Origin of the sequence: Saliniferula longa (genome assembly GCF_050789285.1) — a bacterium.
GTDB lineage: Bacteria > Pseudomonadota > Alphaproteobacteria > Rhodobacterales > Rhodobacteraceae > CAVPWP01.
Genome location: NZ_JBOUVX010000002.1, coordinates 729,271 through 782,640 on the forward strand (window position 1 = coordinate 729,271; position 53,370 = coordinate 782,640).

The 53,370-nt window shown below is 66.7% G+C and carries 54 protein-coding genes (2 of these 54 cut by a window edge); 34 read left to right on the top strand and 20 right to left on the bottom strand.

Translation table 11 applies throughout. The annotated features are described in order from the left end of the window. On the top strand, nucleotides 1–655 hold the 3' end of the coding sequence (locus tag ACRDNQ_RS10105) for a DEAD/DEAH box helicase (RefSeq protein ID WP_431828519.1). It extends 1,553 nt beyond the left edge of the window; the window shows 655 of its 2,208 coding nt (coding positions 1,554–2,208); the start codon falls outside the window, past its left edge; its stop codon occupies nucleotides 653–655. A 64-nt stretch (nucleotides 656–719) separates the two neighbouring features. On the opposite strand, the gene ACRDNQ_RS10110 is transcribed toward ACRDNQ_RS10105, so the two are convergent. From ACRDNQ_RS10110 to ACRDNQ_RS10120, 3 genes are all read right to left on the bottom strand, one after another. Next, a complete protein-coding gene (locus tag ACRDNQ_RS10110; RefSeq protein WP_431828520.1) occupies nucleotides 720–1,397 on the bottom strand; it encodes an aspartate/glutamate racemase family protein in 678 nt (225 codons plus the stop codon). A gap of 106 nt (nucleotides 1,398–1,503) precedes the next feature. After that, complete coding sequence (locus tag ACRDNQ_RS10115) at nucleotides 1,504–2,313, bottom strand: SDR family NAD(P)-dependent oxidoreductase (protein ID WP_431828521.1); 810 nt, start codon at nucleotides 2,311–2,313, stop codon at nucleotides 1,504–1,506. An 11-nt stretch (nucleotides 2,314–2,324) separates the two neighbouring features. Beyond that, nucleotides 2,325–3,998 (bottom strand): extracellular solute-binding protein, encoded by a 1,674-nt coding sequence (locus tag ACRDNQ_RS10120; RefSeq protein ID WP_431828522.1) that lies wholly within the window; start codon nucleotides 3,996–3,998, stop codon nucleotides 2,325–2,327. A 345-nt stretch (nucleotides 3,999–4,343) separates the two neighbouring features. Between ACRDNQ_RS10120 and ACRDNQ_RS10125 the strand changes: the two genes are divergently transcribed. From ACRDNQ_RS10125 to ACRDNQ_RS10150, 6 genes are all read left to right on the top strand, one after another. Beyond that, nucleotides 4,344–5,306 carry a sugar ABC transporter substrate-binding protein gene (locus tag ACRDNQ_RS10125; RefSeq protein ID WP_431828523.1) on the top strand — a complete coding sequence of 321 codons (963 nt, stop codon included), beginning with the start codon at nucleotides 4,344–4,346 and terminating at the stop codon, nucleotides 5,304–5,306. 71 nt (nucleotides 5,307–5,377) lie between these two features. Further along, nucleotides 5,378–6,175, top strand: a complete 798-nt coding sequence (locus tag ACRDNQ_RS10130) for an SDR family oxidoreductase (RefSeq protein ID WP_431828524.1) — start codon at nucleotides 5,378–5,380, stop codon at nucleotides 6,173–6,175. A 176-nt stretch (nucleotides 6,176–6,351) separates the two neighbouring features. Next, complete coding sequence (locus tag ACRDNQ_RS10135; protein ID WP_431829110.1) at nucleotides 6,352–7,251, top strand: ABC transporter permease; 900 nt, start codon at nucleotides 6,352–6,354, stop codon at nucleotides 7,249–7,251. A gap of 11 nt (nucleotides 7,252–7,262) precedes the next feature. Further along, entirely contained in the window at nucleotides 7,263–8,264 is a 1,002-nt protein-coding gene (locus ACRDNQ_RS10140) for an ABC transporter permease (RefSeq protein ID WP_431828525.1), read from the top strand. Continuing rightward, nucleotides 8,261–9,763, top strand: coding sequence for a sugar ABC transporter ATP-binding protein (locus ACRDNQ_RS10145; RefSeq protein ID WP_431828526.1), 1,503 nt, complete (start codon nucleotides 8,261–8,263; stop codon nucleotides 9,761–9,763). The genes ACRDNQ_RS10140 and ACRDNQ_RS10145 overlap by 4 nt, the downstream gene beginning before the upstream one ends. 81 nt (nucleotides 9,764–9,844) lie before the next feature. Continuing rightward, on the top strand, nucleotides 9,845–10,546 hold the full coding sequence (locus ACRDNQ_RS10150) for a ThuA domain-containing protein (RefSeq protein WP_431828527.1): 702 nt from the start codon (nucleotides 9,845–9,847) through the stop codon (nucleotides 10,544–10,546). Between the two features lie 7 nt (nucleotides 10,547–10,553). On the opposite strand, the gene ACRDNQ_RS10155 is transcribed toward ACRDNQ_RS10150, so the two are convergent. Beyond that, entirely contained in the window at nucleotides 10,554–11,285 is a 732-nt protein-coding gene (locus ACRDNQ_RS10155; RefSeq protein ID WP_431828528.1) for a heparan-alpha-glucosaminide N-acetyltransferase, read from the bottom strand. Nucleotides 11,286–11,611: 326 nt separating this feature from the next. On the opposite strand from ACRDNQ_RS10155, the gene ACRDNQ_RS10160 reads away from it, so the two are divergent. From ACRDNQ_RS10160 to ACRDNQ_RS10180, 5 genes are all read left to right on the top strand, one after another. Further along, the gene (locus ACRDNQ_RS10160) at nucleotides 11,612–12,070 is read left to right on the top strand and encodes a hypothetical protein (protein ID WP_431828529.1); all 459 of its coding nucleotides are present in this window, start codon (nucleotides 11,612–11,614) and stop codon (nucleotides 12,068–12,070) included. Nucleotides 12,071–12,181: 111 nt separating this feature from the next. Continuing rightward, nucleotides 12,182–12,802 (top strand): 30S ribosomal protein S4, encoded by a 621-nt coding sequence (rpsD, locus tag ACRDNQ_RS10165; protein ID WP_431828530.1) that lies wholly within the window; start codon nucleotides 12,182–12,184, stop codon nucleotides 12,800–12,802. A 124-nt stretch (nucleotides 12,803–12,926) separates the two neighbouring features. After that, nucleotides 12,927–14,015 (top strand): histidinol-phosphate transaminase, encoded by a 1,089-nt coding sequence (gene hisC / locus ACRDNQ_RS10170; RefSeq protein WP_431828531.1) that lies wholly within the window; start codon nucleotides 12,927–12,929, stop codon nucleotides 14,013–14,015. Beyond that, on the top strand, nucleotides 14,012–14,932 hold the full coding sequence (locus tag ACRDNQ_RS10175) for a prephenate/arogenate dehydrogenase family protein (protein ID WP_431828532.1): 921 nt from the start codon (nucleotides 14,012–14,014) through the stop codon (nucleotides 14,930–14,932). Before hisC ends, ACRDNQ_RS10175 begins: the two co-directional genes overlap by 4 nt. Beyond that, complete coding sequence (locus tag ACRDNQ_RS10180) at nucleotides 14,929–15,507, top strand: extensin-like domain-containing protein (RefSeq protein WP_431828533.1); 579 nt, start codon at nucleotides 14,929–14,931, stop codon at nucleotides 15,505–15,507. The genes ACRDNQ_RS10175 and ACRDNQ_RS10180 overlap by 4 nt, the downstream gene beginning before the upstream one ends. Here the strand turns inward: ACRDNQ_RS10180 and ACRDNQ_RS10185 are convergent. Then, complete coding sequence (locus ACRDNQ_RS10185) at nucleotides 15,504–16,505, bottom strand: DUF2125 domain-containing protein (RefSeq protein ID WP_431828534.1); 1,002 nt, start codon at nucleotides 16,503–16,505, stop codon at nucleotides 15,504–15,506. The two genes, ACRDNQ_RS10180 and ACRDNQ_RS10185, sit on opposite strands and share 4 nt — an antisense overlap. Nucleotides 16,506–16,578: 73 nt before the next feature. On the opposite strand from ACRDNQ_RS10185, the gene ACRDNQ_RS10190 reads away from it, so the two are divergent. The 3 genes from ACRDNQ_RS10190 (at nucleotide 16,579) to ACRDNQ_RS10200 (ending at nucleotide 20,237) form a co-directional block, all read left to right on the top strand. Further along, on the top strand, nucleotides 16,579–17,118 hold the full coding sequence (locus tag ACRDNQ_RS10190) for a gamma-glutamylcyclotransferase (protein WP_431829111.1): 540 nt from the start codon (nucleotides 16,579–16,581) through the stop codon (nucleotides 17,116–17,118). Nucleotides 17,119–17,195: 77 nt separating this feature from the next. Beyond that, the gene (locus ACRDNQ_RS10195; RefSeq protein WP_431828535.1) at nucleotides 17,196–18,395 is read left to right on the top strand and encodes a biopolymer transporter ExbB; all 1,200 of its coding nucleotides are present in this window, start codon (nucleotides 17,196–17,198) and stop codon (nucleotides 18,393–18,395) included. A 3-nt stretch (nucleotides 18,396–18,398) separates the two neighbouring features. Further along, a complete protein-coding gene (locus ACRDNQ_RS10200; protein WP_431828536.1) occupies nucleotides 18,399–20,237 on the top strand; it encodes a peptidoglycan -binding protein in 1,839 nt (612 codons plus the stop codon). A 4-nt stretch (nucleotides 20,238–20,241) separates the two neighbouring features. On the opposite strand, the gene ACRDNQ_RS10205 is transcribed toward ACRDNQ_RS10200, so the two are convergent. The 4 genes from ACRDNQ_RS10205 to gloB all read right to left on the bottom strand — a co-directional run bounded on the left by ACRDNQ_RS10205 (nucleotide 20,242) and on the right by gloB (nucleotide 24,543). Beyond that, complete coding sequence (locus tag ACRDNQ_RS10205; RefSeq protein ID WP_431828537.1) at nucleotides 20,242–20,706, bottom strand: hypothetical protein; 465 nt, start codon at nucleotides 20,704–20,706, stop codon at nucleotides 20,242–20,244. Then, on the bottom strand, nucleotides 20,703–21,005 hold the full coding sequence (locus tag ACRDNQ_RS10210; protein ID WP_431828538.1) for a hypothetical protein: 303 nt from the start codon (nucleotides 21,003–21,005) through the stop codon (nucleotides 20,703–20,705). The genes ACRDNQ_RS10205 and ACRDNQ_RS10210 overlap by 4 nt, the downstream gene beginning before the upstream one ends. A 263-nt stretch (nucleotides 21,006–21,268) precedes the next feature. Continuing rightward, on the bottom strand, nucleotides 21,269–23,587 hold the full coding sequence (clpA, locus tag ACRDNQ_RS10215) for an ATP-dependent Clp protease ATP-binding subunit ClpA (RefSeq protein WP_431828539.1): 2,319 nt from the start codon (nucleotides 23,585–23,587) through the stop codon (nucleotides 21,269–21,271). A 188-nt stretch (nucleotides 23,588–23,775) separates the two neighbouring features. Next, complete coding sequence (gloB, locus tag ACRDNQ_RS10220; RefSeq protein WP_431828540.1) at nucleotides 23,776–24,543, bottom strand: hydroxyacylglutathione hydrolase; 768 nt, start codon at nucleotides 24,541–24,543, stop codon at nucleotides 23,776–23,778. Nucleotides 24,544–24,606: 63 nt separating this feature from the next. On the opposite strand from gloB, the gene ACRDNQ_RS10225 reads away from it, so the two are divergent. The 9 genes from ACRDNQ_RS10225 (at nucleotide 24,607) to ACRDNQ_RS10265 (ending at nucleotide 32,104) form a co-directional block, all read left to right on the top strand. Beyond that, entirely contained in the window at nucleotides 24,607–25,353 is a 747-nt protein-coding gene (locus ACRDNQ_RS10225; RefSeq protein WP_431828541.1) for a methyltransferase domain-containing protein, read from the top strand. 271 nt (nucleotides 25,354–25,624) lie between these two features. Continuing rightward, entirely contained in the window at nucleotides 25,625–26,191 is a 567-nt protein-coding gene (locus tag ACRDNQ_RS10230; RefSeq protein ID WP_431828542.1) for a F0F1 ATP synthase subunit delta, read from the top strand. Continuing rightward, on the top strand, nucleotides 26,191–27,729 hold the full coding sequence (gene atpA, locus ACRDNQ_RS10235) for a F0F1 ATP synthase subunit alpha (protein ID WP_431828543.1): 1,539 nt from the start codon (nucleotides 26,191–26,193) through the stop codon (nucleotides 27,727–27,729). Before ACRDNQ_RS10230 ends, atpA begins: the two co-directional genes overlap by 1 nt. A 25-nt stretch (nucleotides 27,730–27,754) precedes the next feature. Next, on the top strand, nucleotides 27,755–28,633 hold the full coding sequence (locus ACRDNQ_RS10240) for a F0F1 ATP synthase subunit gamma (protein ID WP_431828544.1): 879 nt from the start codon (nucleotides 27,755–27,757) through the stop codon (nucleotides 28,631–28,633). 19 nt (nucleotides 28,634–28,652) lie between these two features. Continuing rightward, nucleotides 28,653–30,077: a F0F1 ATP synthase subunit beta gene (atpD, locus tag ACRDNQ_RS10245; protein WP_431828545.1), complete on the top strand. Its 1,425-nt coding sequence runs from the start codon at nucleotides 28,653–28,655 to the stop codon at nucleotides 30,075–30,077. Between the two features lie 9 nt (nucleotides 30,078–30,086). After that, nucleotides 30,087–30,482: a F0F1 ATP synthase subunit epsilon gene (locus ACRDNQ_RS10250; protein ID WP_431828546.1), complete on the top strand. Its 396-nt coding sequence runs from the start codon at nucleotides 30,087–30,089 to the stop codon at nucleotides 30,480–30,482. 232 nt (nucleotides 30,483–30,714) lie between these two features. Beyond that, a complete protein-coding gene (locus ACRDNQ_RS10255; protein WP_431828547.1) occupies nucleotides 30,715–30,969 on the top strand; it encodes a PepSY domain-containing protein in 255 nt (84 codons plus the stop codon). 78 nt (nucleotides 30,970–31,047) lie between these two features. After that, nucleotides 31,048–31,578: a cytochrome b/b6 domain-containing protein gene (locus ACRDNQ_RS10260; RefSeq protein WP_431828548.1), complete on the top strand. Its 531-nt coding sequence runs from the start codon at nucleotides 31,048–31,050 to the stop codon at nucleotides 31,576–31,578. Between the two features lie 16 nt (nucleotides 31,579–31,594). Then, complete coding sequence (locus tag ACRDNQ_RS10265) at nucleotides 31,595–32,104, top strand: helix-turn-helix transcriptional regulator (protein WP_431828549.1); 510 nt, start codon at nucleotides 31,595–31,597, stop codon at nucleotides 32,102–32,104. Between the two features lie 11 nt (nucleotides 32,105–32,115). On the opposite strand, the gene ACRDNQ_RS10270 is transcribed toward ACRDNQ_RS10265, so the two are convergent. Continuing rightward, a complete protein-coding gene (locus ACRDNQ_RS10270; protein WP_431828550.1) occupies nucleotides 32,116–33,132 on the bottom strand; it encodes a ribose-phosphate pyrophosphokinase in 1,017 nt (338 codons plus the stop codon). 105 nt (nucleotides 33,133–33,237) lie between these two features. Between ACRDNQ_RS10270 and ACRDNQ_RS10275 the strand changes: the two genes are divergently transcribed. Continuing rightward, nucleotides 33,238–33,840, top strand: coding sequence for a 2-hydroxychromene-2-carboxylate isomerase (locus ACRDNQ_RS10275; protein WP_431828551.1), 603 nt, complete (start codon nucleotides 33,238–33,240; stop codon nucleotides 33,838–33,840). 14 nt (nucleotides 33,841–33,854) lie between these two features. On the opposite strand, the gene ACRDNQ_RS10280 is transcribed toward ACRDNQ_RS10275, so the two are convergent. The 5 genes from ACRDNQ_RS10280 to ACRDNQ_RS10300 form a co-directional block, all read right to left on the bottom strand. Beyond that, nucleotides 33,855–34,904 carry a threonine aldolase family protein gene (locus tag ACRDNQ_RS10280; RefSeq protein ID WP_431828552.1) on the bottom strand — a complete coding sequence of 350 codons (1,050 nt, stop codon included), beginning with the start codon at nucleotides 34,902–34,904 and terminating at the stop codon, nucleotides 33,855–33,857. Next, entirely contained in the window at nucleotides 34,904–35,374 is a 471-nt protein-coding gene (locus ACRDNQ_RS10285; protein WP_431828553.1) for a YcgN family cysteine cluster protein, read from the bottom strand. The genes ACRDNQ_RS10280 and ACRDNQ_RS10285 overlap by 1 nt, the downstream gene beginning before the upstream one ends. After that, nucleotides 35,371–36,309, bottom strand: coding sequence for a bifunctional riboflavin kinase/FAD synthetase (locus ACRDNQ_RS10290; RefSeq protein ID WP_431828554.1), 939 nt, complete (start codon nucleotides 36,307–36,309; stop codon nucleotides 35,371–35,373). The genes ACRDNQ_RS10285 and ACRDNQ_RS10290 overlap by 4 nt, the downstream gene beginning before the upstream one ends. Nucleotides 36,310–36,348: 39 nt before the next feature. Then, entirely contained in the window at nucleotides 36,349–36,792 is a 444-nt protein-coding gene (locus tag ACRDNQ_RS10295; protein ID WP_431828555.1) for a MaoC family dehydratase, read from the bottom strand. 91 nt (nucleotides 36,793–36,883) lie between these two features. Next, nucleotides 36,884–37,756, bottom strand: coding sequence for a TIGR01459 family HAD-type hydrolase (locus ACRDNQ_RS10300; RefSeq protein ID WP_431828556.1), 873 nt, complete (start codon nucleotides 37,754–37,756; stop codon nucleotides 36,884–36,886). A gap of 131 nt (nucleotides 37,757–37,887) precedes the next feature. Between ACRDNQ_RS10300 and ACRDNQ_RS10305 the strand changes: the two genes are divergently transcribed. Continuing rightward, on the top strand, nucleotides 37,888–38,511 hold the full coding sequence (locus ACRDNQ_RS10305; RefSeq protein WP_431828557.1) for a hypothetical protein: 624 nt from the start codon (nucleotides 37,888–37,890) through the stop codon (nucleotides 38,509–38,511). On the opposite strand, the gene ACRDNQ_RS10310 is transcribed toward ACRDNQ_RS10305, so the two are convergent. Further along, nucleotides 38,501–39,421, bottom strand: coding sequence for a manganese-dependent inorganic pyrophosphatase (locus ACRDNQ_RS10310; RefSeq protein ID WP_431828558.1), 921 nt, complete (start codon nucleotides 39,419–39,421; stop codon nucleotides 38,501–38,503). The genes ACRDNQ_RS10305 and ACRDNQ_RS10310 overlap by 11 nt on opposite strands. Before the next feature lie 243 nt (nucleotides 39,422–39,664). Between ACRDNQ_RS10310 and groES the strand changes: the two genes are divergently transcribed. The 5 genes from groES (at nucleotide 39,665) to ACRDNQ_RS10335 (ending at nucleotide 44,666) form a co-directional block, all read left to right on the top strand. Next, entirely contained in the window at nucleotides 39,665–39,952 is a 288-nt protein-coding gene (gene groES / locus ACRDNQ_RS10315) for a co-chaperone GroES (RefSeq protein ID WP_431828559.1), read from the top strand. Nucleotides 39,953–40,005: 53 nt separating this feature from the next. Further along, nucleotides 40,006–41,640 (top strand): chaperonin GroEL, encoded by a 1,635-nt coding sequence (gene groL / locus ACRDNQ_RS10320; protein WP_431828560.1) that lies wholly within the window; start codon nucleotides 40,006–40,008, stop codon nucleotides 41,638–41,640. 121 nt (nucleotides 41,641–41,761) lie between these two features. Continuing rightward, nucleotides 41,762–42,625, top strand: coding sequence for an NAD(P)-dependent oxidoreductase (locus ACRDNQ_RS10325; protein ID WP_431828561.1), 864 nt, complete (start codon nucleotides 41,762–41,764; stop codon nucleotides 42,623–42,625). Further along, on the top strand, nucleotides 42,622–43,470 hold the full coding sequence (locus ACRDNQ_RS10330) for a DMT family transporter (protein WP_431828562.1): 849 nt from the start codon (nucleotides 42,622–42,624) through the stop codon (nucleotides 43,468–43,470). Before ACRDNQ_RS10325 ends, ACRDNQ_RS10330 begins: the two co-directional genes overlap by 4 nt. Before the next feature lie 65 nt (nucleotides 43,471–43,535). Then, on the top strand, nucleotides 43,536–44,666 hold the full coding sequence (locus ACRDNQ_RS10335; RefSeq protein WP_431828563.1) for a bactofilin family protein: 1,131 nt from the start codon (nucleotides 43,536–43,538) through the stop codon (nucleotides 44,664–44,666). Between the two features lie 7 nt (nucleotides 44,667–44,673). On the opposite strand, the gene ACRDNQ_RS10340 is transcribed toward ACRDNQ_RS10335, so the two are convergent. From ACRDNQ_RS10340 to ACRDNQ_RS10350, 3 genes are read right to left on the bottom strand one after another with little or no spacing between them, the layout of a single operon-like run. Further along, nucleotides 44,674–45,549 carry a dimethyl sulfoxide reductase anchor subunit family protein gene (locus ACRDNQ_RS10340; protein ID WP_431828564.1) on the bottom strand — a complete coding sequence of 292 codons (876 nt, stop codon included), beginning with the start codon at nucleotides 45,547–45,549 and terminating at the stop codon, nucleotides 44,674–44,676. Continuing rightward, entirely contained in the window at nucleotides 45,549–46,298 is a 750-nt protein-coding gene (locus ACRDNQ_RS10345; protein ID WP_431828565.1) for a 4Fe-4S dicluster domain-containing protein, read from the bottom strand. Before ACRDNQ_RS10345 ends, ACRDNQ_RS10340 begins: the two co-directional genes overlap by 1 nt. Next, nucleotides 46,295–49,129, bottom strand: coding sequence for a molybdopterin oxidoreductase family protein (locus ACRDNQ_RS10350; RefSeq protein ID WP_431828566.1), 2,835 nt, complete (start codon nucleotides 49,127–49,129; stop codon nucleotides 46,295–46,297). The genes ACRDNQ_RS10345 and ACRDNQ_RS10350 overlap by 4 nt, the downstream gene beginning before the upstream one ends. Before the next feature lie 115 nt (nucleotides 49,130–49,244). On the opposite strand from ACRDNQ_RS10350, the gene ACRDNQ_RS10355 reads away from it, so the two are divergent. Beyond that, the gene (locus ACRDNQ_RS10355; protein WP_431828567.1) at nucleotides 49,245–49,499 is read left to right on the top strand and encodes an Lrp/AsnC ligand binding domain-containing protein; all 255 of its coding nucleotides are present in this window, start codon (nucleotides 49,245–49,247) and stop codon (nucleotides 49,497–49,499) included. Between the two features lie 76 nt (nucleotides 49,500–49,575). On the opposite strand, the gene ACRDNQ_RS10360 is transcribed toward ACRDNQ_RS10355, so the two are convergent. Beyond that, entirely contained in the window at nucleotides 49,576–50,511 is a 936-nt protein-coding gene (locus ACRDNQ_RS10360) for a LysR substrate-binding domain-containing protein (RefSeq protein ID WP_431828568.1), read from the bottom strand. A gap of 215 nt (nucleotides 50,512–50,726) precedes the next feature. Here ACRDNQ_RS10360 and ACRDNQ_RS10365 point away from each other — a divergent pair, with 215 nt between their 5' ends. Both ACRDNQ_RS10365 and ACRDNQ_RS10370 read left to right on the top strand, forming a co-directional pair. Continuing rightward, nucleotides 50,727–52,967, top strand: a complete 2,241-nt coding sequence (locus tag ACRDNQ_RS10365; protein WP_431829112.1) for a putative monovalent cation/H+ antiporter subunit A — start codon at nucleotides 50,727–50,729, stop codon at nucleotides 52,965–52,967. Continuing rightward, nucleotides 52,964–53,370 carry the 5' portion of a Na+/H+ antiporter subunit B gene (locus ACRDNQ_RS10370; RefSeq protein WP_431828569.1) on the top strand. Its footprint extends 13 nt past the window's final position, so only the first 407 of its 420 coding nucleotides appear in the window; the start codon lies at nucleotides 52,964–52,966; its stop codon lies beyond the right edge, outside the window. The genes ACRDNQ_RS10365 and ACRDNQ_RS10370 overlap by 4 nt, the downstream gene beginning before the upstream one ends.

Here is a 53,370-nt window from a genome sequence, read left to right on the forward strand (position 1 = left end):
GCGCCTGTCCGAAGGTTCGTCACCTGACGCGCCCCAGACCGCCCCAGCGCCTGCCCCTACACCCGCTTCCTTGCCGGCGCGCCCGCGCCGGCAAGAGCCTGTGCCCGCGCAGGGCGGGACGGACGCTGCCCGTGCCGAAGTGACGGAACCTGCCCCGGCCAAGGCCCGGCCGGAGAAACACGTCCGTTCTGTGAAGGGCCCTGAGCGGGCGTTTCGGACCGGAGGCAAGGCAGACCGCAAGCCCTCGCGTGCGCAAGGTCAGGGCGCCAGACCGGCGCGTCCCGAGCGATCGGGGCCGGCGGATGCGGCTGCCGTCCGGCCTCCAGCCGACGCGCCCGCCGCAGACGCCCCCCGGAAGCCTCGGCACGGCCCTCGCAAGGAGGCTGCGGGCAAGCCGGGCTGGGCAAAGTCGGGTGCCGGAAAGCCGGGGGCCGGAAGGCCGGGGGCGGGCAAGAAGGATTGGGCAAGGCCCAAGGACAAGCCGCAGTCTGCCGGGGCCCCGACGCCGACCGGTGCGGCCACGCGGGACAAGGCGCGGCCCGGCGCCTCGGACACCTCGAAGCGGATGGACCGTCCCGGCAAGGGCAAGCCCCGCAGCGGACGTCCGAAGGGACCCGGCCGGGGCGGGGATGCCCCGCCGCGTCGCAAGGGCTAGGGGGCAGGCGGGCCTCTTGGCGCTGCGTTCCACGTGCGGGCGCCGTCAGGCCCAGGGAAGGCGTCTAGGATGGTCGCGGTGCCGCCCCGGCGCTCAGTCTTTGTCCGATCATCACCGACACCGCCGCCTGCGACGGTTCGACCACCGGAAGGCCGGTTTCCGATGCGACGAAATCGCGGTAATCGGCCATGCCGGCGCAGCCGAGGATCAGCACCTCGGCGCCGTCCTCGTCGCGCAGCCGACAGCCAACCTCGATCAGCCGTGCGGCGGTCTTGTTGGGATCGGCAAGGTCGGCCACGCCAAGGCCAAGGGCGCGGCTGCCGCACCACATCGACGTGACACCCATCGCGGCGAAGCTTCTGCGCTGCCGACGCACCGAAGAGTCGAGGATCGCGATGACCCCGAACCGGTCGGCGATCGACATCGCCATCGCGACCGACGCGCGCTGGATTCCGGTGACCGGAAGCCGCGTCTGATCGCGCAGGGCGTGAAGACCGGGGTCGGAATAGCACGCGATCACGAACCCCAGTGCCTCGGGTTCAAGCCGGGCGGCAAGGGCCAGCATCGGCCCGATCGACAGATCGCCGTCGCGCTGGTTTTCAATGGCCTTCGGACCGTCCTGCGACGTGACGCAGCGCAACGGGACGCCCGCAGCCCGTAACGGCGCAACTGCCCTGTCGATCGCCGCCGTGACGATGTCCGAGGAATTGGGGTTGAGGATGATAAGGCTTCGCCCGGGCATCGTGCGCTCCGCAGATCGTTCCGGGCGATCTTGTCCGGGGTCCCAGGCGCTCACAAGGGAAACCTCGGCCTGCGCGCCCACCCGGCCGGCGGGCGCGCAGGATGCATCACTGCATGATGATGCCGCCGTCGATCATGATGAGCTGGCCTGTCATGTAGTCGCTTTCCGACGAGCACAGAAAGGCCGCCGTGCCTTTCACGTCATCCGGCGTCGACAGCTTCTTCATCAGGATCATCGTCTCGCGCAGCGTCTCGAGCGACTGGCCCTCTTCCTTGAACATGCCGATCTCGACAAGGTCCTTGTCGAGCTGCTTCCACAGTTCGGTGTGCACCACGCCCGGACCGTATCCGTTGACCGTGATCTTGTGCTCCCACAGGGCCTTCGCGCCACCGATGATCATGGCCAGCGCGCAGTACTTCGAGCAGCTGTACGGGATCACGTCCAGAAACGCCGTGCGGCTGACGATCGAACCCACGTTGATGATCTTGTAGGGGTGATCCTCCATCGGGCCCTGCGCGATCATCTTCTTCGCCGCCTCCTGCATGCCGAACAGCATGCCCTTGGCGTTGATGTCCATGATCTGGTCCCAGTTGTCTTCGTCGATATCAAGGAACATGCGCGGCTTGTTGATGCCGGCGTTGTTCAGCATGACGTTGATCGAGCCGAATTCCTCGGCGCAAGCGTTCACCGCCGCGGTGTGGTCGGCCCGCTTGGTCACGTCGAGCTTCATCGCGATCGCCCGCCCGCCGGAGCCGGCGTTGATCCGTGCTGCCACCTCGTTCACCCCATCGACGTTGACGTCGCCCAAGGCCACGTTCGCCCCCTGCGCCGCAAAGTATTCGGCGTTGGCGGCGCCCATTCCCTGGGCGGCTCCGGTGATCAGAATGTTCTTGTCTTTCAGTCGATTGGGGTCCATGTGATCCTCCCTCAGGTCATGATGTCCTCGGCACGGGACTGTGCGCGGCTCAGCGCTTCGCGCGGCGTGATCACCCCGCGAAGCATGTCGTGGAATTCTTCCCCGCAGATCGAGATGATGTCGGGGATCTGCGGCACCGGCGGGCGCGGCCAGAACTGCAATTCGTCGCGCCAGGACATCTCGTCGACGATCTCGAAGATCGGCGAAAGACGCCGGACCTCGGGGTCGGTGCCGACCGAATAGCGTGGCGCGGTCCGGCTGCCATTCTGGATGTAAAGCTTCTGCGCCTCGGCCGACGTGAAGGCGATCAGCGCCTCGACCGCGGCGTCGATGCGGTCGGGCTGAAGGTTCGCAGGGATGCCCAGAACGTAGCCGCCCACAGGTGCGATCGGCGCGCCGGAGGGCCCGTGGGGATGGGGCAGATACCCGGTCTGCCCATGGGCCGGCGAACTTGCGTCAAGCTCGAAGTACGGCGCCAGCAGCGTATAGCCATAGGCCATGGCGATGCGCCCTGCCGCATAGGGGCGGATCCGCTCGTACCAGGACATCGACAGGATGTCGGGGGGTGAGAAATCCAGAAGCGCCATCAGATACTCCGCCGCCTCGAGCCCGCGCGGCGTGTCGATCGTCGGGCGGATGCCGCCGCGGTTCAGCGTGCGGGCGTCATAGCCGCCGGCGATCTCGGGCATCTCGACGATGGGCTGGCCGAAGTCGGCCAGGGTCATCATCACCGTGTGACCAAGGGCCGTGCCGCGCGCCGCGTTCCAGGCGATGCCGTAAAGGCCATGGCGCGGATCGTGCAGCTTGCGCGCCGCGGCCAGCACCTCGTCGCAGGTCGCCGGCGGCTTGAGTCCGGCCTTCGCGAACAGATCCCGGCGATAGAACAGAAGTTCGGGCGTCGTCTGGCTTGGAACACCGTAGGGGCGGCCGCCCCAGTGCGCGGCCTGCCAGCCGGCGGCATGGAAATCGCCCGGGTCAAGCCGGTCGGTGTCCATCACCGAGTCAAGCGGCAGAAGCACGCCCTTCTCGACGAACTCGCCGATCCAGGGAAGGTCCACGGCGATCAGGTCGTAGCGGCTGCTGGCGCGCGTGGCGTTGCGCAGCGCCTCCTGGCGAAGCCGGTCGATCGAAAAGGCGCGCTGGGCGATCTTGGTTCCGACGATCTGCTCGAACTGGCGCTTGAGGTTCTCCATCACCATGAAGGTCGGATCGCCGTGCACCAGGATGCGCAGGCCCCCGGCAAGGTTCAGCGGCGAGGGCAGGGCGCGCGGCGGCTGGATCAGGGTCTGCCCCGGCATGTAGGAGCCGCCGAAGTAGTAGTCTGCCGTCGTCGCGCCGGGTGTCATCGCCCCGAAGCTGACCTGGGCCAGACGCTGAAGCCGGTCGGCCAATTGGCTGTAGGTCTCGAGAAGGCGCGCGCTTGGATGCAGCGAGAAGCTCTTGCCGCTTTTCGTCCGCGGTCGCAGTTCGACCAGGCCGGCCTTCTGTAGTTCGGCCAGCTTGCGCGTCGCCGTCGCATAGGGAACCCCGGCGGCCGAGACCATGGTCGAGGCGGTCACCAGCCGCCCTTCCAGATGGCATCGGATCAGATGCAGGCTCATGTTCAGGTAGGGATTGGGCGCGTTGGGATCGAGCGCCGAGTCGACCTCGACGCAGAGGTCTTCGAGGAACTGAACCACCGACATGAGGTCGGCCGACGCTGTCGCTGGCGCCCCCGATGCCCGTCCGGAAGACGGGAGATGCTCGTTTCGGACAAGTCGTCCGGTTTCCCTGTTCAAAAGCGCCATCCCAGGCACATCCGGTTTGGATGTCTTTGTCTTTCGCATGTCAGACCCCCTTGATCGCGTCATCGGCCATAGGTCAGTATCCAAAAGAAATCCAAAATGGATAGAAAAATGTCCGTTGTGGATAAATCAAACGGGGGCGCGATGGCTGGAAATCGCCTTCACTGTGCGCAAGGCAGGATCGTCGCGGTCGTCCGGTGGACGATGCGTGACGCCGCCGAAAATCTCTTGGGGAGGAGCCCAGACATGACATTCTCGACCAAGGCCATCCTGGCCGCAACCACCGCCGCCTTCGGACTTGCCGGGGCGGGCGGCGCCATCGCCGAGACCTGGAAGATCGGCATCACCCAGAACAACGTGGGGGTCGACAGCTATCAGACGACCTATGAAAAGGCCTTCATCGCCGCCGCCGAGGCCAACCCCAACATCGAGACCGTCGTGCTTGACGCCGGCGGTGACGTGGCCCGCCAGATCGCCCAGATGGAAGACCTGATCCAGCAGGAAGTCGACGCGATCATCATCTGGCCGACGAACGGCGAAGCCGTGATCCCCGCCGTGCGCAAGGCGCACAGCGCCGACATACCGGTGATCGTCACGAACTCGAACATCGCCGAACAGGGCTTTGACTTCGTCAAGTCGTTCTCGGGGCCCGACAACATCACCCAGGGCGCGCGCTCGGCCGAGATCATGTGCGACAAGTTCAAGGAAATGGGCATCGAGAACGAGGCCCGCATCGTCCAGATCTCGGGCCAGCCCGGCTACACCACCGCCATCGAGCGCGCCAAGGGCTTCGAGGATCGCCTGCCCGAGGTCTGCCCGAACGTGACCCTTGTCGAGACACAGCCGGGCGACTGGAACCGCGAGAAGTCGCAGAAGGTGATGGAGGCGTTCCTCGTCAAGTACGACGACATCGACGGCGTGTACTCGGGCGATGACAACATGGGCGTGGGCGCCCTGAACGCCGCCAAGGCGGCCGGCCGTGACGGCATCATCTTCGTCGGCGCCACCAACTTCGCGGTCGGCTACGAAGCGATGGAACGCGGCGAATACTGGGGATCGATCTACCAGTCCCCGGTCGACGACGCCGAAGCCGCGCTTCAGACCGCCATCGACGTGCTCGAGGGCAAGGACGTCCCCTTCCTCAACTACTTCGATACGCCGAAGATCACCCAGGACAACATGGGCGACTTCACCAAGCCGGTGTTCTGACACACGACCGGCGGCGCGCGCGATTGCGTGCGCGCCGCCGCTTTTCAACGTCGTGCAGCAGGGAGGGCGGCATGGGACGCGTAACGGGACGGGTCTGCATCGTGACGGGCGGGGCCCAGGGCATCGGTCGGGCCATCGGCGAGGCGTTGCTTGACGCCGGCGCACAGGTCTGTTTCGCCGACCTCAACGGCGAAAAGGTGGCCGAGGTGGCCGAAGCCGCGAACGCCCGGCTGAACGGGAGGGCCGGCGATGCGATGTCGGCCGCCGTCGACGTGCGCGACCGTGCCGCCGTGCGCGACATGATCGCCGGGGTCGTCGCCCGCTTCGGACGGCTTGATGTCAAGTTCAACAACGCGGGCGTCAACAAGCCGATGAATTTCCTCGACGTGACCGAGGACAACTGGAACTTCATCATGGGCGTGAACGGGCTTGGCTGCCTCATCGGCATGCAGGAGGCCGCGCGCCAGATGATCGCGCAGGGCACGGGTGGCAAGATCATCAACACCGCGTCCGTTGCCAGCCGGCAGGGCTTCGACAACGTCGCGCCCTATTGCGCCAGCAAGTGGGCGGTGGTGTCGCTGACGCAGTCCGGCGCGCGCGACCTTGCGAAACATGGCATCACCGTGACAGGGTTCGCCCCCGGGGTGGTGGCCACCGAGATGTGGGACGAGGTCGACCGCGACCTGATGGCCATCGGCGCCGCGTCGCGTCCGGGCCAGGCGATGGAGGAATTTTCGGCCGGCATCCTGAAGGGGCGCGTGGCGACGCCGGCCGACATCACCGGCACGACCACGTTCCTTGCGTCGCCCGACAGCGACTACATGACGGGACAGATCGTGATGATCGACGGGGGCATGACGCTGGTCTGAGGCCGGCTCAGGGGATCGAAGGGAGGAACCGGATGGCCGAGGCCGTCGAAGGGAAAGCAGCGACGGGCACTGGCGTGACCGAGGGCGGCAAGCCGCGCACGTCAGGTCGCACCGCCAGCGGCGCCATCGGAAAGCTGCTGGCGCGGCAGGGCATTCTTGTTGCCTTCGTCATCTTCATGGTCGGCTTCACCCTTGCCAACGACCGCTTCCTGGCCCCCGACAACGTGATGGGCGTGATCCGGTCCTCGGCGATCCTTGGCGTGATGGCGCTGGGCGTGACCTTTGTCGTGATCAGCGGCAACCTCGACCTGTCGGTCGGGTCGATGATGTCCTTCGCGACCATCGTCGTCCTTGACCTGCACGACCAGATCGGCCCCGCGCTGGCGATCCCGGCGATGTTCGCGATGACGATGGCGCTCGGGGCGATTAACGGCTTTCTGGTGGGTTACCTGAGGCTCAACTCGCTGATCGTGACGCTTGGAATGCTGTCCGCGATCCATGGGCTGACGCTGACCTACTCCGGCGGCAAGAACATGGACATCGCCGACAAGGGCGGCACCTGGTTCAGCGTGTTCGGGCAGGGAACCGCGCTGGGCATTCCCGTCCCGATCCTGATCTTCGCGCTTCTGGCGGCCGGACTAGGCATCATCCTTGCCAAGACGCCCTTCGGACGCAAGGTCTACGCCGTCGGCGGCAACGGCACGGCGGCGACCTTCTCGGGCATCCGGCGGCCGCGCGTGGTCTTCGCCTGTTACCTGATCTCGGCCTTCTGCGTGGCGACCGCGGGGCTGATCCAGGCCAGCCGGTCGCTTGGCAGCCAGAACACCGTGGGGCAGGGGCTCGAGCTTGAGGTTCTGGCCGCGGTGATCCTGGGCGGCGCCTCGCTTCTGGGCGGGTCGGGCACGATCTTCAAGACGGTGATCGGGGTGCTGATCCTGGGCTTCATCCAGAACGGACTTCTGCTCGTGGGGCTTCAGTTCTACGTCCAGTATGTCGTGACCTGGGTCATCATCATCCTTGCGGTCTGGCTCGACATCGCCGCCAAGCGCGGCCGCCTCTGGTCGGCGATCGCATGAGGGGGGCGGGCATGGCACCGGGAACACTCAGCGGCTTTCTCAAGCGCGGCGCGATCTGGGGTTTCATCGTGTTCGAGTTGATCTTCTTCTCGGTCGCGGGCGAATTCCTGTCGCTCTCGGGCAAGGCCTTCATGGACTTCGACAACATGCTGCTGCTTCTCAAGCAGTCGGCGCCCATTGGCATCATCGCGATGGGGATGACCATCATCATGATTAACGGCAACATCGACCTCAGCGTCGGCGCCATCTACGCACTGAGCGCGGTGATCCTTCTCGACAGCATGACATGGCCGATCTTCGCGGGGCTGGGCGACTGGGTCATCCCGGTGGCCTGGGCGCTGGCGCTTCTGACCGGCGCTGCGCTGGGCGCGCTGAACGGGCTGATCGTCTGGAAGACCGGGGTCGATGCCTTCATCGTCACGCTCGGGGCGATGCTGGGCTATCGTGGCCTTGTGTTCATGTACAACGGCGAACAGCCCACCTCGCATCTGAACTGGACGCTGGTCGACTTCGCCGAGGCGCAGTTCCTTGGCCTTCACACGGCAACCTGGTTCCTTCTGGGTGTGACGGCCGTGATCTGGTTCGTGATGAACCGCACCATTCATGGCCGGAACGCCTATGCCATCGGCGACAACCGCCAGGCAGCGGTGAACGCGGGCATCCGGGTCGGGCCGCACATGATGATCAACTTCGTGATCATCGGCTTTCTCGCGGCGCTGTCGGCCGTGGTGTTCTATTCCGAAAGCGGATCGGTCAACCCCAATGACGGCGAGCTCTACGAGCTTTGGGTGATCACGGCCGTGGTTCTGGGCGGCACGAAGCTGACCGGCGGGTCGGGCTCGATCCTGTCGACGCTTGGCGGGGTGCTGGCGATCCAGCTTCTGCGCAAGGGCCTTGGCCATATCGGCGCGGACACCGAGACGGTGAACCTTGTCATCGGCCTGATCCTGATCGCGGTCCTGTTCCTTGACCGCCAGCTGAACCTCAAGGGCAAGGAGGCGCTCAGGATATGAAACCTGCCCTCAGGCTTGAACACATCACCAAGACCTTTCCGGGCGTGCGCGCGCTTGACGACGTGTCCTTCTCGGTCCTGCCGGGCGAGGTGCACGCCCTGATGGGCGAGAACGGCGCGGGCAAGTCGACCTTGATGAAGGTTCTGGGCGGCATCTACCAGCCCGACGACGGGCGCATCTTCGTTGGCGAGACCCCTGTCGTGATGACGTCGCCCTTGCATGCGAAGGCCAAGGGGATCGTCTTCATCCACCAGGAACTGAGCCTGGCCGAGGAACTGACGGTGGCCGAGAACGTCTATCTGGGCGAGTTGCCGCGCAAGTCCTTCGGCCGGGTCGACTGGACACGGCTTTACGCCAGCACCGACGAGATCCTGAAGCGGCTCAAGGTCGGCTTCGACGCCCGCACCCGGGTGGGCGACCTGTCGATCGCGAACCAGCAGATGGTCGAGATCGCCCGCGCCCTGACGCACGAGGCTAAGGCCGTGATCTTCGACGAACCGACGGCTTCGCTGACCGATGCCGAGAAGGTGGTGCTGTTCGACGTGATCGCCGACCTCAAGTCGCACGGGGTCGGGATCATCTACATCTCGCACCGCATGGAAGAGATCTTTCGCATCACCGACCGGGTGTCGGTTCTGCGCGACGGGCAGCACAGCGGCACCCTGAATACCGCCGAGACCAACGAGGACGAAGTCACGCAGCTGATGATCGGCCGCAAGCTCGATCTCAGCCGGCTGGCGCAGCACGGCGAGCTTGGCGATGTCGCGCTCGAGGTCCGGGGATTGTCCTGCGGACAGCTCTACACCGACGTCAGTTTCGAGGTCCGGCGGGGAGAGGTGGTGGGGTTCTATGGCCTTGTCGGCGCCGGCCGGACCGAGATCGCAGAGACGTTGTTCGGACTGCGCGCACCGAGTGCGGGCAAGATCCTGATCGACGGGGCCGAGGTGCGCATCCACTCGCCCGCCGACGCCATCGCGCACGGCATCTCGCTGGTCCCCGAGGACCGCAAGGGGCAGGGGCTTGTCCTTGGCATGAACTGCCGGGACAACATGACCCTTCCGCAGGTCGACGATCTGAAAGCCGGCCCCTTCGTCGCCGAAGGCGCCGAGATCGCGATCTTCGACCAGTATCGCGACAGGCTCGATATCCGCACGCCGGGCTGGAAGCAGCTTGTCGGGAATCTTTCCGGCGGCAACCAGCAGAAGATCGTGATCGCCAAGTGGCTTGCGATGCGGCCCAACGTCCTGATCGTGGACGAGCCTACCCGCGGGATCGATGTCGGCTCGAAGGCCGAGATCCACAACCTGATCCGCGAACTGGCCGGGCAGGGTTATGCGGTGATCGTCATCAGCTCCGAGATGCCCGAGGTGCTGCACGTCAGCGACCGCATCGTCGCCATGTATCACGGCGAACTGATCCGTACCTTCACCGCCGAAGAAGTGACCGAGGACAGTCTTGTCCAGGCGATCTCCGGGATCAGGGGGGATCGCGCGGCCTGAGACCATCCCGCGAAGACGGCGATCGCCGGGGGTGTCGCGCCCCCGGGCAGACAGGATTTACCCTCTGGAAAGGGAGCGCACATGAAGGCAGCACTGTTCGTCGGCGGCTGGGAAGGCCACAGCCCGACCGATTTCTCGGATTGGTGCGCCGCGCTTCTGCGCGCCAATGGCGCCGAGGTCGAGGTGCATGACACCCTCGCGCCACTGGCACGCCCCGATGCAATGCGCGACGTCGACCTGATCGTGCCGATCTGGTCGTCGGCCCGCTCGGCCCACCGGCCCGAGTTCGGCAACATGACGAAGCCGGAAGAGGACGGACTTCTCGATCTCGTGGGACAGGGCTGCGGGATCGCCGGATGGCACGGCCACATGGGCGACGCCTTCCGTGACCGCCCGACCTATCACTTTCTCATCGGCGGCCAGTTCGTCGCCCATCCCCCGGGCTGGCCGGACAACCCGGTGCCGTCGGACGACTTCGTGGACTACGACGTCACGATCACCCGACCCGACCACCCGATCGTCGCCGGCATCGACAGCTTCCGGATGTTCTCCGAACAGTACTACATGCTTGTCGATCCGTCGAACGAGGTGCTCGCCACCACCACCTTCTCGGGCGAGCATCTGTGGTGGATCGAGGGCACGACGATCCCCGTCGCCTGGACGCGCCGTTGGGACCAGGGTCGGGTCTTCTACTGCTCGATCGGCCACACGCTTGACGATCTGAAGGTCCCGCAGGTGACCGAGATCGTCCGCCGCGGGATGCTTTGGGCGGCGCGGGACTAGCTGCGCGTCAGGCCACGATCCTCAGCCAGGCGACGAGGCCGGCGATCAGGACCGGCTGGTGAAGAAGATAGATCGCAAGGCTGTGCCGCCCGGGCCAGCCAAGCGCCCTGCCAACCCGGCCCCGCGCCACGCCGAGCAGCCGCCCCCACAGACCAAGGTTCATGCCCAGCCGCGCCGCCGCCACGCCCAGAAGCAAAGCCCCTGCCCAGGGAAAGACCGGTTCGAAGTCGAGCGTGAGAGGCGTGCGTTCTGCCAGGCCGATCCAGATCAGCCAGGGTGGGTCGAAGACGGGCGAGGTCGCGACGCGAGGGGCGAACAGGAACACGGCCGCGGCGGCAAGGGCTGCCCAGGCGGGGGCGCGCACGAAGGCAAGGCCGATCACGCTGGCCACCGCGATCGAATGCAGGATGCCGAAGAAGATGAAGCTTTCCCGCATCGCGACATAGGTCGCCACGGTCACCAGAAGCGCCGCCCCCGACAGCACCGCAAGACGGCGCAGGAAGGCGCGCCAGCGGATGCCGTCGCCATGGGCAAGGGTCAGGCTGACGCCGGCAAGAAACAGGAAGCTTCCCGCCACCACGCGCGCAAACAGCGCCCAGCCGCCGGTCAGGGTGGTGCCCGGGGCGATCAGGCCGAACATCTCGAGATCGCGGACAAAATGGAACAGGATCATCCCGGCCAGAGCAAGGCTGCGCGCGATGTCCACGGCGACGATCCGCGGCGGATGCGGGGCGGACATGGCCGGCGTCATCCCGGAGCCCGGCCGTGTGCCGCCCAAGTGCGCGAACCGGCCCGCCTTGCGGCAAGCACCGTGGCGGGAGTCCCGTGCCGGGTGTCCTGTCGCATCGCCCATTGTCCCCGATCCTGCCCGTTTCCGCCTGCGCCGTGTCCCGGCCGGACCCCGCGCGCCCATCCTAGTCGGCGCGCAGGGGCGCGGGGAACCGAGGAAATACGTCACGCAGCAGAAGATTGTTAATTTTCAGTTAACAAATCTGTTTCCTCGGGGGCCACCGGTTTGCTAGATTGCCGACAAGAGCAAGAAACAACTCGGGGTGAGGGCAGACCATGACGTCTTCTGCGGACGCGCACCTTGTGGGGTGGTCGCAGACGCGCATCGATGCGCGGCGGCCCGGTCCCGTGGCCGATCTTCGCCCGGGCGCGATCTGGGAATGGCGCGGACGCGCGATTCCGTTGACCGCAGGGACAGGGGCCTTCGCTGACCACACGCTTCTTCTGGCCGCGATCCGCAAGGTGCTGCCCGCGGCGCGGTTCCGCGAAGGCCTCGACGCCGAGGCGCCGGTTCTCGATCGTTGCGTCACGCTTGTCCACGCCGCGGCGGTCTTCGAGGCGGTTCTGGTCGAACTGGCCGAACTGGCCCGCCCGCTGATCCTCTTCCGCGATGGCCTGCCGCCGCAGGGCGAGCCGTTGCGCGTGGCCGGCGCGGCGGACGCGCCGGGTCTGGCGCATGTCGCAAGCGACCCGGCCCGGTCCGCCCCGTTGACAGCCACCCGAATCCGCGTATAACCCGCGCCTTCATTGGTGTTGGTGGCCCCCGCAAGGGGATGCCTGTCGCCCGTGCGCCGGCAACGGCCCGGGAAAGGACAACGCCCTTCGACAACTGAAGGAGATCAGACGGTGACCAAACGCACCTCTGCCAAGTACAAGATCGACCGCCGGATGGGCGAAAACATCTGGGGCCGCCCGAAATCCCCCGTCAACCGCCGTGAATACGGCCCCGGCCAGCACGGGCAGCGCCGCAAGGGCAAGCTGTCGGACTTCGGCACCCAGCTGCGCGCCAAGCAGAAGCTCAAGGGCTATTACGGCGACCTGACCGAAAAGCAGTTCCGCCGCATCTACGCCGACGCCGAGCGTCTCCGCGGCGACACCGGTGAGCTTCTCATCGGCCTGCTCGAGCGTCGCCTCGACGCCGTCGTCTATCGCGCCAAGTTCGTGCCGACGATCTTCGCGGCCCGCCAGTTCGTGAACCACGGCCATGTGCTGGTGAACGGCAAGCGGGTGAACATCCCCTCCTATCGCGTGAAGGAAGGCGATGTGATCTCGGTCCGCGACAAGTCGCGTCAGCTTGCCCTCGTCCTCGAGGCCGCGCAGCTGGCCGAGCGCGACGTGCCCGACTACCTTGAGGTCGACCATTCCAAGATGGTCGCCACCTTCGTGCGCACCCCCGGCCTGTCGGACGTGCCCTATGCGGTGGTGATGGAGCCGAACCTCGTCATCGAATACTACGCGCAGAACTGATCGATCAGCCGCGCGATATTCGGGCCGCGACGGGGAACCGCCGCGGCCTTTTTCTTTGTCTGCAATGGCTCTGGCCATGGGCGGCACCCGCCGCTAGAACACGCCCACTTGAGGACGGGCACGGATGACGCATCAGCTTCGCCCCCAGCCGGGGATCATGGACATCGCGCTTTATCAGGGCGGCGCCAGCAAGGCGGACGGCTTTGACGAGGTGTTGAAACTCTCGTCGAACGAAAACCCCTTCGGCCCCTCGCCACGGGCCGTGGCCGCCTTCCGCGACACCGCGGCGACGCTGCACCGCTATCCCTCGACCGACCACGCCGGCCTGCGCGCGGCCATCGCCGAGGTTCACGGCCTCGACCCCGCGCGCATCATCTGCGGCGCGGGCTCGGACGAGGTGATCACCTTCCTCTGCCAGACCTACGCCGGCCTAGGCGACGAGGTCATTCACACCGAACACGGCTTTGCGATGTATCGCATATCGGCCCTGGCCGCCGGCGCGACCCCGGTCGAGGTGGCGGAACGGGACCGGGTGGTGGATGTGGACCTGATCCTTGGCGCGGTGACCGACCGCACGCGCCTGATCTTCATCGCCAATCCGGCGAACCCCACCGGCACGATGATCCCGCTGTCCGAGGTCGAACGCCTTGCCGACGCGCTTCCGCCTCATGTCCTTCTCGTGCTCGACGGGGCCTATGCCGAATACGCCCCGGGCTATGACGGCGGCGCCGCCCTGATCGAGGCGCGCGAGACGGTGGTAATGACGCGCACCTTCTCGAAGCTTTACGGCCTTGGCGGGCTGCGCATCGGCTGGGGCTATGGCCCGGCCCATGTGATCGACGCGCTCAACCGGGTGCGCGGCCCCTTCAACCTCAGCCAGACCCAGCAGGACGCGGCAATGGCCGCCGTGCGCGATCGCGCTTATGCGGACTTCTGCCTTCTGCAGAACGCCGAACAGCGGGCGCGCCTGCGCGGGGCGCTGGCGCAGTTGGGCTTTCCCTCGGACGAAAGCTTCGCGAACTTCCTGCTGATCCATTTCGCCGACCAGGCATGTGCCGAGGCGGCCGAGGCCTTTCTCCGCGCCCGCGGCATCCTTGTCCGCAAGGTGGCCGGCTACAAGTTGCCCGCGCACCTGCGCATCACCGTCGGTCGCCCCGAGGACTGCGACCGCGTCATCGCCGCCGTCTCGGACTTCGCCGAGGTCACCCGATGACCGTTCTCTACAACCGCGTGGCCCTGGTCGGGCTTGGCCTCATCGCCTCGTCCATGGCGCACGCCATGCGCCGGGGTGGGCTTGCGGGCGAGATCGTGGGCACCGCCCGCAGCGCCGAAACGCGCAAGGTCGCCGCTGAGCTGGGCTTTTGCGACCGGATCGTGCCGACCGCCGCCGAGGCGGTAGACGGCGCCGACCTTGTCGTGCTGGCCGTGCCGGTCGGAGCGATGGGGACGATCGCCGAAGAGATCGGTCCGCATCTGGCGCCCGGCGCAACGCTGACCGATGTCGGCTCGGTCAAGCGGGCGGTGGTCGATGCGGTGGCCCCCCACGTGCCCGAGGGCGTCACGTTCATCCCCGGTCACCCGCTGGCCGGGACGGAACACTCCGGCCCGGCATCCGGATTCGCCGAACTGTTCGAGAACCGCTGGTGCCTGCTCCTGCCGCCCGAGGATGCCGATCCCGCAAAGGTCGACCGTCTTGCCGCGCTTTGGCGCGCGATGGGGTCGAACGTCGATTTCATGGATATCGAGCGTCATGATCTGGTGCTCGCCGTGACCAGTCACGCGCCGCACCTCATCGCCTACACGATGGTGGGCGTGGCCGACGACCTGCGCCGCGTGACCGACCAGGAGGTCATCAAGTATTCGGCGGCCGGTTTCCGCGACTTCACCCGCATTGCCGCCTCGGACCCGACGATGTGGCGCGACGTGTTTCTCAACAACAAGGACGCCACCCTCGAGATCCTCGGCCGCTTCACCGAGGAACTCTTCGCCCTTCAGCGCGCGATCCGCACCGGCGACGGCGACCTGCTGTTCGACTATTTCACCCGCACCCGCGCGATCCGCCGCAGCATCGTCGAAGCGGGGCAGGATACGGCCGCGCCGGACTTCGGTCGGGTCGGGACCAAGCGGTGAGGCGCGTCGCGGGCATCCTTGCGCTTCTGGCGCTGGCGGCGTGCGGCGGCGAGGACCGTCGCGGCCTGTGCGGCGTTCCGGGCCTTGAAGGCGAGCGCATCCCGGACGTCGAAGGGCCCGGCGTCTGCGGCATCGAGGATCCGGTGATGGTCACCCGGGTGGCGGGCGTCGACCTCAGCACGCCCACGCGCATGACCTGCGAAACGGCCTCGGCACTGGACGTTTTCGTGCGGACCGGAGCGAAACCGGTCCTGTCGTCGAAGGGCGGGGGGCTCGAGCGTTTGCAGGTCGCCGCCGGATATGCCTGCCGCACCCGCAACTCGCGGCCTGGGGCCCGCGTGTCCGAACACGCCAAGGGCCGTGCCATCGACATCTCCGCCTTCGTGCTGCGCGACGGCAGCACGCTGACCGTCGAGGACGACTGGCGCAGCGCGAACGCGCAAACCATGAAGCGCCTGCATGGCGCCGCCTGCGGGCCCTTCGGAACCGTGCTTGGACCCGAAAGCGACCCGTTCCACCAGGATCACTTCCATTTCGACGTCGCCCGCCAACGCAGCGGGCCCTACTGCCGCTAGCGCAGGACGATCCGCGGCGCGGGGCCCAGCGGGATCGGCCCAAGGGTGACCAGCCCGCCGCGGAAGGTCAGCGGGACGTCAAGCGTCTCGGACGGACCCGACAGGCGGGCGAGAAAGCCCAGCCCACGCTCAAGCCCCGAGCGGACCGAAGGCGGGATCGCCCCCGCCGCTTCCGCGACGGCCAGCATCTCGCTCCAGTTCGTGGCTTTCACGATCACCTCGCCCTCTGGCGTGCCGTCCGGGGCGACCGTCACGGCGCCTGCGGCCCGCAGGTCAAGCTGGCCCCAGGTCGCGCGCATGTGGTCGATCCGGATCGCGGTGATCTGCGGCCGGCCCTCCTCGATCGCGAAGCGGTCCCAGGGTGCATCGAAATCCACCCATGCCTGAAGGCGCAGCCCATCGATCCGTTCCGACAGCATCCGCGCGGGGTCGAGGCGGCCGCGCACCGTCTCGGCAAGGCGCAGGCCCGAGGCTTCGAACAGGATGTCATGGGCGTCGGCGGCCTCGTCCGACCGGGAGGTGCGCAGCACACCCGACTCGAGCGATGCCGACCAGCCCAGCGTCGATGTCAGCGCGATTGTCTCAAGCCCGATATCCGACGAGCGAAGTTCAAGCGCGGTGTTCGGTGCAAAACCGATGCGGCCCTGCATCCGGTCCGACGTGATCTCGATCCGTTCAAGCGGGGTCGCCACGGTCTGCTGCGCCGGCCAGATCGCCGTGATCTCGTTTGGGCGGGCGCTTTTCGCGGTGAAGCGGAAATCGGGGGCGGTCCAGGCCACGCCGGTCGCGGGATCGGCCAGTTCGACATCACGGACCACGGTTTCGAACCGGAGGGGAAACCCGGTGACGGCCACGTCATCGTAGTTCGCGACCCAGCCTTCGCGGCCGCGCGCGTCGATCCATCCGGTCAACGCGCGATCCAGCACCAATGCCCCGATGAACCAGTATCCAACCCAGAGGAGGCCAAGAAAGACGGGGATCAGAAGTAGTTTTCGCATTGCACGCTCTGGAAGCCGGGGCCGTTTCGGGTTCTATAGCCGCGCGATGAAAAGGACCAGCGCGATGGTGGATATGCCTCTTTGGGTGTTTGGATACGGCTCGCTGGTGTGGAACCCGGGCTTCGATCACGAGGATCGGGTGCTGGCCATGCTGCCCGGCTATGCGCGCACCTTCTGCATGCGGTCGATCCACCACCGGGGCACCGACGAAAGGCCCGGCCTTGTGCTGGCACTTGACCGGGCGCAGGGCGCGGCCTGCCGCGGCGTCGCCTTTCGCGTGCCGGCCGTCCGCGCCGCGGCGACCCTCGAGTATCTTCGCGAACGCGAACTGATCTCGTCGGCCTATCTCGAGGAAGTCCACCCGATCACGCTTGACCACGGGCCGACGGTCGAGGCCGTGACCTATGTCGTCGACACCGCCCATGTGCAGTATTGCGGCGGACTGCCGCTGGAAACCCAGGCGCAGATCATCGCGCGGGCTGTGGGCGGGCGGGGGCCGAACACCGAATACCTCTACAATACGGCCGCCCATCTGGCCGAGCTTGGGATCGAGGATGCCGACCTCGACTGGCTCGTCGCGCGCGTCCGCGCGATTGCCGGCGAGCAGGGGTAAGCCACAGCGCAAATCGGCGTTGGCCTTTCCCGCCGTTGCCCCTATTCTGCGGCAAAATCCAGCGACGGAGACCCCTGATGGGCAAGCCGGGTCGCGAGGCCGAGCCGCAGTTCACCCAACCGGTGAGACAGATCGTGACGATGATCATCGTCCTGATCCTTGTCGGCATCGGCGCCTATATCGCCTTTCCAAGCGTTGCGCCGGTCTTCCTTGCCAACCCCTGGCTCAACGGGTTCATCGGCTTCGTCTTCGTCATCGGCGTCTTCGCCTGCTTCTGGCAGGTCTGGCAGCTGTTCACCTCGGTCGGTTGGCTCGAGGGGTTCGTCGCCGACCGACCCGGACACGAACTGACCCGCGCGCCCCGGCTGCTTGCCCCGCTTGCGTCCCTTCTGCGGTCACGCGGGGCGCGGATGCAGATCGGCGCGTCCTCGGCGCGCTCGATCCTCGATTCCGTCGCCACCCGCATCGACGAGGCGCGCGACATCACGCGATACATCGTCAACCTTCTGATCTTCCTGGGGCTTCTGGGCACGTTCTACGGGCTTGCCACGACCGTGCCCGCGGTGGTCGAAACCATCCGTTCGCTTGCCCCGCGCGAGGGCGAAGCCGGGATCGAGGTGTTCAACCGCCTGATGACCGGGCTCGAGGCGCAGTTGGGCGGCATGGGCGTGGCGTTCTCGTCCTCGCTTCTGGGGTTGGCGGGGTCGCTTGTCGTGGGCCTGCTCGAACTGTTCGCCAGCCACGGGCAGAACCGCTTCTATCGCGAGCTTGAAGAATGGCTTTCGACCATCACGCGGCTGGGCTTTGCCGCCGGCGACAGCGAGGGCGTGTCAGATCAGGGCGCGATCGTCGCCCTGGCCGAACATATGGCCGAACGCATGGATGCCATCCAGGCGCTTCTGGCGCAGGCCGGGGCCGGCGCCGCGGATGGCGAGCGGATGGACCGTCTGGCCGCATCGCTCGAGGCGCTGGGTGAACGGCTGGCGGCCTCTGGCACGTCCGAAGCGGCGCTGGCGGGCCTTGTCGCAAGTCAGGAGCGGCTGGCCGCCGCGCTTGAACGACAGGCGAATGAAGGCGGCGCACATGTCGACGCCGAAAGCCGCATGCGCCTGCGGTCGATGGATGTGCAACTTCTGCGCATCCTCGAAGAGATGTCGGCCGGCCGTCAGGAATCTCTGGCGGAACTGCGCGCCGACCTTGCCCAGTTGACCAAGGCCGTGCGGGCGCTGCGCCCGGACGCTGCGCCCGCGCGCATCAGCTCGCCCGGCCGGGACTAGGCCATGGCCCTGAGCCGGCGATCGGTGCAGCGGATGAGCGGGTCGATCTGGCCCGGGTTCGTCGACGCGATCACGGCCCTTCTGATGGTCATGATGTTCGTCCTGACGATCTTCATGGTCGTTCAATACGTGCTGCGCGAAACCATCTCGGGACAGGAAGACGCTCTTGAGCAGTTGAACGCCGAGATCAACATCCTTGCCGAGGCGCTGGGCCTGGAACAGCAGACGGTCGCCAATCTGGAAGACGACCTCGGCGCCACCCGGGCCGAGGTCAACCGCCAGTCCACGCTGATCGCCAACCTGACTCAGCAAGTCGACGCGCAGTCCACAGAACTCGCGGACCGTGCCGCCCGCATCGCGTCCTTCGAGGAACAGGTCGCCTCGCTTCTGGCGGAACGCGACACGGCGCTGGCCGAAGGCGCGGCCCTCGAAGGCGAGCGGGACAGGCTGATCTCGGAACAGGAGGCGCTGCAGCTGGCCCTGGCGCAGGCCCGCACAGAAGTCGACGCCCAGACCGAGGCTGCCCGCCTTGCCGCCGCCCGCCGCGATGCGCTTGAAGCGCTGGCGGCCGATCTGCGCGCGCGGCTGGTCGAGACGACCAACACCCTGACGGCCACGCGCGCCGATCTTGATGCCGCGGCCGCCGCCCTGTCGGACGAGGAAGCGGCGCGCCTGGCCGAGGCCGCGGCGGCCGAAGCCCTGCGCGAGCGCCTGCGCAACGCCGACACCGAACTGACCGCGATGACCCTGGCACTCGAAGAACAAAGACGGCAGGCAGAAGAGACACTGACGCTTCTGGCCGCGGCGCAATCGGTCGAGGACGAGTTGAACCGGCGCCTTGCCGATGCCCTTGCCACCGTCGAGGCGCGCCAGGCAGACGACGCCGCCCTTGCCCGACAGATCGCGACGCTTGAACTCGAACGCGACGCGCTGGCAGCGCGTGTCGAAGAATTGCAGGGCGCGCCCGACAGCACGCAAAGCCTGCGCGATCAGCTTGCCGCCGCCCTTGCCGCGCGGCTTGCCGCCGAGAACGCCGCCGCCGCACAGATGACCGAGGCCGAGCGACAGGCGGCCCTTCTGTCGGCCGCCAATGCCGCGCTGGCCGACGAAGAGGCGCAGTCGGCCGAGGCCCAACGGCAGGTCGCGCTGCTGAACGAACAGGTCGCCGCACTGCGCGCGCGGCTTGGCTCGCTCCAGGCGCTGCTCGACGAGGCCGCCGCGCGGGACGAAACCGCCCAGGTCCAGATCGACACGCTGGGTTCGCAGCTCAACACGGCGCTTGCGCGCGTGGCCTCCGAGGAACGTCGCCGGCGCGAGCTTGAGGAAACCGAGCGCCTGCGCCTTGAGCAAGAAGCCGCCCGACTGGCGGCCGAGGCGCAGGAACTTGAACGTTACCGCTCGGACTTCTTCGGGGCCGTGCGCGAGGTGATCGAAGGCCGCGAAGGCGTGCAGATCGTGGGCGACCGTTTCGTCTTTTCGTCCGAGGTGCTGTTCGAAAGCGCCTCGGCCGACCTGTCGTTCGAGGGGCGCGAGCAGATTGCAGGCGTCGTGGCGATCCTGCGCGAGGTCGCCGACGAAATCCCCGCCAGCATCGACTGGATCCTGCGCGTCGACGGACATACCGACAACGTGCCGCTTCGGGGCGGGATCTATGCCGACAACTGGGAACTCAGCCAGGCCCGCGCCCTGTCGGTCGTGCGCTTCATGACCGATACGCTGGGTTTCCCGCCCGATCGCCTTGCGGCCACGGGCTTTGGTGAATACCGCCCGGTCAACACCGACGACACGTCAGAGGCACGGGCACAGAACCGGCGGATCGAGTTGAAGCTGACGGAACGCTAGGGCGCTATTTCTTCTTCCGCGCCTTCAGGACGGCGGCGATGATCGCGCCGGCAAGGCCCGGAAGCGCCGCCCCGAGGGGATCGCGCCGCACCGCGCCCAACATGCCGGCAAGGCCCTGCGCCTGCGCGGCGAGTCCGGTGATCTCGTCCTCGAGATCGGCCATTGCAAGGTCGCGCAGTTCCTCGGCCGCCGCCACGTCGCGGTCGGCGTTCATGCGGCTGGCGACCAGCATCAGAATGCCAGCAAGAACGAAGTTGCCCCCGGCCAGCCACGCCGCTGCCGCGGCCTGCGACATGGTCTCGGCCAGTTTGAAATAGATCGCGGCATTCGTCGCCAGCAGGCCCACGGCCCCGGCGACCCCGGCAATCGCCATCAGCCCCGTCTGCGCCCGCAGCACGGCAAACCGGCGCCGCGCGATCAGGCGTTCGCTTTTCAGAACGACCGAGGCATTGCGAACAAGGCGGCTCATCTCAGCCTCCCCAGCGCATATCCCACGACGAGGATGCCAAGCGCGGTCAGCAGGGGTTTTTCGTGCATCGCGCTTTCGATCTCGTCGGTCAGCTGCTTCGCAAGCCCTTCGAGGTCGGTTTCCCGCAGCGAGCCGACGAAATCCCGGATCGTCGAATGGGCCTCGTCTCCGGCGTCTTCGGCAGCCTCCTCGGTCAGGCCTTTCAACTGCGACAGCTCCTTGCGCAGGGCCGCCAGTTCCGCCTCCAGTTCCGCCTTCGTCGCCATCGTCATGCTCACCCGCTGGTCGGTTCCGATCATGTCGCAGCTTGGCTGTGCCGTCCATCCCCCGCCTTGAGCACTGTCAACGCGGCGAAAGAAAGCGTCGGGTGATGCTGCCGGGTCCAACCGGCCTAGGGAGGGTTGCGCCGTCGCTGATCGATCTGCCGCCCGATCCGCCGGCGGGCCGGGGTCCTGCGTTCCGACCCGGGATGGCGTGGACTATTGGTGGGTCCAAGGCAGGACGCCGAAAAACGAAAGGCCCCGGGCGATGCCGGGGCCTTCAGTCGTCGTATCCCGCAGGATCAGTCGGCCGTCAGAAGCGGCGGCTTCTTCGACTGGATGCGCCGCGTCTCGGGCTCGATCAGAAGGTCGAGCTTGCCGTCCTTGACGCCCACGTGGACCACGCCGCCCTTCAGCAGCTTGCCGAACAGCAACTCCTCGGCGAGCGGCTTCTTGATCTCTTCCTGGATCACGCGGCCAAGCGGGCGCGCGCCCATCTTGTCGTCATAGCCGCGCTCGGCCAGCCAGGCCGCCGCGGCCGGCGTCAGTTCGATCGTCACGTTGCGGTCCATCAGCTGCGCCTCGAGCTGCAGCACGAACTTCTCGACCACCTGAAGGATGATGTCCTTCGACAGCGGCGCGAAGCTGATCACCGCGTCAAGCCGGTTGCGGAACTCGGGCGTGAAGGTCCGCTCGATCGCGGCCGTATCCTCGCCCTCGCGGCGTTCGCGGGCAAAGCCGATGGCTTCCTTCGCCTGTTCCGCCGCCCCTGCGTTCGAGGTCATGATCAGGATCACGTTGCGGAAGTCGACCGAGCGGCCGTTGTGATCGGTCAGCGTGCCGTGGTCCATCACCTGCAGCAGGATATTGAACACGTCGGGATGCGCCTTCTCGATCTCGTCGAGCAGGAGCACGCAGTGCGGATGCTGGTCCACGCCGTCGGTCAGAAGCCCGCCCTGGTCGAAGCCCACATAGCCCGGAGGCGCGCCGATCAGGCGCGAGACCGCGTGCTTCTCCATGTATTCCGACATGTCGAAGCGCAGAAGTTCGACGCCCAGCGACGACGCAAGTTGCTTGGCCACCTCGGTCTTGCCGACGCCGGTGGGGCCGGCGAAGAGATAGTTGCCGATCGGCTTCTCGGGTTCTCGCAGACCGGCACGGGCCAGCTTGATCGAGGCGGACAGAGCCTCGATCGCCTTGTCCTGACCGAAGACCACGCGCTTCAGCGTCGTCTCGAGGTCCTTCAGCACAGCGGCGTCGTCCTTCGAGACGTTCTTGGGCGGGATGCGGGCGATCTTGGCCACCACGGCCTCGATTTCCTTCGCGCCGATGGTCTTGCGGCGCTTCGATTCCGCGACAAGATGCTGCGCCGCGCCGGCTTCGTCGATCACGTCGATGGCCTTGTCGGGCAGCTTGCGGTCGGTGATGTAGCGCGCCGACAACTCGACCGCCGACTTGATCGCGTCGGCCGTGTAGCGGATGTCGTGATGTTCCTCGAAGTAGGGCTTGAGGCCGGTCAGGATCTTGATCGAATCCTCGACCGTCGGCTCGTTCACGTCGATCTTCTGGAACCGGCGCGACAGCGCGCGGTCCTTCTCGAAATGCTGGCGATACTCCTTGTAGGTGGTCGAGCCCATGCAGCGCAGCTTGCCGCCCTGCAGCGCGGGTTTCAGCAGGTTCGAGGCGTCCATCGCCCCGCCGCTGGTCGCGCCGGCGCCGATCACGGTGTGGATCTCGTCGATGAAGAGGATCGCGTCGGGGTGATCCTCAAGCTCTTTGACGACGGCTTTCAGCCGTTCCTCGAAATCGCCGCGATAGCGGGTTCCGGCCAGAAGCGCGCCCATGTCGAGCGAAAAGATCGTGGCCCCGCGCAGCACCTCGGGCGTCTCGCCGTCGACGATCTTCTTGGCAAGGCCCTCGGCGATGGCGGTCTTGCCCACGCCCGGATCGCCCACAAGAAGCGGGTTGTTCTTGCGCCGGCGGCACAGCACCTGGATGCAGCGCTCGACCTCGAGTTCGCGCCCGATGAGCGGGTCGACATCCCCCTTGCGCGACTTGGCGTTCAGGTCGACGCAGTACTTGGCAAGGGCGGAATCCTTGGCTTCCTCGTCCTTTTCGTCCTGGGCTTCCTCTTCCATGTCGGTGGCCCCGGTGATCGGGCGGCTTTCCCCGAAGGACGGGTCCTTCGCCACGCCATGCGCGATGAAGTTGACCGCGTCATAGCGGGTCATGTCCTGTTCCTGCAGGAAGTAGGCGGCGTTGCTTTCGCGTTCGGCGAAGATCGCGACCAGGACGTTGGCGCCTGTCACCTCGGTCCGGCCCGACGATTGCACATGGATCGCCGCGCGCTGGATCACGCGCTGGAAGGCCGCGGTGGGAACCGCTTCGGAGCCTTCGACATCGGTGACCAGGGTGGACAGGTCGTCGTCGATGAAGGTGACAAGCGTCCTGCGCAGGTCCTCAAGATCCACGCTGCAGGCCTTCATCACCTTGGCGGCGTCAGGCTCGTCGATGAGCGCCAGAAGCAGGTGCTCAAGCGTCGCAAGCTCGTGCCGGCGCGCGTTCGCCAGGGCAAGCGCCGCATGGATCGATTGCTCGAGTGTGTTCGAAAATGAAGGCACGTTGCGTGCTCCTCTCTTGGGCCGGAGGGGGAGGGTCTTGGCCCCGTCCTGACCGTGGCCTCATAGAATTAGACTTCGGTTATCTTTGGCCGGCTTCAAGTCTTTTTTTCGGAAGGGCCGCTCACATTTCGTGACCGCGTCCGATTTGCCCGTGAGCCTGCGGAAAAATGGGGCAGCGCGTGTTCGCCTCAGAACCTGTCCTTGCGCCGCCGTATTTCGGCAAAGACTTCCGCATCTTCGTCTTGCGCCATAGATAGGCCGTGCTTCACATCCTGCAATCCGGCGCGCAGAAACGGGTTCGTGGCCAGTTCCTCGGACAGGCGCGAGGGCACCGTGGGCAATCCCTTGGCCCGCGCCGCGCGCACCGCGTCGGCCCGAGCGGCAAGCTCGGGGTTTCCGGGCTCGATGGTCAGCGCGAAGGCGGCATTCGCGGCCGTGTATTCATGCCCCGAGCAGACCAGCGTCTTTGGGGGCAGGGCGGCCAGTTTCGACAGGCTGACCCACATCTGCGCGGCCGTGCCCTCGAACAGCCGGCCGCAGCCCAGCGCCATCAGGCTGTCGCCGGTGAAGACGGCACCGGCCGCCGGGACGTGGAAGGCGACATGTCCCACGGTGTGCCCCGAGACGTCGATGACGCGGACCTCGGCGCCCGCGAAGTCGAAGACGTCGCCCTCGGCCACCGTGCGGTCAAGCGCCGGCAGGCGGTGGGCGTCGGCGGCCGCCCCGGCCACGGTCGCGCCGAAGTCGTCGCGCAGCGCCTCGACCCCGTCGACATGGTCGCCGTGGTGATGCGTGATCCAGATCTCGTCCAGGCCCCAGCCCCGCGCCTTCAGCGCAGCCGCGATCGGCGCCGCCTCGGGCGCGTCGATCAGCGCGGTGCGCCCGCTTTCGCCATCGTGCAGGAGAAAGGCATAGTTGTCGGTCCGGCAGGGAACGGTGACAAGTTCGAATGGCATGGTCTTTCCCTTTCCCTTGGGTATGTTCGGGGTCAAGTGTTGTCGATCCAAGGTCAGGCTTCAATGCACCTCGACGTTCTGGACCTTCGCACCTTCTACTATCGCACCCGTCTTGGGCGTGCGGCGCAGAAGGCCGTGCGCGATCAGGTGACGGCGCTCTGGCCCGAGGCCAAGGGTCAAACCGTGGCGGGCTTCGGCTTCGCCGCCCCGCTGCTGCGCCCTTTCCTTGCCGATGCACGCCGGGTCATCGCCCTGATGCCGGGCCAGCAAGGCGTCATGCCATGGCCGGCGGGCATGCCCAACGTGTCGGTGCTGTGCGAAGAGACGCTTTGGCCGATCGAAACCGGGCGCGTCGACAAGCTTGTCCTTATGCATGGACTCGAGACCAGCGAACATCCGGCCTCGGTCCTGAAAGAGTGCTGGCGCGTCCTAGGGCCCGGTGGGTCGGCGCTTTTCGTCGTGCCGAACCGAGCAGGGCTTTGGGCCCGCCGGGATGCAACCCCCTTCGGCTTCGGCCGGCCCTATTCCCTTGGCCAGCTCGAAGCGCAGTTGCGCTCGCACGACTTCGTGCCGGAACGTCATGTCGCGGCCCTGTTCCAGCCGCCCTCGCACAGCAACTTCTGGCTCAGGACCGGATCGATGTGGGAGGGGGTGGGCCGCAGGTTGTCGCGCCGCTTTGCCGGCGGCGTGCTGATCGTCGAGGCGACAAAGCGGCTGCCCGCCCCCAGCCAGCCCGGACTGCCCGAGGCGGTGCGGCGGCCGCTGCGCGTGCTCGACGGCCTGGCGCAGCCCGAGGCGAAACCCGTCTGACAGCCCGGGCTGTGCGCCTTGCCGTGAATCGGCCAATCACACGGCATTTGCGGCGGCTTTTCTTGTGCACTTGCAGCACAAACCGCCCCGAAATTGCCTAAGTTATTGAAAAGGTGTAAGTATAGGTATCGGCCCCTGCTGCTTTAGGCGGTTGCAGGGGGAAAGCACCTCTGTTACATCACCGCTGATTTTCGCGCGCGGCCCTCCGCGCGCATTTCGTAGGGGCTGGCGCGCGTGTCCTGCGATGCGCCGGAACAACAATACCGGAAGGGTGGACGTGTCCGAATCTGTTTCGATTTCGACCGGCATTGCCGCACGCTACGCCACGGCCGTCTTTGAGCTGGCCAAGGAAGAAAACGCCCTCGACAAGCTGGAAGGCGACGTCGACGCGCTGGCCGGGGCGCTGGCCGTCAGCGCCGACCTGCGCGACGTGATCGCCTCGCCGATCTATTCGCGCGACGAACAGGGCGCTGCTCTTGGTGGCGTCGCGAAGGCGCTGAAGCTGTCGGGGACCATGGCCAACACGCTGTCGCTGATGGCCGCCAAGCGGCGCCTTTTCGTGCTGCCGCAGCTGGTCACGACCCTGCGCGACCGCCTTGCCAGCGAACGCGGCGAAGTCACCGCCGAGGTCACGGCCGCCACGACGCTTTCGGCGGCCCAGCAGAAGGCGCTGTCGAAGGCGCTTGCCGCCAGCGTCGGCAAGAACGTGAAGATCAAGATGGCCGTCGATGAAAGCCTCATCGGCGGTCTTGTCGTCAAAGTGGGCTCGACCATGATCGACACCTCGATCAAGTCCAAGCTTGCTGCACTCCAGAACACGATGAAAGAGGTTGGATAATGGCAATCCAGGCAGCCGAAATCTCTGCGATCCTCAAGGAGCAGATCAAGAACTTCGGTCAAGAGGCCGAAGTCGCCGAGGTGGGCCGCGTGCTGTCGGTCGGTGACGGGATCGCCCGCGTCTATGGCCTCGACAACGTTCAGGCCGGCGAGATGGTCGAGTTTCCGGGCGGCATCATGGGAATGGCGCTGAACCTCGAAACCGACAACGTCGGTATCGTGATCTTCGGCGACGACCGCAGCATCAAGGAAGGCGACACCGTCAAGCGCACGAAGTCGATCGTGGACGTTCCCGCGGGCGACGCGCTTCTGGGCCGCGTGGTCGACGGCCTTGGCAACGCCATCGACGGCAAGGGCGCGATCAAGGCGGCCGAGCGCCGCGTGGCCGATGTGAAGGCCCCGGGCATCATCCCGCGCAAATCGGTGCACGAGCCGATGGCGACCGGCCTCAAGGCGATCGACGCCATGATCCCGATCGGCCGCGGCCAGCGCGAACTCATCATCGGCGACCGCCAGACCGGCAAGACGGCCGTGGCGCTCGACACGATCCTGAACCAGAAGGTCTACAACGACGCCGCCGGCGACGACGAGTCGAAGAAGCTTTACTGCATCTACGTCGCCATCGGCCAGAAGCGGTCGACCGTGGCGCAGCTGGTGAAGAAGCTCGAGGAGTCGGGCGCCATCGACTATACCATCGTCGTGGCCGCCACCGCGTCGGACCCCGCGCCGATGCAGTTCCTTGCCCCCTATTCGGCGACGGCCATGGCGGAGTACTTCCGCGACAATGGCCGCCACGCCCTCATCATCTACGATGACCTTTCGAAGCAGGCCGTGGCCTATCGCCAGATGTCGCTGCTTCTGCGCCGTCCGCCGGGACGCGAGGCCTATCCTGGTGACGTGTTCTACCTTCACTCGCGCCTGCTGGAACGGTCGGCGAAGATGAACGAGGACAACGGCGCCGGATCGCTGACCGCCCTTCCCGTGATCGAGACGCAGGCCGGCGACGTGTCGGCCTACATCCCGACCAACGTGATCTCGATCACCGACGGCCAGATCTTCCTTGAGACCGACCTGTTCTACCAGGGCATCCGCCCGGCAGTGAACACGGGTCTCTCGGTGTCGCGGGTGGGGTCTTCCGCCCAGACCAACGCGATGAAGTCGGTTGCCGGCCCGGTGAAGCTGGAACTGGCACAGTACCGCGAGATGGCCGCGTTCGCGCAGTTCGGGTCGGACCTTGACGCCGCCACGCAGCGGCTTCTGAACCGCGGTGCGCGCCTGACCGAGTTGATGAAGCAGCCGCAGTATGCGCCGCTGACCAACGCCGAGATCGTCTGCGTCATCTTCGCGGGCACGAACGGCTTCCTCGACAAGATCCCGGTCGGCGACGTCGGCCGTTTCGAGCAGGGGCTTCTGAGCCACCTGCGCGGCAAGCGCGCAGACCTGCTTGAGTGGATCACGAAGGAAGATCCCAAGATCAAGGGCGAGTCGGCGGACCGGATCAAGGCGGCGATCAGCGAATTCGCGGACAACTTCGCCTGAGTAGGGCCGAAGGGGAACAGGACAGATGCCGAGCCTCAAGGACCTGAAGAACAGGATCGGAAGCGTCAAGTCGACGCGGAAGATCACCAAGGCGATGCAGATGGTCGCCGCAGCCAAGCTGCGCCGCGCCGAAGAGGCCGCGCAGGCCTCGCGCCCCTATGCCGAGCGCTTCAACGCGGTCATGGCCGGCCTTGCGAAGTCGGTGGGCGACAGCGACAGCGCGCCGCGCCTTCTGGCCGGCACCGGCCGCGATCAGACCCACCTTCTGGTGGTCATGACATCCGAGCGCGGTCTTTGCGGCGGCTTCAACTCGTCGATCGTGAAGCTGGCCAAGCTGAAGATCGAGGAGCTGCGTGCCAAGGGCAAGACGGTGAAGGTCGTCACCGTCGGCAAGAAGGGCCGCGAACAGCTTCGCCGCGACTACGGCAACCTGCTGATCGGCCATGTCGACCTCAGCGACGTCAAGCGCGTGGGCTATGTCAACGCGCAGGAGATTGCCAAGGGCGTGCTCGACCGGTTCGAGGCGGGCGAATTTGATGTCGCGACGATCTTCTTCTCGCGCTTCCAAAGCGTGATCAGCCAGGTCCCGACCGCGCAGCAGATCATTCCCGCGAAGTTCGACCTTGACGAGGATATGGCTGCCGCTTCGACCGTGTACGACTACGAGCCCGACGAAGAGGCGATCCTGGCCGACCTGCTGCCGCGCGGGGTGGCGACGCAGGTCTTTGCCGCGCTGCTTGAGAACGCGGCTTCGGAACAGGGCGCGCGCATGTCCGCCATGGACAACGCGACGCGCAACGCGGGCGACATGATCGACCGTCTGACCATCGTCTACAACCGCTCGCGTCAGGCATCGATCACCAAGGAACTCATCGAGATCATTTCGGGCGCCGAGGCGCTCTGAGACAACCGGAGACACCAAGATGGCAAAAGCAAAAGGCAAAATCACCCAGGTGATCGGCGCCGTTGTCGACGTCCAGTTCGACGGCCACCTGCCCGCAATTCTGAACGCGCTTGAAACCGACAACAACGGCAAGCTGCTGATCCTCGAGGTCGCGCAGCACCTTGGGGAAGGCACCGTGCGCACGATCGCCATGGACTCGACCGAAGGTCTTGTGCGCGGACAGACCGTGACCGACACCGAGGGCCCGATCACCATGCCGGTGGGCGACGCCACGCTGGGCCGGATCATGAACGTCGTTGGCGAGGCCATCGACGAAAAGGGCCCCGTCCAGACTAAGGAGCGCCGCCCGATCCACCGCGCCGCGCCCCCGTTCGAGGACCAGTCGACGGAGTCCCAGATCCTCGTGACCGGCATCAAAGTCATCGACCTGCTGGCGCCCTACGCCAAGGGCGGCAAGATCGGTCTCTTCGGCGGCGCCGGCGTGGGCAAGACCGTGCTCATCCAGGAGTTGATCAACAACATCGCCAAGGTGCACTCGGGTTACTCGGTGTTCGCCGGCGTGGGCGAGCGGACCCGCGAAGGCAACGACCTGTACCACGAGTTCATCGAGTCCGGCGTCATCAACATCGACGACCTGTCGAAGTCGAAAGTGGCGCTTGTCTACGGCCAAATGAACGAGCCCCCGGGGGCCCGCGCCCGCGTCGCCCTTTCCGGTCTGACCGTGGCCGAGCAGTTCCGTGACCAGTCGGGCACCGACGTTCTGTTCTTCGTGGACAACATCTTCCGCTTCACGCAGGCGGGTTCCGAAGTGTCGGCGCTTCTTGGCCGGATCCCTTCGGCGGTGGGCTACCAGCCGACGCTGGCCACCGACATGGGCGCGCTTCAGGAGCGCATCACCTCGACCAAGAACGGCTCGATCACCTCGGTGCAGGCGATCTACGTGCCCGCCGACGACCTGACCGACCCCGCGCCTGCCACCTCGTTCGCGCACCTCGACGCCACGACAGTGCTCTCGCGCGCGATCTCGGAACTTGGCATCTATCCCGCCGTGGACCCTCTCGACTCGACCAGCCGGATCCTCGACCCCTCGGTCGTGGGCGAAGAGCACTACAACGTCGCCCGCTCGGTGCAGGGGATCCTTCAGCGCTACAAGTCGCTGCAGGACATCATCGCGATCCTCGGGATGGACGAGCTGTCGGAAGAAGACAAGCTGACCGTCGCCCGCGCCCGCAAGATCCAGCGCTTCCTGTCCCAGCCCTTCGACGTGGCTCAGGTCTTCACCGGCTCGCCCGGCGTGCAGGTGCCGATCGAAGACACGATCTCGTCCTTCAAGGCTGTGGTGAACGGCGAGTACGACCACCTGCCAGAGGCCGCCTTCTACATGGTCGGCGGCATCGACGAAGTCATCGCCAAGGCCGAACGCCTGGCTGCCGAAGCGGCGTAAGGGGCTGACATGGCCGACACGATGCAATTCGACCTCGTCTCGCCCGAACGCCTGCTGGCCTCGGGCCAGGCGAAATCGGTGCAGATCCCGGGGGCGAACGGCCAGATGACGGCCATGCCCAACCATGCGCCGACGATCACCACCCTGCGGCCCGGTGTGCTTCGGGTCGAGATGGCTGACGGAGTCAAGGAGTTCGCCGTGACCGGGGGCTTCGCCGAAATCGGCGCCGACGGCATTTCGGTTCTGGCCGAGCAGGCCTATGCCAGGGACGCGGGCAACCGCGCCCAGATCGAAGCCATGCTGGAGGAGGCCCGCGCAAAGGCCGCAGGCGCCGCGCCCGAGCACCGGGACATGGCCGAACTGGTCGTCTCGGACCTCGCGCAGTTGCTGAACGACATGGCCTGACCACCCGTCACAGGCGACCTTTTCAGAACCCCGGGGCGACCCGGGGTTTTTCTTTGTGACGCGGGCCCTGCCGCCTAAACCAACGGCATAGCCGGGCAAACCGTCGCCGGTCCCCCACGCACTAGGACTTTCGGCCAATGGCGTTTGCGGTCGTCCCACGTCACCTCGGCGCCATGCAGGCCGGGCTATCCCCAACCGTCGGCCTGCCCAACCCGAACGCACGGAGACACCGATGTTCAAGACACTCGCCACCTCGCTGGCGCTTTCGGCCGCCCTCGCGACCGCCGCCCTTGCCGCAAACCCGGTCGAACTGACCGACGCGAACACCCAGGCCATCACGCAGATGCTGACCGACCAGGGCTATGAGGTGGGCAAGATCAAGATCGAAGACGGGCTTTACGAAGCCTATGCCAAGAAGGGCGACGAGAAGTACGAGATCTTCCTGAACGGCGACTTCGAGATCGTCCGCACGGACGCCGACAGCTAAGCCGGCGCCGGCGCGCGGACCCTCCCCCCAAGGATCTGCCCCAGGCATCCGCGCGCCGGGTCCCAAGCGGAGAAAGCCATGCAACATGTCAAAGTCTGGGACGGTTTCGTCCGCACGTTCCACTGGTCGCTTGTCGCGGCCTTCGGCGCGAACGCCCTTCTCATCGATGACGACACCAAGCTGCACCAGTGGGTCGGCTATGTCGTCGTGGGCCTTGTTCTTGCCCGCGTGATCTGGGGCTTTTCCGGAACCGGCTATGCCAGGTTCTCGAGTTTTCCGGCCAGCCTGTCAGGCAGCCTCGGGCAGTTGCGGGACATGCTCACCGGAACCAAGCGCCTGCATCTTGGCCACACGCCGCTGGGCGCGCTGATGATCTACAACCTGATCGTGACGCTTCTGGTCATCGGGCTGTCCGGTTACTTGATGACGACCGACATGTACTGGGGTGTCGAATGGCCCGAGTTCCTGCACGAAGCTTCGGTCACCTGGGCCGAGATTTCGGTTGTCCTGCATGTCGGCGCGGTGATCCTGGAAAGCGTCCGGACACGGGTCAACCTTCCGCGTGCGATGGTCACGGGCTACAAGGACGTTCCACCAACCCTGAACTGATTCCCGCAGGGGCCCTGTGACGCCGGACGCCAAGACCCCGATCGCCCTTGTTGTGCTGATCGCGGTGCAGATCTTCTGCGCCGCCTTCTTCGTCGTCGACCTTTTCGCCGACTACCGCGAGGCGCAGCTGGCCCCCAGCGACGAGTTCCAGCTTCATCTGCCGATCGAGGCCATCGCGACCCTTGCCCTGCTTGGCGCAGCTGCGGTCGAGACGACCTATCTTCGCCGCCTGCTGCGGCGCAAGGCCGACCTTGAGCGCAGCCTCGAGATGGCGCGCGGCGCGGTCACCGACGTGATCGAGTCGCATTTCGACGTCTGGGGCCTGTCGCCATCGGAACGGGACGTCGCCATGTTCCTTGTGAAGGGCCTCAACACCACCGAGATCGCCGAGATGCGCGGCAGCGCCGAAGGCACGGTGAAGGCGCACCTGAACGCGATCTATCGAAAGTCGGGAACCCGCAGCCGGTCGGACATGCTCAGCGTGCTGATCGACAGCCTGATGGCGGGCGGCCGCGCGGGGCTTTGAGGCGTCGCGCCTCAGCGCGAATACATCCCCTCGTAGATCGGCTCGAGCGTTTCGGGATCGAAGAGCGACGACACGCTCGTGCCGTTCCAGATGTTCAGGATGGCCTGCGCGAACATCGGCGCGGTCGGCACGATCCGGATGTTGGCGGCACCCTTCACCGCGTCGGTCGGCTCGATCGAGTCGGTGATGACAAGGCTTTTCATCACCGACGAGGTGATGCGCCCCACCGCCGGCCCCGAAAGGACGCCGTGGCTGATGTAGGCATGCACCTCTTTGGCGCCTTGCTCCATCAGGACTTCGGCCGCCTTGCACAGCGTTCCGGCGGTGTCGCAGATGTCGTCGACGATGATGCAGATCTGGTTCTTCACGTCACCGATCACCGTCATCTCGGCCACTTCGCCCGGCTTCTCGCGTCGCTTGTCCACGATCGCCAGCGACGTCCCGATGCGTGTGGCCAGCTCGCGCGCCCGCGCCACGCCGCCCACGTCCGGCGAGACAACCGTGATCTCGTCGAGCCGTCCCTTGAAGACATGCCGGATATCCAGCGCGAAGATGGGCGAGGCGTACAGGTTGTCGACGGGGATATCGAAGAAGCCCTGGATCTGGGCTGCGTGCAGATCAAGCGTCAGAACACGTTCCACGCCCGCGCCGACGATCATGTTCGCCACCATCTTGGCCGTGATCGGCGTGCGCGCCTTGGTGCGCCGGTCCTGGCGCGCATAGCCGAAGTAGGGGATTACCGCGGTGATCCGCGCCGCCGACGACCGGCGCAGCGCGTCGGTCATGATCAGAAGTTCCATCAGGTTGTCGTTCGCGGGGTTCGACGTCGGCTGGATGATGAACATGTCCTCGCCGCGGACGTTCTCGAACACCTCGACGAAGATCTCGGCGTCGTTGAAGCGCTCGACCCGCGCGTCCACGAGGCCGACGTGCACCCCCCGGTGCATCGACATCCGCCGTGCCACGGCTTTCGCCAGTGTCTTGTTGGCGTTGCCGGAAATCAGTTTCGGTTCGGTGATGGAAGGCATGGCAGCGGGCCTCTCGGATGTCCGTCCATGACGGATTCGTGACGTTGACACCGCTTAGCATGCGCCTAGGGTCGCGCAAACCATTGTGGAACAGGAGGGGACGCTATGGCCCATATAGACTACTATTTCGCCACGGTGTCGCCGAACACTTACCTTGCGGGCACCCGGCTGGAAGAGGTCGCCGCCCGGCACGGGGCGACGGTCACCTACCGGCCGCTCGACATCATGGCGCTGTTCGCGCGCACCGGCGGCATTCCCCCGAAGGACCGCCACCCGTCGCGGCAGGAGTATAGGCTTCAGGAACTTCGCCGGAACGCCGTCAAGGCGGCTCTGCCGATCAACCTGAAGCCCGCCTTCTGGCCCACCAACCCCGCGCCCTCGTCCTACGCGATTATCGCCGCCCAGAACGCGGGCGGCGGAAATCTGGGGGCGCTTGTCCATGCGATCACCCGCGCCTGCTGGGCCGAAGAAAAGAACATCGCCGAAGACGCGGTGATCCGCGACTGCCTGTCTGCGGCGGGGTTCGATCCGAAGCTTGCCGATGCCGGGCTGCTGGTCGGGGCCGAAACCTATGCCCGCAACCTGGAGGATGCGGTGTCGGCCGGTGCCTTCGGCGCCCCCTTCTACATCGTCACCGAGACCGACGAGCGCTTCTGGGGGCAGGACCGGATCGCCGATCTGGACAGCTACCTCGCCGGGACGCTCTGACGGCCGGGGCGGGCTCAGCCGGCCGCGATCCTGACGAAGCGGTCGATGTCTTCGGTCCGCGCCGACCAGTCGCAGACAAGCCGTGCGGACAGCGGCTCGTCCGGGTCATCGCCGTCAAGTGATCCGGCCCAAAGGTAGTATTCGGCCCCGGCGTCGTGCAGTCGACGGTGGGCGGCCCGGGGCAACTCGACGAAAATCATGTTCGCCTCCGGTTCGAACCGAAGGCGCGCGCCGGGCACCCCTTTCAGCCCGTCGGCCAGCCGCCGGCAGGCGGCGTTGGCACGCTCCGCCATTTCAAGCCAGAGCCCGTCTTCCAGATAGGCCTCCATCTGGGCCGAGAGATAGCGGTGCTTCGAGAAGAGATGCGCCGACCGCTTGCGCCGCAACTCGAACTCCCAGGCCTTCGCCGGGTCGAAGATCACGGCGGCCTCGACCCCCAGAAGCCCGTTTTTCGTGCCGCCGAAGCTGACAGCGTCGACGCCGGCCTTCCACGTCATCTCGGCCGCCGAACAGCCAAGACTCACCATCGCGTTCGCGAAACGTGCCCCGTCCATGTGAACCGGCAGACCATAGGCCTTTGCCACGTCGGTCAGCGCACGGATCTCCTCCAGCGAGTGCAAGGTTCCCCGTTCCGTCGCCTGCGTGATCGAGACCGGTCCGCGCTGCACGCCGTGCACGCCGCGCGTTTCCTCGCCCTCGATCGCGGCGCGCAGGGCGTCGGGCTCCATCTTGTCTTCGCGCCCGTGGACCAGCGTCAGCTTGGCGCCGCCCGCGAAGAACTCGGGGCAGCCGCATTCGTCCTCGTGGATATGGGCGTGAGGGGCGCAGAAGATCGTCTGCCAGGGCTGGCACAGCGTCGCCAGAAGGATCGAGTTCGCCGCCGTCCCCGTGGCGACCAGATAGACCGCCGCCTCGGGCGCCTCGAAGACCTCGCGGATGCGCTCTTGCACGCGCTCTGTCAGCGGGTCGGCACCATAGGGCAGGGCATAGCCTTCGTTGGCGCGGTGAAGCGCCTCGATGACCTTGGGGTGCGCGGGGCCGGTGTTGTCCGAGGCGAAATGCATCACGGTTCCTCGTCGATGATGTGGTCTTCCCAGTCGTCCTCGTCGACCTCGAATTCCGGCACGGTCCAGCCGCGCACTGACACGCCGGCCTCGTGCACGCTTTCCGCGGTGCCCGAGATCAGCGGATGCCAGTCGAAAAGAGGACGACCTTCATGCAGCAGCCTGTAGGCGCAGGTGCGGGGAAGCCAGTAGGCGACGTCGGGCAGCGCCTTTGGGGTAAGCACGACGCATTCCGGCACAAGCGTCTTGCGGATTGCGTAGTTACCGCAGCGGCAGGTCTCGCCGTCCAGAAGTCGGCACGCCACGCGGGTGAAGGCGACCTCGCCGGTGTCCTCGTCTTCCAGCTTGTTGAGGCAGCACTTGCCGCAACCGTCGCAAAGCGCCTCCCATTCGCGCGGGGTCAGGTTCTTCAGCGGCACCCGTTCCCAGAAGCGGTCGCGCAACCCGTCGCGGTCGATGGGGTCGGTCATGGCGCGGCAAGGATCTCGCGCGCCTGAAGGCTGTCGCGATCCATCTGTTCCACCAGCGCGTCGACGCTGTCGAACGTAAGCTCCGGGCGCAGGAATTCGACAAGCGCGACCGACAGGTGGGTGCCGTAAAGGTCGCCCGAGAAGTCGAAGAGGAAGGTTTCCAGGTTCGGGGCGTTTTCCCCGAACATCGGCCGGACGCCAAGGCTTGCCACGCCCGTATAGTCCCCGGCCAGCGGACCGTCCTGCACGCGCACCTCGACGGCATAGATGCCGTAGCGCGGAGGGTGCAGGCCAGCAATCGACATGTTGGCGGTGGGATAGCCCAGAAGACGCCCGCGCTGGTCGCCGCGGATCACGGCGCCTTCGATGCGGTGCAGGTGCCCCAGCATCGCCGCGGCATCGCGCGGGCGGCCTTCGCTCAGCGCCTCGCGGATGCGGGTCGACGAGACTTCGATCCCGCCGGTTTCGATCAGGTCGGCCACTGTCACGCCAAAGCCCATCTCGGCGCCGAAGACCTCGAGATCGGCGGCGGTTCCCGTGCGGCCCTTGCCGAAGCAGAAGTCGCGGCCGACGACCACATGCGCAAGACCCAGTCCGTCATGGATCACGTCGCGCGCGAAGGCTTCCGGCGACAGCGCCGACAGGGCCGCGTTGAAGCTGAGTTCGTAAAGGATGTCGACGCCAAGCCGTTCTAGGCGGTGGGTCTTGGCTTCCGAGTTCATCAGCCGGAAGGGCGGGGACTTCGGGGCGAAGTATTCGCGCGGATGCGGCTCGAAGGTCAGGATGCCCAGGGGCGCGCCCAGGCGCAGGGCTTCGGCGCGGGCGATGTCGATGACCGCCCGATGGCCAAGATGGACGCCGTCGAAATTGCCGATCGCGGCGCTCGCGCCCCGATCCCCGGCCTTGGCATACTGGTAGTCACGCAGAACCCGCATGGGCGCTGGCCTATCGCCGCGCGCGCCGGGGTGCAAGCGTCAGTCGAACTTGCCGGACGGCGCCAGCACGACGGCCTCGCCCTTGAGGACGGGCTTGCCGTTCACGAGGCAGCGTGTGTCAAGCGTGACGCGGCGCTTGGCATAGTCGATCGCCATGACCTCGACCTCGGCGCGGACATGATCGCCGGGACGCACGGGGGCAAGGAACCTGAGCGTCTGGCCCAGATAGACGGTGCCATGTCCGGGAAGCTGCTCGCCGATGACGGCCGAGATCAGGCCGGCGGTCAGCATTCCGTGGGCGATGCGGCCCTCGAAGATCGTGTCCATCGCATAGGCGTCGTCCAGATGCACCGGGTTCCGGTCGGTCGAGACCTGGGCGAAAAGCTCGATGTCGAGATCGGTGATCTCCTTCACGAGGTGGCGCGTCATGCCCACCTCGAGATCCTCGATGACGATGGTTCCACGCGGCATGTTGTCGAGCATCGCAAAATCCGTTCCGCAACATTCGGGCGCTTGTGGTCCGAACTTTGAAACTTAATTACTTTGCGGCCGCAGAAAAGCAAGCTCTATCGGGTCAGCGCAGCTTACCTATCGCGTAGGTCGAGGTGACCATCTCCTGCGCCAGGTAACGCTCGAGCGCGTCCGGGTCGGGGTCCGTCACCGTCCGCGTCTCGGTCGCCGCGATCCCGCCGGTGACGAAAAGCGAATCGATGTCCTCGCCCAGAGCGCCCTTGATGTCGGTCGCGATCCCATCGCCCACGGCAAGGATGCGCGAGTCCGGAACCGAATCGCCTAGATCGGCCAGCCGGCGCCGGGCAAGGTCGTAGACGGGCGGATGAGGCTTGCCGAAGTAAAGGCTTTCGCCGCCCATCTCTTCGTAAAGCGCGGCAAGGGCCCCGGCGCACCAGATGCGTTCGTGGCCCCGGTCGACCACGATGTCGGGATTTGCGCAAAGAAGCTTGAGCCCCTTGGTCTTGGCGTAAAGGAATTCGCCCCGATAGGCCGAGGGATCGGCGTGAGGGTCCTGTGGGCCGGTGCAGACGATGCCCGTCGCCTCGGTCAGGGGAACCCGGCGGACTTCCGGGCAGGGATCAAGCAGGTGGATCGGCTCGAAGAAGGTCAGGTCTCGCTCTTCTCCGATGAAATGGACGTCATGACCGACCGCGCCCTGGAACATGGCCAGCCGCGCGCTGTCGCCCGAGGTGGCGATCACGTCCCAGCAGTCGCGCGGAACGCCCATGCCATCCAGTTGCACCTCGACGTCGTGCCGGGGGCGCGGGGCGTTGGTCAGCAACACGACCTTGCCCCCGCCCGCGCGAAAGCCACGCAACGCCGCCACCGCTTCGGGGAAGGGGGCGATGCCGTTGTGAAGGCATCCCCAGAGGTCGCAGAAGAGGGCATCGTAGTTGGCCGCGATGTCGGCTAGGCTTTCGATGATGCGGGTCATAGGATCTCCGGAAGAAGGCGCGACAGGCTCATGACGTCCCCGTGTGAAGCCTGCACGACGGGAAGAAAAGGGGCCTGTCGCGTGATCGCCGACTTTTTCGGGATGTGCGAATGACCTTGCGCCGCGTTGTATTGGCCCTTCTCTACCTGGGCCTTCTTGCTGGCGGGCTTTGGCTGTCGACCCTGCTGCACGAGGTTGTGGCGGATGTCGAGGCGGGGCCGGTCGCGCGTGGCGCCATCGTTCTTGGGGTCTTTCTCTTCATCGCGTTCTCGGCCCTGCCCTTCGTGCCCGGCGCCGAGATCGGTCTGGGGCTTCTGATGGTGCTGGGGGCGCGGGGGGCGTTGCTGGTCTATCTGGCGATGGTGGCCGCGCTGGCGCTGTCCTTCGCCATGGGGCGTTTCGTGACGCCCGGCTGGATTGCCCGCGCCCTTGGCGCGCTGGGCCTCGAGCGGGCGCGCGATTTCGTCCTGAGAACCGCCGATCTGGCCGACGCCGACAGGGTGCGCTTCATCGAGAGTACCGCCCCAAGGCGCTGGGTCCCGTTTCTGCTTCGCAACCGCTATGTCGCCCTTGCGCTTTTGTTCAACATGCCGGGCAACGTCGTCCTGGGCGGCGGCGGAGGCATAGCCTTCGCTGCCGGCGCCAGCCGCCTGTTCGGGGCGGGACCCTACGTTCTGACCGTGCTGATCGCCGTCGCGCCGGTCCCGCTCATGTTCTGGCTGTTCGGGACCGGCGGGGTCTGGTTCACAGTGTAAGCGCCGGGATGATCTGCTTCTTGCGGCTCATTATGCCGGGCAGGACGACCGTGTCGCCGGTGACCGTGGCGCCGAAGCTTTTCTCGGCAAGGGTCTTCACCAGATCGTTCGGCACCAGAAGCGTCGCCTGCTCGTTGAGGATGTCGACCACGAAGAGAAGCACCTGGTCGGCGCCGTCTTCCTTCGCCACGTCCGTCATCGCCGCCATCAGGCTCTGCTTGCGCGACAGCACCGTCGCGGGCGAGGTGGTCTCCAGGACCGAGACGCGCAATTCCTTGCCGGCGACGGTGTATTCCTTGGAATCCATCCGCAGCAGTTCGGCATCCGAAAAGGCCGACACGTCGGACTTCGCCGCGAACAATTCGGCGGCGTAATCGGGGATCGAGATGCCAAGCTCGTGCGCAAGATCCTCGGCCACGGCGCGGTCATGCGCGGTCGTGGTGGGCGAGCGGAACTCAAGCGTGTCCGACAGGATGCACGACAGCATGACCGCGCGCACCCAGTCGGGCATCTTCGCGGTGTCGTCGCCCATCAGGTCGTAAAGGATCGTCGCCGTGCAGGCGAGCGGGCGGACGGTGATGTCGATCGGTCCCTTGGTCTCGAGTCCGCCCACCAACTTGTGGTGGTCGATGATCGCCCGGATGTCGGCGTCGTTGATGCCCGCCGGCAGTTCCGCCGGATTGTTCGTGTCGACGATGACAACCGGCTGACCGGCGGGAACGTCACCGATCATGCGGGGCTTCGGGATGTCCCAGCGCGTCAGCACGAAGGCGGCCTCGGTGTTGGGCTCTCCCAGCAGGACGGCCTCGGCGTCGCCGCCCTGCACCTCGTTCAGGTACCAGGCCCAAATGATCGGCGATCCGGTCGAATCGGTGTCGGGGGACTTGTGGCCGAAGACGAGAGTGGTCATGCGAATGTTCCTGAGGATCAGCTTTGAAGGGGGTGTGGTTCGCGCGCCTTATAGGTAGGGGCGCGGGCCTTGTCACGGGGAAGACGGGGCATGACCGGGTATGCCACCCGATGCGGTCCGGGAACCCGCGATTTTGCGGAATGATGCGTTGACACCCGCCCGCGCCTTGCCTATCTCCGCAGCGTTAGCACTCGACCAAGGTGAGTGCTAAGAAAAGAAACATGAGCCAAGGAGCGTTCTGAGATGGCTTTCAAACCTCTGCATGACCGTGTGCTGGTCCGTCGCGTCCAGAGCGACGAGAAGACCAAAGGGGGCCTGATCATCCCCGACAGCGCAAAAGAAAAGCCCGCCGAGGGCGAAGTTGTCGCTGTTGGCGCTGGCGCCAAGGACGAGGACGGCGATCGGATCAAGATGGACGTCAAGGCCGGCGACCGTATCCTGTTCGGCAAGTGGTCGGGCACCGAGATCACGCTGGACGGCGAAGAGCTGCTGATCATGAAGGAAAGCGACATCCTCGGCGTGATCGATTGATCGCCTGAACCTGTCGATCCACCAGAAATTCCAGACAACCAGGAGCAAGCAACATGGCTGCTAAGGACGTCAAATTCGACACCGATGCCCGCAACCGCATGCTGCGCGGCGTCAACATTCTTGCCGACGCGGTGAAGGTCACGCTGGGCCCCAAGGGCCGCAACGTCGTGATCGACAAATCCTTCGGCGCCCCGCGCATCACCAAGGACGGTGTGACGGTCGCCAAGGAAATCGAGCTTGAGGACAAGTTCGAGAACATGGGCGCCCAGATGGTGAAGGAAGTCGCTTCCCGCACCAACGACGAGGCCGGCGACGGCACGACGACCGCCACGGTTCTGGCCCAGGCGATCGTCCGCGAAGGCATGAAGTCGGTCGCGGCCGGCATGAACCCGATGGACCTCAAGCGCGGCATCGACATGGCCACCGCGAAAGTCGTCGAGCACATCAAGTCCGCCGCCCGCCCGGTGAACGACAGCGCGGAAGTCGCCCAGGTCGGCACCATCTCGGCCAACGGCGAAGCCGAAATCGGCCGCCAGATCGCCGACGCGATGCAGAAGGTCGGCAACGACGGCGTCATCACCGTGGAAGAGAACAAGGGCCTCGAGACCGAGACCGAGGTCGTCGAAGGCATGCAGTTCGACCGCGGCTACCTGTCGCCCTACTTCGTCACCAACGCCGACAAGATGTCGGCCGAGCTCGACGACGTGCTGATCCTGCTGCACGAGAAGAAGCTGTCGTCGCTTCAGCCGATGGTTCCGCTGCTCGAGGCCGTGATCCAGTCGCAGAAGCCGCTGCTGATCATCGCCGAGGACGTGGAAGGCGAAGCGCTGGCCACCCTCGTGGTCAACAAGCTGCGCGGTGGCCTGAAGATCGCCGCCGTGAAGGCCCCGGGCTTCGGCGACCGCCGCAAGGCCATGCTGCAGGACATCGCGATCCTGACCGGCGGCCAGGTGATCTCGGAAGATCTTGGCATGAAGCTGGAAAGCGTCACGCTTGACATGCTGGGCCGCGCCAAGAAGGTCCTGATCAAGAAGGACGACACCACGATCATCGACGGCAACGGCGAGAAGGCCGAGATCGAGGCGCGCGTCGCCCAGATCCGTGGCCAGATCGAAGAGACCACCTCGGACTACGACCGCGAAAAGCTTCAGGAACGTGTGGCCAAGCTGGCCGGCGGCGTTGCCGTCATCCGTGTCGGCGGCATGACCGAAGTCGAAGTGAAAGAGCGCAAGGACCGCGTGGACGATGCGCTGAACGCGACCCGCGCCGCGGTGCAGGAAGGCGTTGTCGTCGGTGGCGGCGTTGCCCTGATCCAGGGCGCCAAGTCGCTTGACGGCCTGAAGGGCGCCAACCCCGACCAGGACGCCGGCATCGCCATCGTCCGTCGTGCGCTGGAAGCTCCGCTGCGCCAGATCGCCGAAAACTCAGGCGTGGACGGTTCGGTCGTCGCGGGCAAGATCCGCGAATCCAGCGACCTGTCCTTCGGGTTCAACGCCCAGACCGAGGAATATGGCGACATGTTCAAGTTCGGCGTGATCGACCCGGCGAAAGTCGTGCGCACCGCGCTTGAGGATGCGGCCTCGGTTGCCGGCCTCCTCATCACCACCGAGGCGATGGTGGCCGACAAGCCGAAGAAGGACGAGCCCGCGATGCCCGCCGGTGGCGGCATGGGCGGAATGGACTTCTGATCCGGACCGACAGAACCGGAAAAGGGCGCCTTCGGGCGCCCTTTTTCTTTCGGCGCGCGGCCTTGCCCCCCTGCCATGCAGGGTGCAGGGTTCGCGCGATTGACGAACACCGGAGAGATCCATGGACGAACGGATCGGCGTGATCGGCCTTGGCCGGATGGGCCACGCCCTTGCGGCGCGGCTGGCGATGCAAGGGTATGCCGTGACCGGCTGGACGCGCAGCGGCATCGACCCGGCCGCCGCGCGCGCGGCCGGGTTCGCCTCGGTTTCCTCGCTTGCCGACGCCGTGTCGGCCGCGGACGTCCTTCTTCTGTCGCTCTTCGACGAGGCGGCGGTGACGGACGTTCTGTCCCGCCTGGCCGCCCTCGACCTGTCGGGCAGGCTTCTGGTCGAGACAAGCACGGTGTCGCCCGAGGTGGTGCGAAGTGCCGCCCCGGCGATCGAGGCCGCAGGCGGACGGATCATCGATGCGCCGATCTCGGGTGGGCCCGAGATGGTGGCCGCCGGAACGATCGGCCTCTTCGTCGGCGGCGCGGAAAGCGACGTCGCGCGCTTCGCGCCGATCGCCGTCCACCTGACGCCGCGGGCCGTGCCGGTCGGCGCCCTTGGCGCCGGGCACGCCGCGAAGATCGTCAACAACGTCGCCCTTGGCGGGGCCTGGCAGGCGATGATCGAATCGATGCGCCTGGGCGCGCGCCTTGGCCTTGACCTGCCCACGATGGTCGAGCTTCTGCGGGAAAGTCCCGCGTCGAACCCGTCGTTCCGGACCCGCGTGCCGAAGATCCTGGGCGAGGACGACGAGGTCGGCTTTCCCGTCGCCGGCGTGGTGAAGGACCAGACCCTGTTCCTGCGCATCGCCGAGGCGGCGGGCGAAAACCTGCCTGCCCTGACGGCCGCGCGCGGGAACTTCGCCGCGGCGGCCGAGGCGGGTCTGGCGGACGCGGATCTTGCGCGGGTCATCCCCTTCCGGGTCCGTCGCACGTGACCGCCGCGCTGCGCCTCGGGCTTCTGGTGGCGCTGGTCATGACGGCCTTCGCGGCAAATTCGGTCCTGAACCGTCTGGCCCTCGCGGGGGGCGGGGCCGGGCCGGCGGCCTTCGCCGCCGTCCGCCTTCTGACTGGCGCGGCGGCGCTGGCCGTCCTTCTTCGTCTGCGGGGCCGTGCCCTGCCGCTTGCCGCCAAGGGCCGCTGGAAGGGGGCCGGCGCGCTGGCGCTGTACGTTCTGGGGTTTTCCTTCGCCTATGTGACGCTCGATGCCGGCGTTGGCGCGCTGATCCTTTTCGGCGGGGTGCAGATCACCATGTTCGCGGGCGCGCTGATCGGGGGGGAACGCCCCTCACCCCTGCGCTGGGCCGGGGCCGGGGTGGCCGTCCTTGGCCTTGTCTGGCTGCTTTGGCCCGCCGGGGCGGCGGTGCCGAACGCGGGCGGGGCGGCCCTGATGGCGGCGGCCGCGCTTGGCTGGGGGGTCTATTCGCTGATCGGGCGCGGGGCGACCGACCCGCTGGCCGAGACGGCGGCGAACTTCGTCTGGGCTGCGCCCGTCGGGCTGCTGGCCTGGATCGTGGTCGCCGACGCGATGGCCCCTTCGGGCGTGCTGCTTGCGGCGCTGTCCGGCGTGGTGACCTCGGGCCTTGGCTACGCGCTGTGGTATGCCGTCCTGCCCCGGCTTGCGGCATCGACGGCCGCGCTTTCACAGCTTACCGTGCCGGTGATCGCGCTGGCAGGGGGGGCGGTGCTGCTGGGCGAGGCGGTGACATTGCGGGTGGTCCTTGCCTCGGCGCTGGTGATCGGCGGCGTGGCGCTGGGCGTCGCGGCGACCCGGCGCCGTTGATCTTTCTCAAGGCGCGGGCGAGCCGCGTTGCCTATCGTCGCCGCGAGTCATTTCAGGAGGCCAACATGCGCATTCATGCCATTGCATTCATCCTCGCGGTTCTTGCCGGCCCCGTCGCCGCCCAGGACGAAGCGCGGTTCTCGATCGGCGGCGACACCTTCCTTGCAGGCAGGACCGTCACCTTCGAAGCCGCCGGTGGAGACGATCTTTTCGCGGCGGGACAGCGGGTGCGGGCGACTGCCGACCTTGCGGGATCCGCGTATCTTGCCGGGCAGGACGTGACCCTTGACGGGGCCGCCGGCGGCGACGTCCACGCCCTTGGACAGTCGGTCACCGTCACCGGGGACGTGGCCGGCGATCTGTCCGCCTCGGGGCAGGACCTGCGCCTTTCAGGCGCGATCGGCGGCGACCTGCGCGCGGCGGGCTCGACGGTCGTGATCGCGGGCCTGGTCGGCGGCTACGCCCTTCTAGGCGGGGAAGAGGTTCGGATCGGGGCCGAGATCGCGGGGGACGTCGTCCTTGGCGCGGAAACGGTGCGCTTCGAGCCGGGCGCACGGATCGGCGGCGCGCTGACCATCTTCGAAGACGACATGGGTGACGTGGTCGTGCCCGAGTCCGTCATCCCGGCGGACCGCATCACGCGCCGCAAATTCGAAGAGTTCGAAAGCCAGGCGGTTCCGCGCGCCCTGCCAAGCGCGCGCGACCTGATCGGCCGGTTCCTGGGCGGCGTGATCATGGTGGCGCTTCTGGCGGCACTGATCGCCGCCCTGATCCCCGATCGCCTGGCCGACATGCGCCGCAGGGCGCTGGCCGCGCCGTTCCGGACCATGGGCGTGGGCTTCGTGGCGCAGTCGGCGATCATCGGTTCGGTCGTCGTCGTCGCGATGACCCTGATCGGCCTGCTTCTGGTGCCCGGCATAATGCTTCTGGCCGGGGCAAGCGCGCTTTCCGGCTATGTGGTCGGCGCCTATGCCTTTGGCGTGGGCCTACTTCTGCTGATCGGCCGGGACGAGCCTGACAGCCTGGCCGAACGCGCCATCGCGGCAGGCGCCGGCGCGCTTATCGCCGGTGTGCTGGCGCTGGTACCCTTCCTTGGCTGGCTTTTCGTCATCGCGCTGTCGCTGGTGGGCATCGGCGCGATCGTGGGCGAGATCACCGGCTGGCGCGGGGGCCGCGAAGACGGGCGCACGGCCTGAACGGCCCCTAACGCTTGCCGTAGTAGAGGCCGACGACGTGCTCGGCCTCGGCATAGAACAGCCAGCGCGCGCAGGCGGTCCCGGCCACGTGGCTTAGCACGGTGAGGGCCGCCAGAGCGTGCGAAAACGGCAGACCCAGGAGGATCGCCCAGGGCAGGGCGAAGGCCAGCACGAATGCGATGACGCGCAGCTTCGCCGCGTGCTTGCGCGCCACGACATGCACCATCTCGGTCAGCAGATAGTTCGTGCCGGTATGCGGGGGTTCGAAGGCCCGGACCGCCCCCCTGTCGCCAAGGCCGGTGGCGCTGCCGATGCTTGTCCCGGACCGCGCGAAGCGTTTGTCCCCGTCCTGCCAGACCCAAAGCTGGAACACGCCGGTCAGCAGGAAGAGGATCGAGGCAAGGCTTGTCTGGCCGGCCAGAAGCGCGCCACCGGTGACGGAATAGGCAAGAAAGAGTGCCGGCGTCGACCAGTGATGCCAGCGCGGCACGGTCCTGAGCTGGGTATAGATCATCGCCGTGGCAATGACCGTGGCCAGAGCGAGTGCTGCGCCCAGAACCCCCAGCGCACCGATCCGCGCGCCGAAGACCACAAGCGCCGCGCCGTGAAGCCCGTTGACGACCAGCGCCGCCACCGACAGCCAGGCTTCGCGCGACAGCCAGCTCGACCGCCACTGGCTGAAGGCCTTGAGCGCGCGTTCGGGGTGTCCAAGATGTAGGGTCGATGCCAACAGGCCACCACCGGCCAGCGCGAAGGCGAGGGCGTAGAAGGCGAAGGCGACCCAGCCCGCGACCGGCGGCATCCCGAGGCCAAGAAAGGCCATCAGGCCGAAGCCAAGCCCCGACAGCGTCGTGAAGACGATGAGCGACGGCGCGGGATGCATCAGCCCAGCCGGTCCAGCGTCCGGTCGAGCCAGCCCAGAAAGCCCTGCGGCGTCTCGGCCAGCGGGGCAAGGAACGGGGCCAGCACGTCAAGGTCGGCCGGCTGGTCCTTGGGGCGCGGGGGCAGGTACTTGTTGACCGGACGTGTGCCCTGTTCGGGCATGAGGTCCATGCCGCCACGTTCGGCCACAAGCCGCGACACGTCGCTGTCGGGGTCGGACAGGTCGCCGAAATGCCGCGCGCCCGCGGGACAGGTGCGGACGCAGGCGGGAAGGCGGTCTTCCTCGGGCAGGTTCGGGTTGTCGATGCGGTCGACGCAGAGCGTGCATTTCTTCATCACCTGCTCGGTCGGGTCCATCTCGCGCGCGCCGTAGGGGCAGGCCCAGGCGCACAGGCCGCAGCCGATGCAGTCGGCCTCGTTCACCAGCACGATCCCGTCGGCGGCGCGCTTGTAGCTTGCACCGGTGGGGCAGACCGTCACGCAGGGCGCGTCGTCGCAATGCAGGCACGACTTCGGGAAGTGCACGATCTGCGCTGGCCCGGCTTCGGGCTGAATCTCGAAGGAATGGACGCGGTTGAGGAAGGCCCCCGCCGGGTTCGCGCCAAAGGGGTCGGCGTCCGACAGGGGCGCCCCGTAGGCTTCGGTGTTCCAGCCCTTGCAGGCGGTGACGCAGGCGTGACAGCCGACACAGGTGTCGAGGTCGATCACAAGGCCAAGCGACCTTTCGGTGCGGGCGGGAAGCGACGTCATGCGCGCGCCGTCCGGGCCGGGGCGTGTGGCGCGGGCTGGACCGCGCTGCGCAGCGGCGGCAGGTCGGGATCGGCGTTGGCCGGCGCGGGAACGCGCTCGACCCGGACGCGCAGGTCGAACCAGGCGGCCTGGCCGGTCACCGGGTCCGCGTTCGCCCATCGGTGCCCATCGCCGCGCTCGGGCAGAAGCTCGTGGATCAGGTGGTTCAGAAGAAAGCCCTTCGTCGCCTCGGGCGCGTCGGGGCTGAGCGCCCAGGCGCCCCTGCGCTTGCCGATGGCGTTCCAGGTCCAGACGGTTTCGGGGTTCAGGGCGGCGTGGTGGGCGACCGGGACGGTGATCTCGCCATGGGGCGAGGTCACCCGCGCCCAGTCGCCGTCGCGGAAGCCCTGCGCCAGCCAGACGGCCGTGGGCAGGTACAACGGGTTCGATCCGTGGATCTGCCGCAGCCAGGCGTTCTGGCTGCCCCAGGAATGATACATCGCCATCGGGCGCTGGGTCAGGGCGTGAAGCGGGAAGGCCGTGTGGTCGGTCGCGGCATCCTCGAAGGCCGGATACCAGGTGGGCAGCGGGTCCATGGCAAGGCGGACGCGGTCGCGCATGTGATCGGGCGGCTGGCGCCGCCCCTTCCCTTCGGCCGCCATCTGGAAGCGGCGCATCGGTTCGGACAGGATCGAGAAGAGATAGGGCTGCGGCGCGTCGTAAAGTCCGATGCCCACGGCCCAGTCCTGATAGGCCTGGTTCCATGGCTTGTAGAACAGCGCCTCGTCCGGGATATGAGTGACGCAGAACCCCCCGTTGTCGATATAGCGCTGCAGCTGGTCCGGGTTCGGCGCGCCGCGCCCCGTCTTGGTGCCGTCGGCGCCGCGCCAGCCCATCAGGGGGCCGATGCCCGGCTTGCGTTCGTGGTTGACCATGTAGTCGGCGTAGTCGCGGTATTTCGGGCCTCCCTCCGCGGTCACGAAGCCCGGCAGGCCAAGCCGCGCGCCAAGATCGAGAAGCACCGACTGGAAACCGCGCACGCCGGCATGTCCGGGCCGCTCGGGTTCGACCACGGGCCAGCGGATCGCATCGGCGGCCGCGTCGGCCTCGCAGATCGGGCGGTCGAGAAGGCTGATGCAGTCGTGGCGTTCCAGATAGGTCGTGTCGGGTAGGATCAGGTCGGCATAGGCGACCATCTCGGACGAATAGGCGTCGGAATAGATGATGCGCGGGATGACGTAATCGCCGGCCGCGTCGGTGTCCGTCAGCATATCGATGACGCGGCGGGTGCCCATGGACGAGTTCCACGCCATGTTCGCCATGTAGAGAAAGAGCGTGTCGATCCGGTAAGGATCGCCCGCATGCGCGTTCGGGATCACCATATGCATGAGGCCATGCGCGCTCATCGGGTTGTCCCAGGTGAAGCCCTTGTCGATGCGCGCGGGCGTGCCGTCGTCTCGGTAAAGCAGGTCGTCCGGTCCCTGGACATAGCCCAGGTGCGGCCCGTCGAGCGGCTGGCCCGGCACCGCCTTGCCGTGCGGTCGAGGGTGGACCGATGCGGGCTTGGGGTAGGGCGGCTTCATGCGGAAGCCGCCGGGCGTTTCGATGGTGCCCAGAAGCATCTGCAGCAGGTGCAGCGCGCGGGCGGTCTGGAAGCCGTTCGAATGGGCCGAGATGCCACGCATGGCGTGCATGGCGACCGGGCGGCCGACCATGGTCTCGTGCCGCTCGCCGCGGAAGTCGGTCCAGGGACGGTCGATCGTGATCGCCTCGTCGAAGGCCGTGCGGGCCAGTTCCGCCGCCAGCGTCCGGATGCGTTCGGCGGGAAGACCGCAACGCTCGGCCACGGCCTCGGGCGCGTAGGCGTCGGACAGATAGCGCTCGGCCATGAGGTGCAGGACGGGGCGGTGCGTGACGCCCGCGCGCCGCCAGGTCGCCGACAGGTCGGGACGGACGCCCGGCGCGTCGAAGGCCACGGGCTTGCCGGTGCGGCGGTCGATCACAAGCTCCTTGCCGGCGGCGTCGCGCAGCAAAAGACCGTGGGTGTCCGAGGCGGGGTCTTCGTCCACAAGGCAGGGGGCGTTGGTCCAGCGCGCGAGATAGTCGAGGTCGATGCGCCCCGCCTTCATCAGGCAATGGACGAGCGACAGGATGAGCAGTCCGTCGGTGCCGGGCGTGATCCCGTACCAGTCGTCGGCCACGGCGTTGTAGCCGGTGCGGATCGGGTTGACCCCGATCACCTTCGCGCCGCGGGCCTTGAGCTTGCTGATGCCCATCTTGATCGGGTTCGAATCGTGATCCTCGGCCACGCCGAAAAGCACGAACATCTTGGTGCGCTCCCAGTCGGGCTGGCCGAATTCCCAGAACGCACCGCCGATGGTGTAGATCCCGGCCGCCGCCATGTTCACCGAGCAGAAGCCGCCGTGCGCCGCATAGTTGGGGGTGCCGAAGCTTTGCGCCCAGTAGCTTGTGAAGCTCTGGCTCTGGTCGCGGCCGGTGAAGAACGCAAGTTTCGACGGGTCGGTGTCGCGCAGGGGCTTCAGCCACGAGACGGCGAGGTCCAGCGCTTCGTCCCAGCCGATCTCCGCGAACTCGCCCGAGCCGCGCGGGCCGATCCGGCGCAGCGGCGCGCGCAGCCGGGCGGGTGAGGTGTGCTGGCGGATCCCCGAGCTGCCCTTCGCGCAAAGAACGCCGCGGTTGACCGGATGGTCCCGATTCCCGTCGATGTATCGGACCTGTCCATCCTTCATGTGCACGTCGATGCCGCAGCGGCAGGCGCACATGTAGCAGGTCGTCTTTCTGACCTCGTCCGATATTTTCGGCGAGGCGTCGAATTCAGGTTCGCGCGTCATCGGGACTGTGATCTCTCCCCAGTCGCGATAGTGACCGCGCCACCTGCCCCGCGCAAGTCTGGTCAGCGCCGTTCCGACGCGCTAGAGCAAGACAGGAGCGTTCAGGGAGGGGTCGATGACCTGCGTTTTCGTTCAGCTGCGCTGCCATCCGGGCAAGACCTACGATGTGGCGCGCGAGGTCTATCTGCGCGAAATCGTGTCCGAGCTCTATTCGACAAGCGGCGATTTCGATCTGCTCGCCAAGATCTACATCCCCGAGGGCGAGGATGTGGGTGTCTTCATCAACGACCGTCTTCTCGACATTCCGGGGATCGCCAGGTCGCTGACCACGATGACGTTCAAGGCGATGCACGTGGACGGGGGGCGCTGAACCGGCGCACGCCTGCGGGGGCTCTCCCCCCGCGCCCCCGGAGTATTTCCGACGAGAAGACACCGACTGCTGGCGATCAGATGGTCGGGTCGGCGAAGGTGACGCGGACTTCCGGGGCATCGCGGGCAAGCACCCGGGCGGCGAGGCGCGCGAGCTGCCGGAATTCCTCGGCGTGGGCGGTGCCCCGGCGCCAGGCCATCCCGACGGTGCGCGATGGCGGTGCGCCAGAGATCGGCCGCGCGGTCACAAGCGTCTCGCGCGCCACCTCCGAGCGGACGTAGAGCGCGGGCAAAAGCGACAAGCCCATGCCCATCGCCACCATCTGGCGCAGGGTATCAAGGCTTGTACCTTCGTAGTCGTGGCTGAGTTCGGCCTCGAATTCCTCGGCCAGCGCCCGCATCTGTTCGTAAAGCCGGTGCCCCGGCTCGAGCGTCAGCAGGGTTTCGCCCTTCAATCGGCGGCGATCGACCGTCGCCCCGGCGGCAAGCGGATGATCGCGCGGCATCACCACCATCAGCGGCTCGTCGAAGATCGCCACGGTTTCGATGTCGCGTCGCTCGATGGGCAGGGGGTGGAACAGGAAATCGAGCGTGCCGGCCTCGAGCTGGCGCAGCAGGGTCTCGGGCAGGCCTTCGCGGATGTAGAGCCGAAGCGCTGGGTAGGTGTCGTGCAGGTCGGGTGCGATCAGTGGAAAGAGGTAGGAGCCCAGCGACTGGACGACGCCGGCGCGCAGGGTGCCCGACAGGGGGCGCTGGCCGCGTTGGGCCGTCTGGCGGATTTCGTCGACCTCGCGCAGGACGCGGCGGGCCCGGTCGACGACCTCGGTACCGACCGGCGTCAGCAGCACGCGCGAGCGGTTGCGTTCGACAAGGGTCACGCCGAGCCGCAGTTCGAGTTCCTTCAACTGGGCCGACAATGTGGGCTGGGTGACATGGCTGAGTTCGGCGGCGCGCCGAAAATGGAGCGTGTCGGCGACCGCGACGAGGTAGCGAAGTTGCTGGAGCGAGGGCATGGGAGCTTTCGATAGATTTCCTCTATCAATAGCGCCGGCTTTTTCGATTTCAACTTCGGAGCCAATGCCCCATATATCCGCGGGTCCGGAAAGCCGTACGGGGTTTCCGGGTGCAGAAGAAACGCGCGCCGCGATGGCGCGGGCGTCCCGCGTCGGGCGCAGGGACAGACGAGCGGTTCGGCATGGCCAAGAGCGAGGGCGTTCATACGCCCAGTATGACAGTGGCGGGATGGATCCCCGTGGCACTTGCCGCGGCGATCTTTGTCGTGCTGGTCCAGGCGATGCCGTCGGTTGCGGCAGGTCAGACGCTGCGCGTCGTCTGGCCCTGGGTTCCGAGCCTTGGCGTCAGCCTGAGTTTCTGGGTCGACGGGCTGAGCCTTACGTTCGGGCTGCTGATTTCCGGGATCGGCGCGCTGGTGTTCCTTTATTCCGGGACCTACCTGCGCGGGCATCCCCAATTCGTCCGTTTCATGCTGTTCCTGACGCTCTTCATGTTGTCGATGCTCGGGCTGGTGCTGGCCGACAACCTTCTGACCCTGTTCGTCTTCTGGGAACTGACCAGCGTCACGTCCTACCTGCTGATCGGCTTCAACCATGCCGAGGGCCAGTCGCGCCGGAATGCGCTGCAGGCGCTTCTGGTGACGGGAACCGGCGGGCTTGCGCTGCTGGCGGGGATCGTGCTGATCGGCGCCGTCGCCGGCACCTTCGAGCTGTCCGAGATCCGGGCGCAGGGCGATGCGGTTCTGACCAACGCACTTTACCTTCCGATCCTGCTGCTGTTCCTGGCCGGCGCCTTCACCAAGTCCGCGCAGGTGCCGTTCCACTTCTGGCTGCCCAACGCCATGGCGGCGCCAACGCCGGTATCGGCCTATCTGCATTCGGCGACGATGGTGAAGGCGGGGGTCTATCTGCTGGCGCGGATGCATCCGACCCTGTCGGGCAGCGACGTCTGGTTCTGGACGCTGACGATCTTCGGCGCGGTCACGGCGGTCTTCGCCAGCTTCATGGCGATCCGCCAGACCGACATGAAGCAGACGCTGGCCTATACCACGCTGATGGCGCTGGGAACGCTGACGCTCTACCTCGGGCAGGATTCAGGCTATGCGATCACCGCGGCGATGACCTTTCTTGTGGTGCATTCGCTGTACAAGGCGGCGCTGTTCCTGATGGCCGGGAACGTCGATCACGGCACCGGCACACGCGACGTCAACCTGCTGGGGGGGCTGGCGCGGGCCATGCCGGTCACGGCCATCGCCGGCGGGATCGCGGCGCTGTCGATGGCGGGCTTTCCACCCTTCATCGGCTTCATCGGCAAGGAGCTGAAATACGCCGGCGCCATCGCCGTGCAGGAAGCGCCCTACCTTGTCTCGGCCGCGGTGCTGACCGCGAACGCGCTGATGTTCGCGGCCGCCGGCATCGTGGCCTTCCGGCCCTTCTGGCGGCCGGCCGGTGGCCCTCTGCCCCAGACGCCGCACGAGGCGCCCTGGCAGATGTTGACGGGCCCCGTGATCCTGGCCGCGGCCGGGGTCGCCTTCGGGCTTGCGCCGGCGCTGATCGCCGTGACGCTGATCGAGCCCGGCGTGGGCGCGATCCTGGGATCGCCCGAAGAGGCGAAGGCGTTGAAGCTTTGGGCCGGGGTGAACATCCCGCTGATGCTGTCGATCGCAACCTTCGTTCTGGGCTTCGCGCTTTATGCCGGGCATCGCCGCCTGCGGGGACTTGTCGCCGCGGTCGAGGCCCGGGGTCCCAGCCTTGACGGCAGCTGGGATGGCTGGATCGACGCCCTGAAGGCCGTGGCGGGCTGGCAGACCCGGGTGCTGCAATCGGGCGTGATGCGGCGTTATCTCTACATCGTTTTTGCGACGATCCTTGTGGGGGTTGGAGGCGCGCTGCTGCTGCGCGGCGGCTTCTCGCATGCGCTTGCCATGCCGAACCTGCAGATCAAGCACTGGGCGGTGGTCGCGCTGATCGTGGCCGGGGCGGGCCTGACCACAATGACGGACTCGCGCATCGCGGCGATCGGCGGGCTTGGCGCCGTGGGGATCGGGGTCGCGCTGATCTTCATCATCTTCGGCGCGCCGGACGTGGCGATCACCCAACTGCTGGTCGAGACCCTGGTGGTGGTGCTGTTCGCCGTCGCTGCGCTGCGTCTGCCGCGCCTGTCCGAGACGGCGGGCGCGGGCCGGTTCAGGCCCTTCGACGCGATCCTGGCCAGCGCGATCGGCACGGTCATCATGCTGGTGATGCTGATGTCCACCGCCGGGCCCATCGATCGCAAGATCACCGACTATTTCGAGGATGCAAGCTGGCCCGAGGCCTATGGCCGCAACATCGTCAACGTCATCCTTGTCGACTTCCGCGCGCTTGACACCTTTGGCGAGATCGCGGTGGTCGTGATCGCCGCGCTGGGCGCCTTTGCGCTGCTCAAGGGCGGACGGAAGGGGAGCGCGCGATGAACTCGATCATCCTGATGGCGGGCACGCGGCTTCTGGTGGCGCTGCTTCTGGTCTTTTCGGTCTTCATGCTTCTGCGTGGCCACAACGAACCGGGCGGCGGCTTCATCGGCGGGCTGATCGGGGCCACGGGGTTCGTCGTCTATGCCATCGCCTGCGGCACCGACAGCGCCCGCCGCGCGTTGCGTGTCCGGCCGGAAAACCTTGCCATGGCGGGTCTTGGGATCGCGCTTCTGGCCGGGGTGATGGCCATCGCCTTCGGCGACGGGTTCTTCACCGGCCAATGGCTGTTTCTCGGCGCGACCGAGACCGACAAGGGGCTACCGATCTCGTCGGTCCTGGTCTTCGACATCGGCGTCTACCTTGTCGTGATGGGGTCGATCCTGACGCTTGTCTTCGCGCTGGA

Bases quoted from the DNA above. Each gene is read 5' to 3' on its own strand.
- ACRDNQ_RS10275 (WP_431828551.1), top strand. From the start codon at position 33,238: ATGGCCCATATAGACTACTATTTCGCCACGGTGTCGCCGAACACTTAC.
- ACRDNQ_RS10260 (WP_431828548.1), top strand. From the start codon at position 31,048: ATGCAACATGTCAAAGTCTGGGACGGTTTCGTCCGCACGTTCCACTGG.
- ACRDNQ_RS10185 (WP_431828534.1), bottom strand. From the start codon at position 16,505: ATGCGAAAACTACTTCTGATCCCCGTCTTTCTTGGCCTCCTCTGGGTT.
- hisC (WP_431828531.1), top strand. From the start codon at position 12,927: ATGACGCATCAGCTTCGCCCCCAGCCGGGGATCATGGACATCGCGCTT.
- ACRDNQ_RS10150 (WP_431828527.1), top strand. From the start codon at position 9,845: ATGAAGGCAGCACTGTTCGTCGGCGGCTGGGAAGGCCACAGCCCGACC.
- ACRDNQ_RS10280 (WP_431828552.1), bottom strand. From the start codon at position 34,904: ATGCATTTCGCCTCGGACAACACCGGCCCCGCGCACCCCAAGGTCATC.
- ACRDNQ_RS10195 (WP_431828535.1), top strand. From the start codon at position 17,196: ATGGGCAAGCCGGGTCGCGAGGCCGAGCCGCAGTTCACCCAACCGGTG.
- ACRDNQ_RS10240 (WP_431828544.1), top strand. From the start codon at position 27,755: ATGCCGAGCCTCAAGGACCTGAAGAACAGGATCGGAAGCGTCAAGTCG.
- ACRDNQ_RS10160 (WP_431828529.1), top strand. From the start codon at position 11,612: ATGACGTCTTCTGCGGACGCGCACCTTGTGGGGTGGTCGCAGACGCGC.
- atpA (WP_431828543.1), top strand. From the start codon at position 26,191: ATGGCAATCCAGGCAGCCGAAATCTCTGCGATCCTCAAGGAGCAGATC.
- ACRDNQ_RS10270 (WP_431828550.1), bottom strand. From the start codon at position 33,132: ATGCCTTCCATCACCGAACCGAAACTGATTTCCGGCAACGCCAACAAG.
- ACRDNQ_RS10325 (WP_431828561.1), top strand. From the start codon at position 41,762: ATGGACGAACGGATCGGCGTGATCGGCCTTGGCCGGATGGGCCACGCC.
- ACRDNQ_RS10295 (WP_431828555.1), bottom strand. From the start codon at position 36,792: ATGCTCGACAACATGCCGCGTGGAACCATCGTCATCGAGGATCTCGAG.
- ACRDNQ_RS10140 (WP_431828525.1), top strand. From the start codon at position 7,263: ATGGCACCGGGAACACTCAGCGGCTTTCTCAAGCGCGGCGCGATCTGG.
- atpD (WP_431828545.1), top strand. From the start codon at position 28,653: ATGGCAAAAGCAAAAGGCAAAATCACCCAGGTGATCGGCGCCGTTGTC.
- ACRDNQ_RS10290 (WP_431828554.1), bottom strand. From the start codon at position 36,309: ATGCGGGTTCTGCGTGACTACCAGTATGCCAAGGCCGGGGATCGGGGC.
- ACRDNQ_RS10145 (WP_431828526.1), top strand. From the start codon at position 8,261: ATGAAACCTGCCCTCAGGCTTGAACACATCACCAAGACCTTTCCGGGC.
- ACRDNQ_RS10155 (WP_431828528.1), bottom strand. From the start codon at position 11,285: ATGTCCGCCCCGCATCCGCCGCGGATCGTCGCCGTGGACATCGCGCGC.
- ACRDNQ_RS10345 (WP_431828565.1), bottom strand. From the start codon at position 46,298: ATGACGTCGCTTCCCGCCCGCACCGAAAGGTCGCTTGGCCTTGTGATC.
- ACRDNQ_RS10310 (WP_431828558.1), bottom strand. From the start codon at position 39,421: ATGACCACTCTCGTCTTCGGCCACAAGTCCCCCGACACCGATTCGACC.
- ACRDNQ_RS10110 (WP_431828520.1), bottom strand. From the start codon at position 1,397: ATGCCCGGGCGAAGCCTTATCATCCTCAACCCCAATTCCTCGGACATC.
- ACRDNQ_RS10205 (WP_431828537.1), bottom strand. From the start codon at position 20,706: ATGAGCCGCCTTGTTCGCAATGCCTCGGTCGTTCTGAAAAGCGAACGC.
- ACRDNQ_RS10335 (WP_431828563.1), top strand. From the start codon at position 43,536: ATGCGCATTCATGCCATTGCATTCATCCTCGCGGTTCTTGCCGGCCCC.
- ACRDNQ_RS10115 (WP_431828521.1), bottom strand. From the start codon at position 2,313: ATGGACCCCAATCGACTGAAAGACAAGAACATTCTGATCACCGGAGCC.
- ACRDNQ_RS10285 (WP_431828553.1), bottom strand. From the start codon at position 35,374: ATGACCGACCCCATCGACCGCGACGGGTTGCGCGACCGCTTCTGGGAA.
- ACRDNQ_RS10225 (WP_431828541.1), top strand. From the start codon at position 24,607: ATGCACCTCGACGTTCTGGACCTTCGCACCTTCTACTATCGCACCCGT.
- ACRDNQ_RS10340 (WP_431828564.1), bottom strand. From the start codon at position 45,549: ATGCATCCCGCGCCGTCGCTCATCGTCTTCACGACGCTGTCGGGGCTT.
- groL (WP_431828560.1), top strand. From the start codon at position 40,006: ATGGCTGCTAAGGACGTCAAATTCGACACCGATGCCCGCAACCGCATG.
- ACRDNQ_RS10130 (WP_431828524.1), top strand. From the start codon at position 5,378: ATGGGACGCGTAACGGGACGGGTCTGCATCGTGACGGGCGGGGCCCAG.
- ACRDNQ_RS10135 (WP_431829110.1), top strand. From the start codon at position 6,352: ATGGTCGGCTTCACCCTTGCCAACGACCGCTTCCTGGCCCCCGACAAC.
- ACRDNQ_RS10355 (WP_431828567.1), top strand. From the start codon at position 49,245: ATGACCTGCGTTTTCGTTCAGCTGCGCTGCCATCCGGGCAAGACCTAC.
- ACRDNQ_RS10200 (WP_431828536.1), top strand. From the start codon at position 18,399: ATGGCCCTGAGCCGGCGATCGGTGCAGCGGATGAGCGGGTCGATCTGG.
- ACRDNQ_RS10120 (WP_431828522.1), bottom strand. From the start codon at position 3,998: ATGTCGGTGGTTCAGTTCCTCGAAGACCTCTGCGTCGAGGTCGACTCG.
- ACRDNQ_RS10125 (WP_431828523.1), top strand. From the start codon at position 4,344: ATGACATTCTCGACCAAGGCCATCCTGGCCGCAACCACCGCCGCCTTC.
- ACRDNQ_RS10350 (WP_431828566.1), bottom strand. From the start codon at position 49,129: ATGACGCGCGAACCTGAATTCGACGCCTCGCCGAAAATATCGGACGAG.
- ACRDNQ_RS10365 (WP_431829112.1), top strand. From the start codon at position 50,727: ATGACAGTGGCGGGATGGATCCCCGTGGCACTTGCCGCGGCGATCTTT.
- ACRDNQ_RS10255 (WP_431828547.1), top strand. From the start codon at position 30,715: ATGTTCAAGACACTCGCCACCTCGCTGGCGCTTTCGGCCGCCCTCGCG.
- ACRDNQ_RS10300 (WP_431828556.1), bottom strand. From the start codon at position 37,756: ATGACCCGCATCATCGAAAGCCTAGCCGACATCGCGGCCAACTACGAT.
- gloB (WP_431828540.1), bottom strand. From the start codon at position 24,543: ATGCCATTCGAACTTGTCACCGTTCCCTGCCGGACCGACAACTATGCC.
- ACRDNQ_RS10360 (WP_431828568.1), bottom strand. From the start codon at position 50,511: ATGCCCTCGCTCCAGCAACTTCGCTACCTCGTCGCGGTCGCCGACACG.
- ACRDNQ_RS10210 (WP_431828538.1), bottom strand. From the start codon at position 21,005: ATGATCGGAACCGACCAGCGGGTGAGCATGACGATGGCGACGAAGGCG.
- ACRDNQ_RS10175 (WP_431828532.1), top strand. From the start codon at position 14,012: ATGACCGTTCTCTACAACCGCGTGGCCCTGGTCGGGCTTGGCCTCATC.
- groES (WP_431828559.1), top strand. From the start codon at position 39,665: ATGGCTTTCAAACCTCTGCATGACCGTGTGCTGGTCCGTCGCGTCCAG.
- ACRDNQ_RS10190 (WP_431829111.1), top strand. From the start codon at position 16,579: ATGCCTCTTTGGGTGTTTGGATACGGCTCGCTGGTGTGGAACCCGGGC.
- ACRDNQ_RS10250 (WP_431828546.1), top strand. From the start codon at position 30,087: ATGGCCGACACGATGCAATTCGACCTCGTCTCGCCCGAACGCCTGCTG.